The sequence below is a fragment of the Methylobacter sp. genome, assembly GCF_030680395.1.
Taxonomy (GTDB): Bacteria; Pseudomonadota; Gammaproteobacteria; order Methylococcales; family Methylomonadaceae; genus Methylobacter_A.
In genome coordinates this window covers 1-57,671 of record NZ_JAUXVR010000032.1, presented here as the reverse complement: position 1 = coordinate 57,671, position 57,671 = coordinate 1, and the positions used below count along the sequence as shown (strand labels likewise).

The window sequence follows — 57,671 nt, the reverse complement described above, 5'->3', positions numbered from 1 at the left end:
GTTCCGCTACGCGATATAAAATGTCTTTGATCGCCTTCGGACAGGCGTCTGCATCAACCCATATTTGCATGTCTTTCTCAGTCAGTAAAAAATCATTAACCTGCTGGTTCTCGTCCCTATTCAGGCAGCAACTCAAGATAACGACGCATGTGCAATCAACACGCCCTGTATAATCGCCTGTATAAGATTGCAGCATTCTGTGCTGATTCCTTATCAGCTTTGGTTAAGCCGGGAAATTAAATAAGTCATTCGGCGTTGAGATCGCTGATTTTTGACCGCCATGGCTAACGCTTTAGGCTGGGCAATAACAACGACCAGTTGTTTGCCACGGGTGACCCCGGTATAGAGTAAATTCCGTTCCAACAGCAGGTAATGTTGCATCGCCAGCGGAATCACCACCGCCGAATACTCCGACCCTTGGGCTTTGTGAATGCTGGTCGCATAAGCCAACGCAATCTCATCCAGCTCATTAAACTCATAGTCCACAATCCGATCGTCAAACTGAATCTTGAGTAGGCTGTCTTCCAGGTCAATGCGGCGGATAACACCAATATCCCCGTTAAAGACATCCTTGTCATAATTGTTAATGCGTTGGATGACTTTATCGCCTGGCGCATAAGTGGAGCCATAGCGCGTAACCTTGGGTTCACTCTGCCCATTCAACCGGGCTTGTAGCTCGATATTCAGTGAACGAGCTCCCAAGCCGCCACGGTTCATCGGGGTCAGTATCTGTACGTCATTCACCGGATCTAGCTTAAACCGCTGAGGTATCCGCTCGATTACCACATGCATCAGCTTGGAAAAGATCTCTTCGGGTGTTTCCGCATAAATACAATAAAAGTCAGTTACTCCTTGAGCGTTGTCTACCTCTGGCAATTGGCCATGATTGATCCGGTGCGCATTGGTGATAATTTTTGAAGTGCTGGCCTGTCTGAAAATCTCCGTTAACCGCACTGTCGCAATGCGTTCCGAGTCAATAATATCGGCGAGCACGGCACCAGGGCCGACTGAGGGTAGCTGATCAACATCGCCGATAATCAATAAAGCCGCCGACGAGGGCACGGCTTTCAATAGCTGATTCATTAATACGACATCCATCATGGATGATTCATCAAGGACCAGGCAGTCTAAATCCAGTGGGTATTCTTCGTTGTGTTTAAAGGCAAAGACGGCAGGATCAAACTCCAGCAATCGATGCACGGTTTTTGCGTCAAGCCCCGTGGATTCTGTAAGACGCTTGGCAGCGCGTCCCGTGGGTGCACAGAGGCCGATATTCATGCGTTTGGCACTGAGGATTTTCAGGATGCTGTTAACCAGCGTCGTTTTGCCCACACCGGGCCCACCGGTGATGACTGTAACTTTATGCGTTAGCACCAACTCAACCGCAGTACGCTGAGAAGTCGATAACGTTAATCCGGTTTGACCTTCGACCCAAGGAATCGCCTTTTCAGCGTCAATCTGACCCCAGGGCGGCTCACCCTGATTAAGACGTAGCAGATGGGTTGCACAACCGACTTCAGCACGGTGCAGCGGTGTTAGAAAGAGGACCTCTTGTTCACCGTTAATTTCGGCGACCAAATTACCTTCAACCAATTCCGCCGTTATGGCTTCATCGATAATGGCGGCGGGTATTTCCAGTAACTTAACCGCCATTTCACAGAGAGCCTGCCGGATCGCTGCACAATGGCCTTCACTTGACCATTCTTGCAGAGCATGGCGAACACCGGCTTGCGCGCGAATCAGCGAGTCTGACGCAATACCTAATTTCTGTGCCAAGCTATCAGCGGTTTTGAAGCCGATGCCGTGAATATCCAGCGCTAAGCGATAGGGGTTCTCCCTGACTTTTTCGATAGATTCTTCGCCGTAGGTTTTGTAAATCCGTACCGAGCGCGACGTACCGACGCCATGTGATTGCAGGAAAACCATGATTTCACGAATGACCTTTTGCTCAGCCCAAGCACCGGTGACACGCTCCTGGCGTTTTTTGCCGATGCCCGGTAATTCCAGTAACCGTTCCGGGGCTTGTTCGATGACATCAAATACGAGCTCGCCAAAGGCAGCCACTAACTTTTTGGCAAAATGTGGCCCGATGCCTTTGACCATGCCTGAGCCCAAGTATTTCTCGATCCCCTCTAAAGTGGTAGGCAATATGATTGTTAATGAAACCGATTTAAACTGCTGGCCATGTTGACGATCATTAACCCAGAAGCCGAGGCATTCGATATATTCACCCGCTGTCACGCTCGAGGCAGAACCGATCACCGTTATCAGTTCCCTATGACCGCTTACTTTGACGCGAAGGACACAAAACCCGGTTGATTCACTATGAAAAGTTACCCGTTCTATGGAACCTTGTAGCTTTTCCAGTGGGTTATCAGCAGAATGCGGTTGATTAGGTTGAGAGTTCATGAGGCTCAAATCAAGTACACTGGGTTTTGCCGATATTTAACAAAGAAGCTCATCATATCAGTAACCTACCCTTTTGATGGATTTTAGTAAGTAGTTGCTTTTTAATGTCTATTATTCAAATATCAACAGAACCAAGGGCTGTAACCTGCTAAAATAAGCATTTTATGTCTAAGAGAGTTAAACGGTGGTCAAATCAGAGCTGATACGTGTGCTAAATGAGAAGTTACCTGAACTTCAGGCAAAAGATGTGGAGTTGGCGCTAAACTGTATTATTGGGCAGATGAGTGATGCATTGGCTGAGGGCGAACGCATTGAGATCAGGGGGTTTGGTAGTTTTAGTAGACGGCATCGGGCTCCCCGCATTGGGCGTAACCCTAAAACGGGTGAAGCCGTTAATTTACCCGCTAAAGCAGTGGTTCACTTCAAACCCGGCAATCAAATGAGGGCCAGAGTGGATGCTGCGCGTGACCAATGTCGGATCACGGCATAAAGGTCAGTACGCCTGGAAAGACTGATTCTCCTCTCGCAAATTGCCCTGCTAGCCGACGATAGCTATCATTCATTCAACAGCTTTGTAATTCACCCTACTGAATCCGATCCGCTAACTTGTTTCACACACTATATTAAACGCGGCGGCCTTTAATTCAGATGATGTTCTTGATACACAATGGGTATGTTTAAAATGAACAACACAGATAACAACCTATCCGATAAAACAACATCCTTACAGGAACTGCTGGCCTCACAACAAACAATATTGCTGTCGACCGCTTCAGGAAACAGTGTTCCTGATCTGAGTGTCGCTCCTTTTGTGCGCGACCAAGCGGGATGTTTTTATATCTTTATCAGCGAACTTGCAATGCATACGGCCAATTTGCTGAATAATCCGCAGGCCTCGGTGATGTTTATTCGCACGGAATCCGAGTCGAACAATCTTTTTGCGCGTGAACGTGCGGTGTTTAACTGTAAAGCCAGAAAAATAGAACGCAGTGAGCCCCTCTATACGATTCAATTAAAAGCACTTCAGGATAAGTTTGGCGAAGTCGTCAGTTTATTGCAGACGTTAACCGATTTTCACCTATTTTCTTTATGCCCGGAAAGTGGCCGGTATATCATGGGCTTTGGTCAGGCCTACATGATTAATATCAAAGAGGGTAAAGTTTCCCCACTTAATAAAAATAGCAGTTAAATGGCTGCCATAACTTTTCCGGCCCGGAAAGCAACTCATGGAAATTATCAGAATTTATTTTTGCGGGCTGTCCGCAGACCGGCCATTTCCGGCCGGTCGAGGTGTATTTTTGAATGGCTGGTTTAGATCACTTTTTTTAGTAGTTTGCCTCTTAATTCTGGAAGCAGAGCGGCAAGAAGCGGATAAAATGTTCTGTCTTGTTTAAATTTGAGGTCATGCTTCCAATTGTCTTTGAACTCTTGACGCTTGCTGTCCAATTTTGAATTGAAAACCGTATCAGTTCTTTCGTATTCACTGACAGCGTATAAGAAAACTACCCAATAATTTATGTGATGTTGCCATACATAATTTGTAAGCCATGCCCATTTCCCGTCTTGATTCAGGAAATGAACTTTACCATCGCGTACCGATAGTAAAGCCTTTACAAACTTCAAAAAACTCCAATCAAAATCATCCTGATCATACAATCCAATAGCCACTAATTTGGAAGCGCATTCCTTTCTAGATTCATAATCAGGGTCATGCTGTAAGACTATGTTCTCGAATGACTTTATAGGTTCTCGGATTTTGGCTTCTCGTTGTTCTTCAAGAGCTTGATCGTGTTGACCATCAAATGAAATAAAATAAGGTTTATGCGTTAACGGATCAAACTTTATATCATCAAATTTGACAGGCACTTCATCCCAAATTTCTTCAATGGCATTCGTTTTCGGATCAAAGTACGGCTTTTTAAAATGTCCTGTGAAAACAAGCCGTCCATCGTTTAACGATAGTTCTTTGGATCGCTCATTGATTGATAGTGCGTTTGACTTGTTGTTAAAAAATACGTCTTTTTCAGTTGCGCGGGAAGACTCAGGGTTCAAGTTATTGAATATCCAGAATATTGGCATTCCTTCGTTCAGATAAAATACTTCCCGACTAACAATAACATCCAGAAAAGTGGTAGAAAGTTGGATTTCAAACACTACCGATTTTCCATTAAAAAGTGCTGAAATATCCGGTTTTTTCCATTTTCGCGACCAACCACCTGTCCCTTTAATAACCTCTTCAACCTTAATTTCAGTAAAACGACCATCCTTTCTCAATTGTTCCGCTAGATAGTTCTTTAACTCAATATGAGTAAGACTTTCCTTTGCCCCGTTGTACTTCATACAACGAATTTCATCCTTCGTGTGTGTTGAATCTGTTTTTATAGGACAATCGCCAGAAGCGTGAAGATGTTTGAAGTAAAAGGTGTGTTTGGCATTATGTAACCGATGAGAACGAACAACTACCGGCTGGCCGCATGAATTACAAGCATATACTGGATTTTTGGCTTGTATTCGTTCTTCGACTATCCGTCGAAGTTTAAATATTAATTCTTCACCTTGGGAAAGCAAATCAAGTGCTGACTCTGCTTTTTCCGTATCAAGATTCAAAAGGTCAATGATTGTCCGTTTTAACTCTGCATGCTGCATAGAACTGATTCGCTAAAGAATTTATAGCGTGATAATCGTTAAAGTGCGTAAATAGGATGCATAAACGAAGTTGAAGCTAACACGCTACTCATCTCAGACCGTCTAATAATTGATTAGATAATTGCTGCATATCATCCGTGATTGATTCAGCATAGGCAATAGATTCATTAATATCCCTTCTAACTCTAACTGTATCCCTCACATATTGAATGATATGCAGTTGCTTTTTATCTTAACGATAGTCAGTTGTTCGATGCTAACTGGCCAGTCATAATTACATTAAAAGGCCGATTTAGGTCGAACTGAGACAGTCCGATAGGATATGCTGAACGCAGTGACGCGCATCACTCGCTGTGTAATGGCAATATTGTTGTTTCATATTTGTTATGTTTTGCTATTATTTAAAACGCTACCGGGGCTGATATTTGCCTCTCATCTTTGGCATCCTAGGTATTGGTTCCGTTAGCGTCCATTGAGTCGGCAGCATCCTATCAATCAGCTCACCTTATTGTGTTTACAGCTTTACAGCCTGTCGTTATGTGATGGATTGTCTATCGGGGCGAATTCGCCTTACCATTGATCCGCCGTACGGCCGTCATGCGGGGCTATCCTGCCCCGCACCCCGATGGGGTAAATGCAATCCCTGCCGGGGCGGGCTCTGCCGGAATGACGGACTGGTGTATCTATCAGGAAGCGAGTTGACGTTAAATCACCTTGACGCCGAAGGCTTCCATCAATCTGATCAGCTTGATCAACGGTAAACCGATCAACGCATTCGGATCGTCACCCTGGATTCGCTCAAACAAGGCAATGCCTAAACTTTCCGCTTTAAATCCGCCCGCGCAGTTAAAAGGCTCGTCAAGATCGACATAGTGCTCGATTTGCTCTGGCGATAGCCCTCTAAACGTGACGGCACAATGATCACAGTCGACTCGATGTTGCCCGTTACGACTATCGTAAACACAGACGCCGGTATAAAAGTGCACCGTTTTACCCGAGGCCGCCGCCAATTGCGCAATCGTGTTTTCGCGGGAGCCGGGTTTGGTGAGCGGTTTGTCTTCCAGCATCGCCACTTGGTCCGAGCCGATAATCAGATGTTGCGGAAATTTAAGCGCCAGCGCTGCGGCCTTTTGCCGCGATAAACGCATTGCGGTCTGCATCGGCGCTTCATCGGACAGCGGCGTCTCATCGATATCGGGGTTAGCCGTATCAAAAGTAAGACCGAGTTTTTTCAATAATTCGCGGCGGTACGGCGAACTCGATGCGAGGACCAATTGAATGGCAGTAGTCATGATGATAAGTGTCTAAAAATGATAGAAATCTGAACCCAATCTGACCTTTCAGAAATAAGCTTCAAGCTCGACTTACACTGGTTAAATACGGCCGATCGTCTTGGATCGGCCAGAAGCGGACTGTAAGCTCAGTTTTTCACAATTACATTCTGATAAAAATACAGTGTAGTTTGGCGTTAGATCAGCCATTAACATAATGTATCACTCAAACTCGAGGTTATAAGCATTAGTAAGTATAGAAAAGCCCAGTTAAAAAATGAATTAACGCAACAGAGCCTATAGGTATTTAGTCGAATTGTATTTCGGTTGAAATGTTGTATTTTTGAGCCGCAACCGAGATTAGATTAGTCATTTCATTCAACTTTTGAGGTTCAAATGGGTCAAGTTTTAGGATATGTTTTTCTGTTAATTGTTGCCTTTTATCTACTGACATATACCGTAGATCCTATTTTAATTGCGCTAATAATTATTGTATGCATTGTTACCTGGTTTTTTCTATATCCGAAAACGAGGCAAAAGTAAAAGGTATGAATGAGTTAACTTTGGGTTGTTAACCGGCGTTGAATATTTTTTTAGCGATAGACTCATTATAAAATATAAAAAACCATTTAATACAAATTCTTAGGTGAACTAGTTGAAAAATTGGATGCCGACTTTGTTCAAATCCTAATGACCGCTAGAGAGCAATTTCTGATATAGCTGCTGATCGAGAAGCGCGCTTGTCTGTCAAGTGACTTATGCCTGAAATTTGAAGCTTGTCCTAGCTTAAAGATCGCAGAAACAACCGCTTTTGCGAGCTTAGCGCCGTTAACCGGATTACTCAAAAAATTGCCAAGTTGATTGTCATCAATACTGTCAATCACAGGCATCACTTCATCAGACTCTAGAATCTCCCGCGTCACCAACACCGTTCCGCCCGTTTGGATGGAGAATTCATCAAAATCGACCAAATAACCGGCCAAGATTAAACCTCGATAAGCGGTCTTAGCCAATTGGTGATCTATGAGCTTGTACTGAACCTTACTAAACACATCCACGACCTTAAGAGTATCCGTGCCGTTCGTTTCTTCGACTTGATAAATCGCATAGTGGGCAAAACGCATACGTCGAAGCAATTCAAGTTCAAAATCGTCTGCCTCTTTATGAAATAAGCGCAGGAATTTCTCGGCCATATTGAAGCCATGGGGGCGATAGCCGTAAGTAGCGTAATCGGCAAATAAGTCCATTTCGTCTTCGTTATTGATCACCAACGCTTTTTGGTGCCATATCCCAAGATGGCGGCCACAAGTTTTGATATCCTCGCTAGTGAGCTTTTTGAAAATCTTGGCATTCAGTAAAACGCCTCGACGGCGAATCTCGAGGTAATCGGCGGAAGTAAAAGTAATATCGGTCATATGGGTGGGTAATGTGTATCGTCAAAGTAACTTTGATCTGGCTATGACGCTTCCTAAGAAGCTGTTTGGAAACTCCGAATACAGGCCAAAGAGGCCATGGCATAGAGATCTTTTATTTGATAAATTGAACTTTAATGCTATACGCCCCGCTGCTCGTGGCCTTGACATATAATTTCCAAACAGCTTCTAAGGCAAAATGTCGCTGAACTGATAGGGGCAGTTCGATTATGGATTTGTGTCAAATGCATGAAATTATCGAATAACATAACAAGCCGCAGTGCCATTGACAATGATAACTTACGAATGTCGGCTAAAGGTATCAATGCCGTCGTAGATTGCTTATCAAGGTGTGGGACTGCAAAGGGTCGGTTTTTTGCCTATTGATGGACTGACTGAATCCGGCCAGAAGCATTTATCGCCATTCTAAGATAAGATAACCAGGCCAAAATAACAACTTGTTATACTGATGAATGTCTCTGAAGACTAAATTTTATAAAGCAGAATGAGAATTGAAATGGATCTATTTGAAAGTGAGGAACTGAAGCTAAATATTGACAACACTAGCCAAGTAATATTGTCTGATGATGAAATAAATAAAAAATATCGTGATGGGGAAATAAGGATTGTGACAGAGCAAGCTAGATATCCTTTAAATGCCATTTCTGCGATGGTTCATAGCGATAGTTATAAATTGAATCCTGAATATCAACGCCGTCATCGCTGGACGAACAGGAAAAGATCATTGCTTATTGAGTCATTAATCATGAACGTGCCGATCCCACCTGTATTTTTATATGAATTCGATTATTCGTCTTATGAGGTTATGGATGGCTTGCAAAGATTAACGGCAATCGCTTCATTTTATGATGATGATTTTGCTTTGGAAGGTCTTGCTAAATGGCCAGAGCTAAACGGTAAAAAATACAGCACCTTGCCAAAGCTCGTCCAGCAAGGTATCGATCGTAGATATATATCTTCCATAATCCTTTTACATGAAACAGCAAAAAGTAAAGAAGAAGCCGAAAAACTAAAGCAGTTGGTCTTTGACAGAATTAACAGCGGTGGAGAAAATCTGACACCCCAAGAGAAAAGAAATGCCAATTACGATGGAAGATTAAATAGGTTATGTATTAATCTGTCAGCTGATGCTAATCTTTGCAATACTTGGGGAATTCCTGCCGACGAAGATAACGTAGACCCAGTTCATTCTAAACGTGCAGAAAATAAATTATTTAAAACGATGGGGGATGTTGAGCTTGTTTTGAGGTTTTTTGCCTATAGACAAAGAAAAAACCTGCAAAAAGGTTCCTTGGAATCATACTTGGATAACTACTTGGAAAAAGGAAATTATTTTTCTGAAGAATTACTTAAAAGATTAGAGCTACTTTTCATAGATACTATCAAGCTCGCGTACGAAATTTTCGGTGAAAAAGCGTTTTTTTTATATAGAAAACGTAAGACAGGATGGTCTTGGTATGAAAGACCAACTACCGCTGTTTACGACCCATTAATGGCAGTGTTAAGTACAAACTTATCTATTCGGAAAAGTCTATTAGAAAAGAAAGACGAAATTAATTCAGAAATAGAACAATTCTATAAAGAAAATTATGAATTTTTTGAAGGTAGAAATACTAACCCATCTGCACTCGAGCAGAGAGACGAGAAATTCTTAACGTTTATAAAAAGGTTTGCTTAGAATGCTCCAAAGCGTAAATGGATTTCTAGAGAGTATTGATTCTCTTTTGGCTCATATTGAATTTGAAAACGATCGAAATATGTTTTTTCAGTCAGGTTCAAAGAAGTATGTGGGGGATAGTGAACTTGAGGAAGAGTTCAGGTGGTTCGTAGAAAACAAAATTCGCCCTGCTTTGATTAATTCAAAGAGCTTTACTTACAAGAATGCAATTATCTCCCTGTATGGATATCTGGAAAACTACTTAGAAGAGATCGTTAAAGAATATATTGGCGCAATAGAAAAGCATTGTGATCAATTTACGAAGTTGCCTAGTGGTATCAAAAAAAATCATCTTAACTCTTCCATAGAATTGATAAATAAAGTTCAAAAAGTTAAAGCGTCAAGCCTTGAATATAAGAATAGAACTCTAAAAGAAATAGTTAGAAATATGTATACCTGCATGCATGATGGCAGCAATTTTTCTGTTAATTTAGATGCTTTCGCTCTTCACACAGCAAACTTTCGATATGACTCTATTCATGCCTTATTTCAAAAAATTGGTATAACTGGTATATCAAAAAAGTGTCTTGAAAAGGCTAATTTTGTCAGAGAATTAGCTTCAAAACACTCTATAGACTCTACAGTGGATAGAAAGGTGTTAACTTCATTATTAATTTCAGAGCTTGATGATCTTGCTCAAAGAAGGAATGAAATAGCACATGGAGTAGTACTTAATGATATTGAATCTTTAGATTTACTTCGATCGAGGATTCTATTGGTAAGATCTTATGGTAAAGCAATCAATGAGGTAGTTTCTGATTCTCTTAATCAATTTTTGTATTCTATATCTAAAAAAATATACCTAGGCAAACCAGCGAAACTATTCCAAAAAATTAATGTTTTTAGTTTTTTACCAAATATCGAATATGATTGTCTTGGGGAAAATGAAATACGTGTTGGTGATTTGATTTACGCTGAGAACCATAAAAGCAAAGAAAAGATTATTGTTGGCGATATAATATCAATCCGTAAAGGGGGGGATACCTCTCTTGATAACTTATCACTCCCACCAAGTGATCCTTATTCTATTGGTGTTAATTTTAAAATAACCAGCCACATGAGTAACAGAGATATATATGTTGCTAAACAATGACTAAGCGGCTGTCAGGCCGGTAAAGTTCAAAGCCATTCCGAATAGAGAGGCCCAGTGAAAGGTGTAAATCCATGAGGTCCTGTTCTGGGGTATTGGCAAGGGTCAATTTATCGCTATCCGATAAAATAACGAGCAGCTGTTCAACCGCTTCATCGACGGTAGAGGGTGTCGGCATTCGCAGAAAGCAAGATGTCCAATTATTAGCCAATTTAAGTAACATCCAAATAAAAGCAGAGAGTTAAAAGCGCAACCAATATGTTGATCACAAGCTTATCCACAGTTTTTGTGTATAAGTGAAACTACTTAGATTGTAGGCTCCTAAAGGCCAAACAAGAACTGAATTATAGAACAGTGATCCCCAAAGCATACCGGGAAGTCGCTATTTTTGCGAAAGATTTCATGGGCATCTGACTTTCTTAGCGCAAACAGCTTGCATCATTATGTTTGGGGTTATTAACCCAATCGCTGATTGGCGTGGCAACCATATTTGAGTAAGCTGAATTGTCAAGCAGATCGAATACCGCATGTTCATCGGCGGATTTATCCAGCCATTGCTGATAATCTGACTGTGGGACGATCACCGGCATGCGTTCATGGATGGGCTGCATAATCTCGACGGCTTCCGTGGTAATAATGCAACAGGAATACAGCAGGTGTTGATCATGCTGCCAGTGTTCCCAGATGCCGGCAAATGCAAACAAGTCATTGTCGTGTCGATGGATATGAAACGCTTGTTTACCCGAGCCCAACTTTTGCCACTCATAAAATCCGCTGGCCACGATCAGACAACGGCGCTTATGAAATGCCGCTCGAAATGAGGGTTTTTCTCGAATGGTTTCAGCGCGAGCATTAATCAGATGATGACTGTTTTTATCATCTTTTGACCAGGATGGTACAAGTCCCCAGAACAGGTTGACGGCTTTTAACGAGTTGTCATCCAACTGAACGATGTTGAGAATCTTTTGGGCCGGTGTAATGTTGAAGCTGGGTTGAAAGCGTGGCGGTCGCTGTAACCGAAAATGTTCGGCAACCGCCTCTGGGGTTGTCGTTAAATTAAAGCGACCACACATGTCATTCTTCTCGACTTTGCAGCCAAGCTAAAGCTTGCTGTTTATCGCCATACACAAAATGTCGCACTTTGGCGTGAACAAAATGGCTAACAATAGCCGGCAGGATCGTCAGAAATTTACTGTCGGTGACCGCCGCTATTTTGGCAATGTGTTGGTGGTGATTTTTAACGAATTTTAGGTGGGACAACAAAGCGGCAAAATCAGCCCAACCCGGAAAAGATTCTGTGAAGATCAACACGCCATGCAGCTCGCCTTCAGCTTCGATATAAGGATCTACGAGTTGAGCGAGCGATTCGAAATCCGATTGTTGTAGCGCTCCCTCGGGTGTGATGATCAGGATGCCCTGGTCTCGTAATAGTTCTGCGTGGATCATGAGATCTCCTGGATTGTTTGCCAAGCGTGACTTCAATTATAGGTGCAAAATTGTCGATACCAATAACGCCAATCGCTTACTTAACCGATGTGAGATAAGAAGGATCACCTCGCTTTGATAGCTCTTGTGGCTAATGTCGGTAGCTGCGCATTTGTCCGACTAAGACCCCCTGAATTTCGACTTGATCCGGGTGGTAGGTCATCGTCGTCATGCTGGCATTGGCTGGGATCAACAACACTTTCCCAGGCGACTGTTCGATGTATTTCAAGGTCGCTTCGGCTTTTTCGATTAGCGCCACCACGATCTCCCCGTTGCGGGCAACTCTGCACTGCTCGATGATCACCCAGTCGCCGTCGAATATTCCGGCCTCAACCATCGAATCGCCTTGAACCTGCAACACGTAGCAAGGCTTATCACTTTTCAGCAGTTCCGGCACAGCCATGTAATTGATGTTTTCCAAGGCCTCAATCGGCCTGCCGGCGGCAATCTTGCCAACAAACGGCAACGAATGCTCACAGGCGGTATAGTTTCTCTCAGCCTTGGCGGATAAACGAATGCCGCCTTGCTTGTTGCTGGCGAACGGCTCGACCAAGCCTGCCGCAATCAGCGCCATGATGTGCTTGTATAGTGAACCGCGCGACGCCACGCCCAACGCGTCGCACAGTTCATCCAGCGTGGGCGGATGGGCAAAGCTTTCGTAGTTGTCGCGCAGAAAAGTAAAGATTTCCCGTTGCCGCCTGGTTAATGAGTCCATATCGCTCCTTTCATTTATTTTTTGTCAGTTTACCGTAAACCGCCTAGAATGCCATAAAAAAGAGAACAGAAATAGAACAAGAATAATCCCCTTTTTTGGAGCGTATGATGGATCAATGGCTTACTCACAACTTCCCGATGGACTTCTGGCGGCTTGCTCCGCTACGGCGACAGGTGCTACTGCCGTTATTTACCGGCAAAGTCGCTGCCGGCTTTCCTTCACCGGCGGATGATTACATCGAGAAAACCCTGGACCTGAACGAGTTGCTGGTCAAGAAACCGGCCGCGACGTTCTTCGCTCGGGCGCAAGGCGAATCGATGCTCGGCGCCGGCATCCATCACAACGATATTCTGATCGTGGACCGCTCCATTGACCCAGTGCCGGGCCACATCGTCGTCTGTGCACTGAATGGCGAATTGACCGTCAAGAGCCTGGATCGCGATCATGGCCAATGGCAACTGAAAGCGGAAAATCCGGATTATCCTGATATTGCGATCTTCGAAGACCTGGAGCTGGTGATCTGGGGCGTCGTCACCAACGTCATCCATCCCCTGTGGCACAGCCACTGCTCGCCCTAGTCGATGGCAACAATTTTTACGTTTCGTGTGAGCGTGTATTCCGTCCCGATCTGATAGGCAAACCAGTGGCGGTGCTCAGTAACAATGACGGCTGTATCGTCGCTCGCAGTCAGGAAGTGAAAAATTTGGGGATAAAAATGGGTGTGCCCCTGTTCCAAATTCAGCACTTGGTCAGCCAGCATAACATCCAGCTGTTTTCATCCAATTACAGTCTTTATGCCGATATGTCGTCTCGGGTGATGTCGGTTCTGGAAGAGTTCGCCCCTAGCCTGGAAGTGTATTCCATTGACGAGGCTTTCCTGGACTTAACCGGCGTATGCCATCAAGACCCGGTGGCTTATGGTCAGCTGATTAGAAAAACCGTTTTCCGCTCAACCGGCATTCCGGTCTGCGTCGGCATGGGGCCGACCAAGACGCTCGCTAAACTGGCGAATTTCGCTGCCAAGCGTTGGCCGCAGACCGGCGGCGTATTGGATCTGTCAGACCCAATACGCCGGGAAAAACTGATGCGTCTTGTATCGGTCGGCGAAGTCTGGGGTATCGGTTCCCGCTATGCGGCGCGTTTAAACCAGTTAGGAATTGCCAGTGTCTGGGATTTGGCTTGCCAACCCACCCACAGCATCCAGGCGCAGTTCAATATCGTGGTCGCCCGCACGGTCATGGAATTGAACGGCATCCCGTGTCTGGAACTGGAAGAAAGTGCGCCCAACAAACAGCAGATTGTCTGCTCACGCAGTTTTAGCCGTCGATTGACCGACTACAGCGAGTTATCGCAAGCCTTGGCCGAGTATGGCAGCCGGACGGCGGAAAAGCTCAGGCATCAGCACTCCGTTGCCGGCCACATCAGCGTGTTTATTAGGACCAGCCCATTTAATCCGCATGAGCCGCACTACCAACGCTCAGCGGGGATGAGACTGCCTTCCGCCACCCAGGACAGCCGCGTAATCATCAGTGCCGCCAACCGCTTGCTCAAAGAGATTTTCAAGCCGGGCTACAACTACCAAAAATGCGGGGTGCAACTGAGCCACATCCAGCCGGAAAACCAGCCAGGTCAGTTCGATCTATTTGCGATAGGCCGTCATCAAACTGATGGCAAGCAGGTGATGGACGTTATGGATCGGATCAACCGTCGCTTCCCTAAGGCGATCTCATTGGCCGCCACGGGCTTTGATAAAGATTGGAAACCCAAGTCTGATCGGATTTCGCAGCGTTATACGACGGATTGGCGGGAGCTGGTTTGTGTGAAGTGTATATAGCGGCATTTTCTTAAGTACATAGCAGTGTTCTAGGTTGCTCACCCGTAACTCACTATCTTTCAAGAGCGGTGTCGGGTTAAGTCAAAGCTGCGAATTAGAAGCCGCCGATCAAGCCTGAACACAAGGAAATTTACATGAAGATTCCTGAGTTAAGTGCTTGCTTCCTGAATCACTTAGTTCCGCTAGTTTAAAGCTACGGAAAACTCTTATCTTAGTGACTTGATAACAAACTCGTGTCTATTGAGTCGTTGCAAGTGATAGTTATGCTCCGTGCCTATTGCAAATGACTCAAACTCCCCAATTTTGAATTCCTGACCTTTCTCGTACATTAGCCTCACAAGGTCGTGGTCTTTTCATCTCATCAAATGGTCGCGACGTAATTAAATCTTTCACATACCAATAAGTATAACTATCTAAATCGTTTGTGATTGTTATTTTATGGCTCGGCGAGAAGTCATGTTCTTGCTGTACAAAATTGGATGACGCTTCAAATGAAACCATTTTAATTTCTCTCTTGAATTCAGTGGACAACGAAATGCGCAGCAGCATTTTACTAGTCCACTGAAATTAATTGTTAGGTTATTGGTAGTTGTTCCAGTTGTCGACCAGCCACTGCCATACGTTTACATGGCTTCTGGTAGTGCCGGGGAGATGGTTTTTTATCAAGCGTTCGGCTTTCAACCCAGGTGCTTTTTGAACCCAATTGCTTGCAGCGGCAACCCGATTGATGAATGCAAGAACTTCATAGCCTTCGTTCCGACTTAGTAAAGTGCTATCAGGTTTTCCTGTGATTCTTGGATCATCAGATGGGATCGTAGTCCACGAGTAGCTAAACTGTAAATCTGATTTTGTCAGTAATGGCATATATATCTCCTAAATAAGCATAACGTAAAGGTAAGGGGCGCGCCGCTCACTGAGCCCAAACGAAGCCGCCGAACCTGATTAAAAAACAAAACTTCAAAACCGCCAACGGGCGACGCGTTCCTTTGACTAACTTGTTAGGCTGAACTAAGCTGATTGATTGCAAGCTTCCGCTTAGTAAGCTGTTCCAATTTCGCATTAAAATTCAGCTTATAGAAATTATTCGCATTTCTAGCTATCTCATTCGCAGAAATGAAAGCGAGACCAAGACTATAAATATCTCTACTACTTATGTACTCGTCATGATCTTCACGGCGCAAATGCTTATAACTTATAAACCTTTCTAGGTAGTCAGTTGAGTGAATGTTTCGCGAAAAATTTCTATACGCAACATTGTAATCATCTTGTTCTCCGCAAAATTTAGCTCTTTCCTCTATGTTCATACCTGTAAATCCATTTTTCTTAAGATTTTTTAATTCTTCAGGAGAATACTTTTGTGAAGCAGCTTGTTCTGCATTCAAAACATTCTTTTTCTCGTCTTCCGTCATCCCGCCAAAGTTTGAAGCTCTTGCCTGTTTTGCTTTTTCCAAAATCATGCTGTCTAGTATGCGTTCGTACCTCGCTTTTGGGTCGTTAAACTTCATCGTTAGGAAACAGCAAAAAGTGATACGCAATTCAAATAATATTCGTACTATTGCTTGCGCCTCTTCAGACAGATTATTTTCATAAAGCAAATTGATGGCATATAACGTTTTAGTTGCCTTGTGAATAAATCCACTAAAAATTATTAGGAACACATCCTGAGCATCTTTGGGTGTAAGTTCGACATCAATCTGTTGAAGCACTTGATGCAAGTCATGATTTAGCTCTTTCCATTTGTCGATTAGCTCTGTCATTAATATGAATTAAGGTTTGAGATGAGACCGGGCCGTAAGCGCTTAACAATTATATAGTTTCTGTATATCATCGCTTATCGGCACACTCTAAGCAATAAATTCAGCGGGTTCCTTTAAAACGCTAACTGTATATTGTTTCGTATCGGATGATATATGGCTTCTTCTTAACTTACCGACGGCTGGTTACCGGTAATAATCAGCCGATCAAACTACTGGGATAAAAAGGGCGATTTGGTCGAACTACGTTTCTCATTAATAAGCGAACTCGACCTTAAGTGCCTTTCGTTAAAAGCTAAAACTGGCTTTCACAGGGAGCACCATCATGATCACCATCCATTTTTGTACCTGGACAATTGTATAAATAAAATAACGCTTCATCATAAGAACTCATTTCCGAACAATACACCTTGCCTTGGCACTGAAACGCTTCAGCCAATCTTGGTGATTGGGCTATATCTGTTGCCTCTGCTATTTCTGACTTAGAGCTATTTGGATAGAATTTCTGATTGATTATTTTGCTATAGACTGCAAGCACAATCATTACGATCAGCATTATGGGAATAATCTTACTTCCTCTTTTTGCACGCGTTGATCGAGTGGTTCTGTGTACATACGCATTACGTATCTGATGATTTGCCCTTTCAGGTCTGGCTTTTCTGGCTATTGGGACCAAAGCCATTGCTTGAGGCATTCCTTCGATTTTGGCATTGATGACACGAGCTTTGCCATTATCATCAAAGCCAGTCTCATAGTGGATAATATCGCCGATAATCGGCGCCCGGCTCATACCCCTTAATCCCGAAATGTGAATAAAAATATCAGTGTTGTCATAATCAGGCTTTATGAAACCAAACCCTCTATCTTCATTCCAGCGAACCAATTTACCTTTTTTATTGTTTTCTATAGCCACTGCTTAGCCTGTATTACAAAATCGATGATATTTAATTTATGAGCGCTTAACTAAAGCTAGAGTATGGGTTGGGGGTGGCATAGGTCAAGTGTATAAACATAGTGTTGGCGTTGATTGAAATTGGCCAGACGTACCGACTGTGATTGACCGTTTCTGTCAGTCTTAACTGTCTGGACTAACGATAGTTTTCTACCTGCTGCGCTGGTCAATCAATGTTCGGCATAAGGCTTGAAAACAGTTAAATCTCAACCGACGTCAACAAAAGAGTGATTAACAGCTGGCAAACTTAGACGCTCTTTTATTGTAGAGCTGGCAAATTTTCCACGCCGTTTAACAAAATAAGATTGGGTTTAGTAATCTCTTTTACCGTAGCATTTAGGGAATGATGAGCAACCCCAAAATATACCCCCAACATTTGCCCCTTTCTTTGCTTTTCGTTTTACCATATGGCTACCACAATTTGGGCATGCTGGGCTTTGGCTTCTTTCGATTGTATTTTGTTTTGAATACGATGAAAAAGTTGTTTCTTCATCTTTACGCTTACGAATAAATGACAACAATGCGCCAATTGAGAATGCAAATGGAAAGATATATTGCCCATACAAAGCCAGTGCTCTTTTTAATTCGCCAGCAACAAAAGCTCCCATCTGTCCAGGAACTAAATGAGTCGGTGTTACTTCTGGAGCGGTAGCAATATTATGTAGGATCAAATAACTAATTATGGCTAGTAACACAGCTACCCACCAAGGCAGCATTGCTGCAATATCAATTAAATCCTCAAGAAAACTACTTCTCTTTCTTCTAGCCATAAAAATTTTTTGATGTGAATAATGAATATTTTTTATTCTAACACCCAGCATAAGCAATTGTTAGCGATACACTAATAACTAATATTTACCGACCATGCCCGCAAAGACTTTCACATGGTGCACCATCGTGATCTCCATCTAAACGCGTTAAACCACATTGAGTTAAATAGAACTTAGCTTCCTCGCAACTAGACATTTCTTTGCAGTAGCGTTTACTTCCACAGGAAGGGTTAGAAGCATTTATGGCCGTGTTTACCTCAGGCGCAGCTTGGTGCACAGCGCTAATTTTTTTACCGTGGCGATACTCCCATGGCGGTGTAGGGTTTGAATCAGACCATAGGCCCACTTTTGCCTCGCGAGCATCTTTTTCGACTTGTATTAAAGATTGATCATGCAAGTATTGTGTATATGCCCAAGCCATACCCCGCTTAATTTGCTCGCGATTGGCATCCATTCCTTCAACGATAATAGTTCCCACTGTTCGGCCATATTTATCGATAGTATCCTTATCAACCTTGATAGCCTTATTGAATACCATATCCGATAAGGACTGCTTGGACTTTTGTCCAAAAGCCTGGTCACTTTCAGGTGCATCAATTTGCGCCAGTCTTATCTTAATCTGCTGATTGCCTGCCATTAAAAGTGTGACAGTGTCACCATCATGAACACCAACAACGCGTCCCTCAAGAATCTCTCCTGCGTTTATTGTTAAGCTGAAAAGAGTTAGGATCAGGCAAATAGATATTTTATGCATAGTTTTTCTGCGCAAATAGTTTGATATTTAAATGTTGGTCATTTTCAGGGCCGAGAAGACGCACTGTTTTTTTGAGAACAGAAAAATCTTGCGCCAGCTCATCTTCGAGTTCGCCGGCAACAGGTAAAAAACGCCAATTTTCTCCCTGACCACCAAAGGTTTCATAAATTAAAAAACCGCCCGGAGCGAGCAGCTTTCCTAGTATGGATAAAAGGCCTTTTTGTACATAATGGACGACGACAATTAATTGAAATAAAGGGGTGTCAAAAGGTAAGCTAGCCCGCGCATCGATGCAAACACACAAGGCATTCTCGGAATCTTTCTTAATGGTTTGTAAGCCATCAAAAGCTAAATCACAGGAAACCACAGTGAATCCTTCTGAGGCAAGCCAATGGGTATGTCGGCCATAGCCGCATGCAAAATCCAACGCTAGTCCTTGTTTCGAAAAGCTTTTATAGTCCATACAGTTCAACACAAACGACGATGGCGTATCATCAAACGGTTGCTTATGATGGCTCAAGTATTGTCCTTAGATAACGTGGAGATGGTCACTGACTTTCCGTAAATTTGAAGAGAAAAAACCACCGCACTTTGAATTTTTCATGGAGCAGCCTTCACAAATATCAAGATAGTCATTCTTCCAATCACTTATAGAGCAAACTGAATATTGCCTTATTGACTCATCTATGAGGCATAGTGGCGTGTTGTATATAGATGTCCTTATGTGATGCCTAGTTAGCGTCTCAACCGCTTCCTTTAGCTCATTTTTATACGAATAAGGATCAATCCAAAGCCCATCGAGATTTGATTTCGCAAATCCCATGAGCTCAAGCCCCATCAGTGCGACATGGTCAACAAATAGCAGATTTCTGACGAGAAATTCAGCCAGTCTTGATAGACGATGGTAATTTTGCTGATGGATAACAACGCGAATTTCAACCGGCACCTTGCAACGCTTTAAATTTAAAATGCCACGGATTGTGTCATCAAACGCATCATCAGCCTGCACGATGAAATCATGTAGCTGTGAATAGTCCGCATATAAAGGGATGCCAATCATTACATCGGGGTGTTTAACTTTCGAAACTTGGACAGCCAAATCCAGATTTTTAAAGTTTCGCCCATTGGACAAGATATGCAACGCTGTGTTGGGAAGATGATTTTTAGCTGCCTGGATGAGACGAATGAAGTCATCGCCTACCAAGGTTGTCTCGCCACCGGTAATACCTATCTCGTGGGTATCCGGATGTATCAATGGTAAGGCGGCCAACATATCGTCAACCAAGTAATGATCATCAATATCTTTTGGTGGCTGTGAACACATAAGGCAAAATGAGTTACAACGCTCAGTCACCAAAAAAGAGTTGGTATTGGCTTCTTTTCGAAATAGAACATCTATTTTTGCGATGTCTGGGTAAAACTTAATCACATCATGATCTTTAATGTAACGCAGCTCAGGCGCTAATCTCAGGGTGTTCACAGGCGTCTGACAAGGCTCGTCGTGACCTAATAATACCAAACCAAAACCATCGGGTATGCAATCAGCCACTGGCATCATCAGAGCATGCTTAGCGCGCAAACCAAACGGTAATTCACAATTTGTGGTGACCTTGGCTATAAAAGGCTTTTGATGTTGAACAACAGAAAGCGGCTGGTTACCTTTTGAATGCAATTTGATCATGTGCGCACCCAGGTCAGTAGAATTTTTCTGGCTTCCGGATCATCTTCCAAAAGATGAATGATATGCTTAAAAATCTTCATGTTCTTATTGCAAAACCCGCTTAAAGCCTTGTGTCCGACGACATCGCCTTGGGTTGCATAATGGTATACAGGGTCAGTGCCGCAATAAGGTAAGAAACCGCAGTCATTGCACATCGGGATACTCTCCGACAAACTGCACTCTAAAGTATCGAGAAGCGTATCTGACAGCCAAATACCTTCGTAGTCGTCAGTATGGACGTTGCCTAAGCGGAACTTTTTATTGCCCATCTCTGCCAGCATACGCGCTTCATCGGATGCATAGACATCACCATCATAGTTGTAGACGATTGCCGAAATAGCGGCGCCAGTTGGGGATTGCAAATCAACGTACCCTTCACTAAACGGCGAGAGTAATTTGTTAATAATAAGCTGTGTGTATAGTTCGACAAATTGATATCCTTGTCGGTTTATCTCTAGGACATAATCTAAGCCTTCTTTATAAAACTCGAACCAGCGATCAACATCATACTTATGAGCTTGCTGATTCTTAATGGCAAACCCGTAAGGGCTTAGTGGTCTTAAAAAAATACAATCCAGATTATTTTCAAGATAGGTATCAATGATTGATTTGACATGTGGCAAACTTTTTTCGGTGGTTGTCATCAACGCACCAATTTTATTATGTCCTAAAAAGCTTTGGGCTTTCTTTATGCCATTGACTGTCAATTGATAGCCGTTCTTGCCGGGGCGTGGCCGGTTAGTGTTGTGCAAGTTTTCAGGGCCATCCAATGAGGTAGACAAATGAATATCGTGCGCTTGGCAGAACTCAAGCACCTCTTGGTTTAAAAGGCTCAAATTGGTCGTAATCACAAATTGTAAGTCTTTTTGATGCTTTTCATTGCGCCGATTTGCTTCGTTAACCACATATTGAATGAGGGCGAAGTTCAATAAAGGCTCACCGCCCTGAAATTCGATTTTTATTGCGGGTGATGGGCTTTTGAAAACCAAGTCTAATGCCTTATTCGCAGTCTCTTCAGACATATCAAAAGCATGCTTATCATCAGTTTGGCGTGAAACCTGGCAATACTGGCAGGTATAATCGCATCGCAATGAGATGACAAATATATGTAAGGCGGTGAATTGTGAAATCCGTTGAGCCTTGGTGCGATATTTTAATGCCAACAAATCCAACGCTACATTGGAATCATCATCAAACAAAAAATGTTTAGATTTTAAGTCATGATAAAAATCTGTATTAGCTGGGACTTGCTTGCGGATAAAGCTCTCAAGGTCTGGACGCGTCACTACCAAATATTCACCGACCTCATTACTTAACAAGTATCTGCCGTCATCCAGAGCTGCAAAACGCGAGGGCAATAATTGATACTGTCCGTTGGTAGCCTGATCAAATACCTCAAGCAGTTTGAATTTTTTGCCCAATAAAGCCATTACTGAATCAATCCTGTATTTGAAAATGCATTGGCCAGGATAAGAGTGCGGATATTGGCTGTTTCTTTAGCTAGCGTGTCCCGCAAATCCTGATCTAACACCTCGTTTTTTATTCTGGCGACCATATCATCGCTTGAATCAGTGTGAATTTTTACTGTTATTTCATTATCTTTTAGTTGAATGTCAAACGAACACTTATCAGCGAACCGGTACAATGCCCGTTTGACGGTATCAATCGAAAAGACGCTAGCATCAAAAATGATTACGTCTTCTTTCATAGTTTAATAACGTGATGATGCATGCGAAGCATGTGATGCGTGTGATGCATGTGAGCTATGGTATGCGAAGAGCCCATGTTCATTTGGTCTATCTAAAACAAAAGGTGATTGAGTGGTTAACTGTGAGAGCGTTTGGGGTTCTGGAATTTTATCAACAACAGTTGTAGGTAGGGCTGCTGTGGCGTCAGCTGCCAATGTCGTTGCCAATAAAGAAAGAGATGTTAAAAAAGTTTTTTTCATAAAAATAGACTCCTGAATAGCGATTCGAAATTGAATCAAAAGACACCATATATTATTAACTAGATAAGAGCAACATCAGTGTACTGGGATGGTGTGTAGCTGCCAGGACAAGTGGGCGGTACCTGCCAATCTTAATCAGAGTTAGGCTCTTAGTTTACCAACGACCAATCTCCTTTAATAAAGCAGAACAAATAGAGAACAACTGCTGTTTTTGGTATACTATCTTGAGCCCATCGCATCGGTGCCGATTGAAAAACCACTACAGCCACAGTATTACGGGGGCTAACTTTTCAAATTATTGGGAAACTTCAGAAAGAAATTCTGAGGGGAAGTAATAGAGTTATTTTTAGAAACGGTGACTTAATGTGCTGCAATTATTCATTGCGGCGGCGCAAACACGACCCATGCAGCAAACTCGCTAGGCTGTCCATTCGTGGTATTGCCGGTGCCGTTTATGAGAAAACAATTATCTGAGCCAGACAATTTCAATTGCGGTGTTTGGACGGAAAGCCTTTGCCTGCAACAGGCAACGCTTTGGCTAAGGGAATAGGAACAGTATTGGATTTATCTTCATTTTTGGTTCACAATAGCTGTTGATGAAACAGCATCTCTGGCTCATATTATAGCGGGCGCTTCTGATCTTATAACCACCTATTATGGCCAATAACAGTGATCAGTTTTGGTTTTTAAACTAAAATTTTGTAAAAAAAAGGCCTTCCGAAGAAGGCCCCATTCTTTGCATTGAAGCGCCCCTGCGGGTTAGGCTTACCAATGCTTCGTATATAATACTAGCAAATAACAATTAACGTGTCAAGTGATACAGAATGCGCCCAACTACCATAACAGTTTTCGAAGAAGTAATTTCTAAGCCTCGTTTAAACAGCTATAAACAATATTTTAGTGTTAGCACAGACGAAGCCATTGGGTTGTACATGTGGAACTGTGAATTGTCGGCTTGTTTCAGTGCACTCCTGTCATTCTTCGAGATTGCTTTACGCAATAATGCTCATTACACATTGTCTCAATTTCATGGTTCCTGCAACAGTTATCACTGGTACGATAAAATTCAATCTTCGTTAAAACCTAACGCTATCAAGATGATTAATGATGTTCGCTATAAAGGACCATCAAAAAAGCAGCGCCAACCCATACCTGGCCCTGATGAAATTGTATCGCGAGTATCCTTTGGGTTCTGGCCAAGTGTGCTAGGCGTAATCGACTTACGCTTTGCAAATCATATCCTTCCTAATATCTTTCCATTTCATCCGCTAAATATTAATCCCAAGGACTGGTGTATTGCTACTGAAAAAAGAAAAGCATTGGAATTTATTTATGAACTAAATGATTTCCGCAACCGTCTTGCACATCATGAGCCGCTATGGAAATTTGCCGCCATTAACTCTACCATTGTGGCGGTTCCTGCATCAAATAACCAGGCGGAAAGTTTGGCTCGTTTTAGTCGATTGCTTGCCTTATACGATGATGCAATGAGCGCACTGAATCAGGATTTCCACGCTGATATTTTGCAGTCAAGTTGGAGACAAAAGTTGAATTATTTGCTTTCTACTCGCGGTATTGCCAGATATAAAGCTCTTAAACACTGCCCTGATCGCCATTCTTTAACTCCAACTGAGTTTCGCCGCAAACTCAGCTTTATTTCGAAGGAAAATAGACCTGTTCGTGTAGAAAACACTAAAATGAAAGGCTTGTTTATTCCTGAATAAAAAAAGAGTCTTCATGTGATGCCTAGTTAGCGTCTCAACCGCTTACTTTAGCTCATTTTTATGCGTATAAGGATCAATCCAAAGTCCATCGAGATTTGATAACGCGAATTTCAACCAGCACCTTGCAACGCTTTAAATTTAAAATGCCACGGATTGTGTCATCAAACGCATCATCAGCCTACACAATGAAATCATGTAACAGTGAATAGTCTGCATACAAGGATGCAAGCATAATTTTGTGTAGCTACTTTAGAGTAAAATACTTATTTACCTCAAAATAGCACAATAAGAATAAATGCCAGCCACGCCGACAACAAACCTCTCCAGCTATAACCTCAGCTTCAGGGCTAGGTGGTTTGCATCCAATAGTCGATTCCATGCATTCAAATGTTCTGATGATCGCCTTGTGTTTATCGATGGGAACGGTCAGCAGCAAAAAATCGAATGTCTAGCTGTTGACCCGGATATAGCCGTTGAGTCCGGCTGGTTCTGGGATGTCCTTGTCATTCAGCAAGACGATGGGCAAATTCTCCGGTTGGGCGGTGTGAGCAAAGCGCTATCCAAGCCACTTCAGTCCAACCTCAATAGTCATATTCAACAGGCTATCCAGCGTTTTTATCAGCAGTTTAACCCCGCTTTAGCTCAGGCGGCTCAAGAAGCCAAGCTCCTATTCTCGGGTCATCATTACATACGCCATGTCATAGCTCATCAATGGCTAACGTCCCATCAATGGCTAACGTTAGGCCTTAAACGCAAAGATAGTCATCGTCATCTGAAATCAAGCGCCTTACAACAGTATCAACAGCTACTGCCCTTACTGGAACGGGGCTATCTTCACATCGATGATATAAATCAGGCCTTTATTCAGCAACAGGTCAGCCGATACCAGTCATTTTTTGACCAGGTTGAAACCAATCCTCTGACTGACCAGCAGCGTAAAGCGTGCGTCATAGATGAACAAAATAATTTAGTGCTTGCCGGCGCCGGCACTGGCAAAACCAGCACGATGATCGGCCGAGCCGGCTATCTGGTGAATGCCGGCCTCGCCAAACCGGATCAGATTTTAATGCTGGCCTATGCCCGTAAAGCCGCCGAAGAGATGGATGAGCGTATCAAAGATAAACTCGCCATCCAGAATTTGACGGTCAAAACGTTTCACAGCCTGGGTAAACATATCATCACTCAGGTTGAAGGTGAAGTACCTTTAATCAACAAAATGGCAGAAGATCCTGAGCTACGGACTCGATTTGTCGATGAGCAGATTCAGTTACTGCTTGAGGATGACCGCTATAAATCCCGTTTGGTGACTTACTTCGTCCGTTTTACCCATCCTTACAAAAGCCAATACGATTTTAAAAGCCTGGGCGCCTATAACGCTTATATTCTAGAGAATGACATTCGCACTTTACAAGGCGAGCGGGTCAAGAGTTATGAGGAATGTGAGATCGCCAATTTTCTGTATCGGCAAGGCGTCGCCTATCGCTATGAAGCCAATTATCAGGTCAACACCTCAGGACCGGATTACAAGGTGTATCAACCCGATTTTTATCTGCCTGACTACGGTATTTATATTGAACACTTTGCCGTCAATGAACATAACCAGACGCCACCGTTTATTGATCAGAGTAGCTACTTGGCAGGCATGGCCTGGAAAAGGGAGTTGCACCAAAAATATAAAACGCCATTGATTGAAACCTACAGCTACTTAAAGCAGCAGGGTCGGCTCACCGAGGCGTTAAGCGAAAAATTGTTGGCTGCCGGTGTAGCGTTCAAGCCCATGCCTGCCAACGAATTGCTGAACAATCTTAAACAGCTGGGCCGTGTCTCGGAATTCAGCAAATTGATGGCTGACATCCTGACCTTATTCAAATCCGCCTATCTCGATCTCAAGGATCTCGTCGAATTGGCCAAGAAACATGAAGACCATGAGCGCATGTTGGCTGCCGCCTATTTGTTCGAGCCGATCTACGAGACCTACCAGCAACGGCTACGCGATACGGCCAGCATCGATTTTGAAGATATGATTGGTCGTGCCATTGACTATGTAGAATCTGGTCGCTATCAATCGCCGTATCGGTATCTACTGGTGGATGAGTTTCAGGACATTTCAGCCAGTCGAGCACGTTTGCTTAAAGCCTTTATGGCCCAGCAACCAGAAAGTAGTTTGTTCTGCGTCGGTGATGACTGGCAATCGATTTATCGATTTTCAGGCAGCGATGTTTCGCTGACCAAAGATTTTGAAGCGCATTTTGGCGCCACGGCTATCAGCATTTTGGACAAGACTTTTCGCTTTAATAACAAAATTGGTGAAGTCGCCTCTCGCTTTGTCACGCAGAACTCCAGCCAAATCAAAAAGCAGATCAGTAGCCACCGAGCTATTGAGCATACCGCCGTATCGCTGATTAAAACTGGTCAGGACGCAATCGGCATTCATGCGGCTTTGTCAGCAATCAGTGCAAAGTCCCCCAAGGCGGCCAGTGTTTTGTTGCTGGCCCGCTTTCATTTTAAAAAGCCCAATATGGCTGCTTTAAAACGCCAGTATCCGCACTTTAAGATTCAATTCATGAGCGTCCATGCTTCTAAAGGTAAGGAAGCCGATTATGTGGTGGTCGTCGGCTTGGAGAAAGGCAAGCATGGTTTTCCGTCTGAAAAAGCAACTCATCCACTGCTGGAGTTATTATTACCGAAAGCCGAAGCTTATAACTATGCTGAAGAGCGCCGCTTGTTTTACGTTGCGTTGACCCGAGCTAGGCACCACGTTTATTTAGTTACCAATGGCAACAACCCATCGCCCTTTGTCAGGGAATTGATCGACAATCGCTACCCCATTCTAACTGACGAATTCCAAGGCGAGGGTTTTCAGGACAAGCTGGCAAACATTCCGTGCAGCCGCTGTCAGACTGGCTATATGGTGTCCAGGGATAGCCAATATGGCAGCTTTTTCGGTTGTAGCCAATATCCACTTTGCAATCATACGCAACAGGCTTGTCAGTGGTGTGGCGGCGGGCTACAAAATAAAGGTCGATTTCGAGTCTGCGAAAATCCGCGATGTGATTTTGTTGAACCCGTCTGCCCACAATGCAGCGGTACACTCAGCCTGCGCAAGGGACCTTATAGTCAGTTTTGGGGCTGCTCGAATTATCGTAAGGATGCGGAGTTTTCCTGTTCTTATACAGAAAAGTTTATTGATTTGCAGGCGGCTAGGCGGAGATGATTCAGGAAAGTCATGAGTTCAATTTTAGAGATTAACAGCTATACTTGGTTGACCGTTGCAAGGATTGATCATTATGACTGAAGAAAAGAGAGTTTCAACCACACAGTTGGCCAAGCTAGGTCTGTCTTATTAATTCCATAGAGTGAGTATGCGGGGGAATCAAACCAAAAATGCTGCGTTAACTACGACGCTCGCTTTTCACTACCAAGTCTTAATAGGGCTAGAGCAATGTTTTGCTATACGTGAAGGCCAATCAGTCTGGTTTGAGCGTGATGGCGATGTCAGCTTAATCGGTGAAACGATCGAAGATTCGACTCAGACCGAAGTCAAGAAATACAGCGATGCGCTGACAGATCACCACGAAAACTTTTGGAAGACCCTTAATAATTGGCTCGAGCCTGAATTTAAGCATGAAGACTATAGTTCGTTAGTTTTACATACTACCCAGGAATTTGGTGCTAAGTCGTCTCTGAAAAATTGGAATCAGGAAATTGTAGACGGACGATTGTCGATTATTAAAGCTATATACGCTACTCGAACACCCGAAGAGTTAACCGCAGAGAAGCCTAAACCCATTGTTCAGTACCAAAAAAACGTAATAGTCGCAGAAGAAGAAAAACTAAAAGCAGTGTTGGCTAAAGTGGTGTTGTTTACTCAAGCAGACGATGAAAAGTCGGTACGAGAGAAAATTCAGGGGCGGCTCATCGGCATACCTAAAGCGAACCAGCTGAGTTATTTACACGGTATTGTCGGTTTTGTTTATGAAAGCGCGGACAATAAGCAATGGGAAATTAGTAAGCGTTCCTTTTATGAAAAATGTGAAGAACTCACCTCTGTTTACTGCCGCAGGCAGTTTACATTGCCTATATTTTCGGGTCGGGAAGCAACTGAGGAAGAGTTAGCGCTACATGAAGAGAAGCTCTTTGTACAAAAAATACAATGCATTAAATATGAGGACGTTATCCCAGAAGCCGTGGGTAACTGGATTGAGTTACATAACTCCTTAAATGAAGAGCTTGATGGTGCACCGCAATTTCGCAATACAACCAATCAATATCAATCACAGTTGGTCAAGCAGTTCAAACACAAATACTCGAAGGAGAGGCGTAACTGTGTTGACCCAATTCGTAGCTCACAGAATTTATATGACGACGTAATTGGTGAAGTGCCCGCCGGTATAGAGGGTTACCAAAGTCCGCCGATTGAATACAAAAACGGCCTGATCCACGACGCCATGGACGACGAAGACCTAGATTTACAGTGGACGGTTGAACCATGACCAGTTTGGCCGATGCCCTTTATCAAGTAAAGTATAACCCCTTTAAATACGGCGAATATCTCGCCTCATTTTATGCACATTTAGTTGGCGTAGAGAATAACCTGTTGGTGGCGCAGTTGGTTATTCCTTTGTGCAGTTATCCGGTATTTTATTACAAGATTTCAAATGCTAAATTTGGCCCAAGAAGTAAGAGCACCATTTGGACAATTTTTGACGATCGAACCCAGTTATACGACTTACAAGAACGTCTTGATGGATTCAAAGAACTGACAGATCAAAGTCTTCAGTACTGCCTTATCAACGACTGGATTGAGATTGACGCACAAAAGCTGTCTATTTCTACACTGCCGACAAGTGAGACAGCATTATATATTCATAAAAGCGGGGCCAATTTAGGGAAGTTGTTTAGCCATCTTTCAGTTGTTGAAATTTATGCATTCTTAGGGGTAACTCCGCGATGAAATCTTATATACATGAGCTAGGAGTAATAGATAAAACAGGTAAGACCCATCCGGTAAAATTCAAACAAGGGTTGAATGTAGTTACAGGCAAGTCATCTACAGGTAAAAGTGCATTAATTGAAATATTCGACTATTGCTTTGGCAGTGGTGAATACACTGTGCCGAAAGGCATTATTACCGATAGTGCGGCTCTTTACTATGTCTATTTAAACGTGAACGATCAGGACTTTGTGTTTGGCCGTTTACCCGATGGCGAGAAGAAGGCTTTCTTTAAGCGTGAAGATGGATACCATCCAGACAAAATCAATCGCAGCTATTTTGTAGACAGCCATTTTATTGCGTTAGATAAATTTAAGAAGCACGTTAGAGGATTGTTTTTAGACATTGACGATGTAGATGTGTCCTTAGTGACCAGGGAACAAAGAAAGTTTAATGCTAAAGCACCAACGCCGTCGATACGCAGCTTTGCCTCTTTTATGCTGCAACATCAAAACCTGGTGGCCAATAAACATGCGCTTTTCTATCGCTTTGATGAGAAAGAGAAAAGAGATCAAGTGATTGAGCATACTAAGATTTTCTTGGGGTTGGTTGATCAGAAGTTCTTCCATTTATCACAAGAAAAAGAGCGTTTAACAGCTGAAGCCAAGCGCATTGATCGCGAACAGAATAGCAACAAACAACTTGCCGAGAAGCAAAAGCAAAGGATAGAGCCTGTACTCCGCCAGCTTTATGCGTCAATGGGATTGGACGAAGATTACGTTACCTTACAGGATATCCTAAATCATCCACAAGATGCGAAAGAACGGCTAGATAAAATCATCCGTCCCGAGAAAATATCTCCTTTATCGGATGCAATTACACAGCGCTATTTTCAGTTGCAGCAAGAATTGGCGGCCAAAACGACGAATTTACGTAGATTTCAGCGACAGGCAGCTTCAATAACGCGGCATATAACAGAAGAGGAAAAACTTGTCGCGAGTGGCGAAACTTTTCAACTGCATGAAACTATACAAATTGCAAAATCTGTCTGCCCTTTCTGCCGCGCTGAACATGAGCAACTACAACAAAGCGCTGAGCATCTAAAACAAGCTGTGTCGAAATTGGCGAACAATCTCAAACAAGCTAAGCCCATGCGAGCGAAATTCGAATCGTCGCTGTTAGATACCGAAAGGCAAATTGAGCAACTGTCAAATGAAGTGATCGCTATTACCTCGCAAATCTCAGAAATCGAAAAGTCCGAGAAAGTGCTACAAGAGAAGAAGAGCCTTTACGAGTCTATATTGGTTTACAAAGCAAAGCTGGACATGCTTATTGATGCCGTAACCTTTGTTAATGATGCCGAAGTTGACGAACGTTTAAAAGCCGCTCGTAAAGCGCTTAAAGAAATTGAGCTCGATCTAAAAAAATACAACTATAAAGATGAGCTTGCTAAGGCCGATCAAGCTGTTAATCACTATATGCAAGATATCGGTACGTACTTTGAGTTTGAAGATAGCTATAAGCCCATTAACTTGCACTTTTCTTTCGAAACCTTCGACTTGTACCACCTAAACTCAAAAGATGAAAAGATATTTCTACGCTCAATGGGTAGCGGGGCTAACTGGCTCTATAGCCATGTAACCCTATTTCTTGCACTACACAAGTACTTTGCCTCGCTCGGGAAAAAATGCGCGATTCCGTCAATATTATTCCTTGACCAACCAACGCAGGTATATTTTCCAAGTTTCAAATTCGACAAGTCAGAAACCTTCAATAAAGAAACCATACAGAAGCTGGAGAATCGTTCAGAAGGCGAAAGGCAAATTGACGATGATATGAAGGCCGTAGAGAACCTATTCAGCCGCTTATCTATTTATTCCTGCGAAGTAGAAAAAGAGGAAGGCTTCGCTCCACAGATTATTGTAACTGACCATGCTGATAACTTAACCCTTTCAGACGGAACAGATTTCGAAATGCTAGTAAATGGCAATAGATGGCGAAATAGAGGGCTGATTAACCCGGTCCCATAAAAAATGCTCTAACAAGCGCTTCTGCCGGACAAAATTTTCCGCAGAGAATAGCGTTTGGGGCTAATGAGTAATTTTCCAACAGAATGAGGAATGATTAGAGACAAGCGCATCGGAAGCTTGCTTGCTATATTAACCATTATTCAAGATGCTGCGAAAGCGAACCGTGAGGGTTTGGGGCAAAGTGTCGCTTGGGAAATTAGCGATTTTAGGACGGCAATCGCTCTGGGAAGCCTTAGAATTCTTCCTTAAAAACTTCGCTCAGATCTATGATAACGCACGTACATTTGGTGTATTTAGTTGGGAAAACAGCTTTAAATTTTTACTACTAATCAGCTGCTTTGTTGCATAAATCATAGTGAGGACAAAGCACTCAAGCCACTCCGAAAGTGTGTTGGTTTTCCTAGCGGTGCTTCTCAATCTTTATTGAATTCAAAATTTAGCGCACTTCTTTCGGTTGTATTTAACGCTGTAGTAATTTCCGTATATCTTTTCTGATCAATTATATTTCTACTAAAGATGTTATAAACAAAGGCAAATGTTGACACAAAAATTTGTAGTTGATTTAAATCTTCTCGGCTCTAGGAACCACTTATCTTCGAACAAAATAATGGTGTCAAACGCTCATGATGCTAAATCGCGATGTGCCTTTACCCGGCTAAAGTCCAACAATAGATGGCCTCGCGATGGGTTAAGCTTCGTCACTTTGCCCAACTTGCGTACTACCGTTCTATCTCTTATTCAAAGACATTATTGGTTTTAGTTTTCTGTTTCTTCATCTCCGTACCGCCGTCCATTTTTGAATGATCCATCATTCCTTTGCAATGTTCCATTTTCATGCATTGTTTCATGTCCATTCCGCCGTCCATGTTCGAGTGATCCATCATCCCCTTACAGTGTTCCATTTTCATGCATTGCTTCATGTCCATGCCGCCAGCCATGGGCATTTGTTCGGCGTTACCCAGAGCGCTAAACAAGGTTAAAGATAATAAGACAACGATTTTGTTTGTTTTGATCATAAATAATGGCCTTTAGTAATTTTATCCCAGTTCATTGAACAACTGAGGGAAGTCTCGACTTTATCTTTAAGCTAGTTTTTAAGCAAGCTTTTAGAATCTGTTGCTTTATGAGGAAAGCCAGGGGTAGCGCTAACCGGACGTCGCCTACGATAGATGACATGAAAAAGTGACTGTACTGTATTCGCAGCACCTCTTATAAAAAGTTAATGGGTAACTAATTGAGCAAGTACTTGCCGGATAAATTCATCGAACCGTTACACTACCTGTTGAAAAGCACAGGGATTTGGAAAGTCAATTCGCTTCTGAGGTTATAAGAATGATTTTTACCGGTTGGGTGCAAAACGATTAATTGTTCTGAAGATCATTTTCATCGATATGAAATTTATGCAGCATACGATGAGTAACTGGGGCAAGCACAATACCCATTATTGCAATGAACACCAATCCGCTGAAAAGTGCATAGCCGGCAGCAAACATTTTTGCTCCAGTGGTAGCAAGCGAACTCACTGGCCCCATTCCCCCAAGAATCATCGATGCTTCCAAAATCGAATCCACCCAATCAAAGTCAGCGATGAAATGATAACCTACGATGCCAATCATCAAAGCCGTAACAATCAAAACGCCTGCCATTAAAACAGATGCCACCATCCTTCTGAAAAAAACAGCTTTTGAAGCCAGCTTTTCATGTTTTCGTTCGAACATTTTTATTTCTTACTTAATGATACGTTGAACTCGGCTAGCTCAAGTTTATCAATATTAAGGGAGATTTCCAGTTTGTTTCGCCAATTGCGTATTCTGATTCATGTGAACACTGATTCTGGTCGAACTTGAACACCTAAACCCTAACGCATCGCTGGCAGCAAATGTTTACTCTCAGTGTTAAAATTGGGTCAAGGAATTCATTTTTTTTCGCACGGTATTCCTTACAAATTAATCCGGTGCTGATTGTGCATCAGCCGATCCAAAGTAGCCTCAGCAACTACCCATTACCAAGACTACTGACTTGGATGCCTAAAAATAGAATGTTATCGTCCAGCCAGCTTTTTTATTTCGTCGTGTAAATCCTTTGCTGCTTGATAACCCACAATCGATGACAGCTCATCTTCTAAGCAAGCTGTGCATTCCATACCACCCTTCGCTTGCTTGCTTTTGCAGCTACTGCAAGTTGAAAAAGTTGTCGGATAGACGGGGTAACTTTGAATTAACTGAGTTGCTAACTCGATTGCCTTTACTGCTTGTTTATTCATTAATGACCATCCCTGAATACTCATCAATCCGATTCGCATAACCGGCAATAATATCGACCATCCCATTTGTAAATTCATCATCATTCGAAGAATTAATCACCAGCCGTCCATTGGTTTTACTGATACAGAATGTCACCGCCGGCCTACCATTATGCTCAGTATGCCAAGCAGCTGAGTTTTTAAGAATCGCAGCAAGACGCGACCAAGCAGCACCTAGATGTAGATCAGCAACACTGTCAATATCAACGTCATCACGATTATCGACAGTTAAATTTTCACTCGCATGCGCGTCGCAACGCGTTGACCACCAGCCATCATTGTCATTAAGCAGGCCCGGAGCGCCACAGATTTCACAGATGTAATGGGATAACGTGCCAGCGGTCATCTCCACGCCCAGGCTGTAGGCATCGCAACCGCTGTGGTAGAAGCGCAAACCGCCAAATTTTTCTTTGACCTGAACCACGCAAATCTCAGGATTATGCTTTGTTAGTAATCCAGAAATGACATCAAGCAGTGTGTACCAGCCATCGCCACATCCAAAGCCCCAGCACATCAATGTGCTTTTTATATCTCCGTATCTACCACGATAGAGGCGTGGATAGCTTTGGCATAACTGTTTATCTAATTCTTTGTTCATAGGGTTTCCCTTATTCTTTATAAATGGCGCAACTAGTTAATAGATCCATTAAATTATTTTTCGCTAAGCCATCCATTAATGAACGACACAATATTGACTAGTTACATCAATGTCCTCTTTGACATTGTTGGCTTCTTTCCAGATTTCCCATGCATCATCGCCAGCAGAGCTACAACCGGGTTGTCCAATTAAGTAATAAGTCCGACCACTAATCGCCTGAATTTGCATATTATTTCGATCAAACGATTTAATAGCGGATGTGACCCGCTCAGAACCCATGCGCGGAATGTGGCCCACTAAATGACGAGTGCTTTCACTGAGATCATTGAAAAGCACTTCTTTAATCGACCATAAAATAATGACTTCTTCGGGGCCTTCTTGCGCTGGGGCAATGTTATGAACAGGTATGACAACGCTCACTTTTGTATTAATAGGTGGTAGCGGTTTAAAATCATCAGGTTCTATTTCATAAAGGCCGTTTTCTGTCGCTCCATTTTTTGAGCGTCTAATCGCTACTTTGCCACAGGCAGCAATCAATTCTTTCTGAATCAGTCGAGGCTCCAGTTCGCTTTCAATAATTTTATTAACAACCGCTTCAGACAACGTGTCATTGAACGTTGATCCCCACTTATGATTTTTCCGAACAGTCTGATAAATCGACCCGACTACCTTTTCCATTTGCTGTTTCGATGGCCGACTGATTTCAATAACCGTGAAACGTGACAGAATCGGTTCGGGGATTTTATAAGCATAATTGGCGGTTGCTATCCAATTGATATGCGAACAATCTGTTGCCACCTCTAACGCTTCGTCAACAAATGACGCAGCCGATTGTTTTTCAAGTAATTGATAGAGACTGCCCAAAGGGTCATACCGGTGGTCGCCCCCCACCTTATCTATTTCGTCCAGTACGATCAGTGGGTCAGCCCGACGCCCTCTAGCCAACGATTGAACCACCATGCCGGGTTTCCCATCAGCCCACCCCGACGACAATCCGCTCAAAACAAAACCGCCGGTGGTCGATGCTAAATTGATCAGTGAAAAATGCGTATTAACTATTTTTGCGAGCTCATAGCAAAAAGCAGACTTACCGACACCTGCCGGACCAATTAATAAAATCGGGCTCGCACAAAATGTTGCATGATCTGTCAGCCGTGCAAGTGCAAACTGCTCCCGATAAAAATCAATGGTTGAAGAAAAATTAGGGAATCGCAATTCAAGGTCATCAAGCTTTTCAAAGATATCATCCGATAAACCGGATAATGGCAAATAGCCAGCCGTATCCTCTAAAAAATCAAGGTAGCGCTGGTGATTACGATACAAATTGCTTCTCTGCCCGTGTTCTTTTTGCATCGCTTGCATTTTTATCACATTGAAAATTTCAACGACAATAGGTAGGCGATCAAAGTCAATTGCATTTTGTTGGATCGAATCATCATTGTCAGACTCTGCCGCTTTACGTTTAAGATAATGTCTGAGTTTGTTGTCTTTTTTTGAAAAATACATGGCTTTAATGTCGTAAAATTGTGCGGATTCGTGATGAATAGGGGGCGGCACTCTATGGCTAAATTTTGGGCTCCTTACGGCGCGTTACACGTGAGAAATCAGTGTAAGAAACCGTATTGATCCGTTACGTCAGCCTCTTCTTTTACACCATTGAATGATTTCCAATGTAGCCACACATATTCTGCTTCACTGTTGAAGCCGGGGCTGCCGCTTAAGTGATAGAGGCGGCCGCTTCGGGTCTTCACAGTCATGGATTTGCGGTCAAATTCTTGAATGGCCGACGAAACTCGTCCCGTGCCTTTCCTGGTGACATAGCCAACAAGGTGCCGTGATATATCGTTTTCTTGATCAAATTTCGCTTCTCGCACAGACCAAAAAATCATCGTTTCCTCGGGTTCCTGCTCAATTGACGCAACACCAAATATAGGCATAGTTTTTTGCTCCTTATTTAAACCTCAATAACAATGGGTGAATGGACCAACTGATAATACTGGTTACACAGCGATGCATTCACATACGTCGTACCGTTTTGCTTAAGCATGCCATAGCCTTCATGGATGTGGCCAAACACATGCACTTTAGGTTTGACGCGTTCCAGTGCATCTGACAAATCCTGGCAACCTACTCTTTCCCCGTTATAGATTTCATCTAAAATGCCGTATGGCGGCCCATGGGTAATCAAGACATCGATATTGTCAGGAATGTTGGCCCATACCTTGGCGAGCTCGGGACCTCTAGGCAGGTTGAATGCCCAGTTGCAAAAAAAGGGTTGCCAGGGCGAGCCCCAGAATTTTATGCCCTCAATTTCAATGCCTGAGTCCATCAAGTAAATCGCATTTTTTACCAGTAGTTTGGCTTCGCTAGGATCAACACGAGCAAACGGCCAATCGTGATTGCCCGCAATCAACAGCTTATGTTTGTGTGGCAAACCACTCAAAAAATCATCGAATTTTTTGAGTTCATCATGAGAGCCGTATCCACAGATATCGCCGGCAATAATCAGGACGTCGCCATCCGGAACTGGAAATGCATAATTCAGGCTATGCAGGTCGGACATGCAGACTAAGCGCAGGCTGTTGGTTGTCAGTTGTGATCCCTGTTTATGTTGAGCATTTATTTCATGTATTTTCATGACTTCTCTAAACACAAATTGATTTGGCTATATGATCCGGTGAACCGGCAGCCAGACTAAAGTTAAAAATAATGGCATTACTTGCCATTCCAATACTCATGGGTCACATCTTTTTCATCTCGTACGCCGTTGATATTTTTCCACTGGCCCCAAACATAGTCTGCATCGCCGTCTTGCCCTGGTCCGTCCGTTAATTGATATAAGCGCCCGGATTGTGTTTGGATTAACCGATTTTCTTTATCGAAAGATTGAATAGCTGATGTCGTGCGACCAGCGCTTTCTTGTCGTACGAAGCCAATCAAATGGCGAGTTGGAAATTCGTTGATCCCAAAAACTACTTCTTTAATCGACCACCTTGTAATCACTGTTACAGTCCCTTTTACCGGCTTCGGAATGCTATAAATCATCTTTCTCTCCTTATTTTTATATTAATTGTTGACCGGCAAGAGGGGTAACGCCGGTGAATGATATAAATTCTTGTATTCCTTTGTTGAGTCAAAATATGGATTGCCAGGAAACCAATAAATCTGTGTCATCCTAATAATGACTTGTAAGTAATTTTCGAGTGGCATTTCTAAGTTGTAATCACTCAGTAGGACAATCGCCTCTGGTCGATACTGGTGTACGATGGCTAATAATATTTGCTAAGCAACCGTGAGTGTCGCCACAGAATAAAATCTGATTCGCTTCACACTTTAAATTTTCTTCGGGCATGTCATGTCATGGGGAATAGCTGTAAAACCAGCCTCTCCAATTTTCAAAAATTCATAATGAAATATGTAGCTCAATTGCGATTGCGGAATATTGACAGGCCTGCTGTCTTCTTTAGACCCGTGTGTTTTGTTCCGATTATTAAATAGGCATTGAATAAAGTTATTGCCGATATCGTCAATTGAAATAATTTTTCTGAAAAAATTGTCAGATGCTTCACATACAGCATCGTGCATCAAAGAAAAACATTGAGATACTGAATTATTTCGTAATAGAGTTAAAAATATATTTTGTATTTCATCCGTGATTTCAATATTAATATCTCTTTCATTAGCTAGATATTCTAGATATTGTCTGCACTCCAAAATAGCAATTTCCAACCAAACTCTTTTGATATCGTATCGCCATTTAACTGGCCAAACAGCACTTGTGATTATTTCATTTATCTGTAATAGCGCTTCTTCAAAGTCTTCAATATTAACCTTCCATTTTGTATCGTTGAAATATAATTCTTTTACTTCACTATTTTCATCTATAAATGCATATTGACTGAGTGTAATTAAATTTCTGTCAATTAAGTGATTTACACCGATACCATCATTATGGGGTCTAATGTCAGGAAATATTGGTGGTACACTTGTAAATGGACCAATATAGGCCTCACTGGATATTACAACTGAAGATCGAATTAGTGTTATTAAATATAACGCGTCTCTCAAAGATAATTCATCAATTGTTTGCAAATGATGGTTAATATCCTTGGCTTTCAGGAATTGAGAAATAATAGTGCCATCGTTCATAATATAATACCTATACTAATAGTTATGCGTCTGTTAAATGCAATGAAACAAGTTGACAGTTACTTTGTTGTCATTGGTTTTTTGCTTATGGATACTCTAATTATCAAAATACTTGTTGATTTATTAGCAAGTACTTAAGAGTAATTTTTCTGCTCCCATATAAGAAGCTGTGGCGGAAACGATTTCTATTGTCTTGCCTGGCAGGCATCCGATTAATCGATCCGGTGTCTGCTGCTCGCGTTTAAAAATAACTTCATGAGCGCCAGCTGGCTCTTGCTTGCAACCGTTTAACTATCAGCAACCTTTCCGGCGTGTTGTTCATGCGGTTTATGGGCCTCTACCTATAAAGCGCAAGTGCTTTCAGCATTGCTCAGGCAGGCTGTATGGGCTTCATCGCCATGATCAAAAAATTGAGAACGACAGTATAAAATGAGTCCGGCAAAAACTCCACTTATTTCGAGTCATCTTAATTCGAGTCTCTTTATTTCGCGTGTCTTCTAACAGGTTATTTGACTATCCTGTCACAACAAATTAGTTAACCTAGGATCTACTGATGGATGAGTATTGCGTGCTTTTCGGTAAACGTTTAGCCGAAATTCGCAAGGAAAAAGGCATTGCACAAGATAAATTAGCGTTGAAATGTGACTTGGCCAGAAGCTTTGTTGGTGAGGTAGAACGAGGAAAGCGCAATCTATCCTTACGTAATATTTGTAAATTAGCGATCGGCTTGGGAGTTACAACAGCTGAGTTACTTGCATTAATCGATGACGAGATAAAGCCTGAGGACTAGGTTTTTATAAAAAATGCGGTATTTTTCACCGTAGATGCTTCGTTACACAAAATAAATTTATTATTATTTTTTTGGAAAATAGTAAATTATTCAAATATTTATTAAATAGTTCATTATGGGCCGAACTGAAAACACGCTCTGGTTATCTTTTTTGATAATCTCGGATGCCCGTAAGAACTGGCAATCGTAGCATAAGATTATTTTGTGCTCATTAATGACATGCAACATACTGATCATATAGGATTTATTGTGTTAATGAGGTCATATGTAAGCATGAAAGATACAGTAAATTTAAAATTTTATATTTTTATGTGAAAAGCTATAAATGTTTTCACATTAATCTAACATATAAAATAAGCGGCTAATGTCTTTATGAACAAATTGCCGCATAAATCTCTTTCCAATATTACTACACTAAACGTTTTTAAACTTCCTTCAACAAATCAACGGCAAGTCCCGGCATCACTGCTTGCTTGCTGACTCTTAAAATTGAGCTGCGACCCACTGAAATCCAGCCAGTTATCAGCAAACACATTCATAATGTGTTTGCAAAAGGGAATTCGATGAAAAAAGCAATGTGCAAAATTTGCACATTGATAGCGTTCGCCCGATCGCCTTGGGAAAAATGAACGAGTTGTTCGCCAGCACCGAAAGCGCCGGACAGCGTGCCGCCGTCATTCAAACCTTGCTCGGCACAACAGCCGCATCGACGAGTTATTACCATTCAGCGGCATGGATTAATCATAACGTCTACCACCTGACGATGTGGTGTGGATGAGTGCTTACATTATCTTTCTTTCAATGCGGCAGCAAATCAAGTCACGCATTCCAGGCATCTTAATTTGTTAAATCTAATGCTGAATAACTTTTTGTATTTACGTATCCCGCATTAAGACAATTATTCAGTAAAGGCTGGATAACCTGATCATCGCCCTTTTCTATGGCATGCAACAGTGGTATCCATCTAATTACAAGCTCGGCAACCAATAACGTTTCCCCGAAAGCTCAACATACTTTAATTTTTGGTCAGTCTCTTTAATCTCAATTTTTTCAGTCATCGATTTCAGTACGAGACCATGGAAATAGAGTAATTTGGCTTTCAATAGCTTCTGCTGATATACATCTGTTGCTACGGGATTACGCAGTAACTTGACCAACTTCCGCTCAGCCTCTTGTTTAGCATAGATTTTCGATTTGCTGGCTTGCTTAGGTAAAACCCAATTCACTTTGTGTCGGTTTTTTAGAAAACCAACAAAACCAGAAATGGCTGCTCGTTGACCTGGTTTCTTCTTGAGAAAAACATTTAAGTCACGCTGAATTGGTAGATCTCCATTATCTATCGTTTTGAGCAGATCAACCACGGGTGTCATTGCCAGACGAACTGATTTGATACTAGTTTTGTTACGTTCCAATAGATAGCCATAGTATTCGTCCAACCATTTTTTACTTTGATTGTCTGCGGACAGCTTATTCATTATTTTAACAATTCGACGACGTTCTGAATCTTTGAGCTTTTCATCTTCGGAAACAGATAGACTGAATTTTTCAATTAAAAAGCTGACTGGCTGCATCCAACGCCTCAAACCATCAGCACCATATTTAGCCAGTAAAATTGGATAACTGATCGAATCTTGAGTTAATAACTCAATTTCAATAAAAAACTTAAGGTACCGATTAAGCATTGAAACCGTTTTTTTTAGACCACTACGATTCTCAAGCCATGAACTAAATTCAAGATATAGCACGCCAGTTTCAGCATCTGCGAATTTTTTGCAATTTGTATAAATGGTCTTATCTCGTCGCTGCTTGAGTGAGCATGTTTCACATTGATTGCCATAACCAGCAGGCATCGGTTCATGGCATACCGAGCAAGGAATTTCACCCGATTCTGAGCATTTTTTACAAATTTTATGTCCATCAGGAGTTAGTGTTGTTTGCCGGTATCTACGACACACAGAACAGGTTTCAAAACTTTTTTGCCGACATTTGGAACACGCCTGCTCATCAAAGCCCAGATTTTTATCGCGTGACATATATTTCGACGGTTCACCGCAATAAGTACAATTTCTTATTCCTCGAAAATGAACGGCGCACGAGTTACACACGGGACCGAGATTAGTGAGTTTGCCAATACTGAAATCTGTCTTACCACAACGAATACAAGGTATACCGGTGTACTCACATTTTTTACAAACGGCTTGTTTATCTTTTCGATTTAATCTGGCGGTATTGGCACAAAGTGGACAGATGCTTGACTTAAATTCTCTGTAGTAGCAAGTCGTACAATAAGTTTCTCCTCGATATCGACGATGAATTTTATTCGTCAAACGTCCACATTGATCGCATTGATAGAGTGTGTCAGATGCCGTTTCCATAGTCAGGATCATCTTGCATCTTCTGTAAGAGTTGCTTCCACATGCGATTAACTTCCCAATGTGGCCTTGGCTTAGGTAAGTTTAATTGTATGTTTGTTTTACGAGTTGTTGCCTTCTTTTTTGCTCTTTGGTTATCAGGTAAACATCTGGCGATTGGCTCTAATGTCTCAGGAAATTTAATTTTGGCATTACTAAAACCTTGTTTAGTCACCGATGCTTCCGTTAACTTATGCAATAGTTCATCTTGGGTGAATGCCATTAATTTAAATATTGATTTTAGCAATGCAGACCTTGCCCTAACGTTCATTTGTTCAAAGGCGATGAGCTCAACATCGGCAATGATGTTCTGATCAAGCCGAAAATTAAGCGATTCAGACAAGCTTTGCAGTGCTGGGGGCGGTGAAATAAGGCAACGTCTAATAAAGCTTTCGTAGTATCTGGCTATTTCAAACCAACTGGAAACACTAACCGCCATGCCATGAACTACAGGTTGTTGTTGATGATTTAGAATATTATCAGACCATATTTGAAATAGCATCGCATCCGCATGGAAGACTGGCAAAACCATGACATCAAGCAATCTGAGGTTACAACTTACACATTTTGTGATTTCTCTATCTTCTGCAACCAGACGGTGTGGTTCTAATGGCGCATTACAATGTGGGCAGCTATCCCGTAATGATTGGCCATGCTTTGAACAGCCTACATGCCATGCAAAACGCCATTCTCGTCTGAAGTACGGTTTTTTATCTTCCTTCAGGCATTCAACACAATACTGGATACCGCCTTTCCTGAGCCGATTCCTAGTGCCCGTCGTCAATAGCCATGGCCACAACTCATTGGCAGTTGGTTCTCTGCCTAAAATAGTTGAAGCGATCGGTAGAAGGATGGACTGATTTAAATCATCTAAATCTTTGCCGCTGAACTTTGACAGCGTATGCATCCGGTCTTCACCAGGGTTTCGGTCTATATCATTTGTCCAGGCGCGCCATTTGCCCCAGATAACCCATGAGACGATCAATGGATCACAGCCATTAGCAAGTGCAGTTCGAATCAGCCAGGACGACAGTAATTCGTTTGGTTGTAGGATGATAGGTATGTCCCATTTATTCTTCAACGGAATAGGCTCCTAACGCCTTTGGTGGGTCTGACCCAGTTGTTTGACTGAATTATTTCTGAATCTATTTGTTCTTTACCTGATTTTATTGCTTCTTTCGCACACTCTCTCAAAAGCCTATGTACGTTACCAAGGTTGCCACCAGAGATGGAATGAATTAAAAGAGCTAGCTCGGCCTTATGAAGGTTTGAGGGTTTGCTTAGAGGTAAAAACCTTTCAAAGCTAGCTAGTAAAGACTGGAAGTTTCTATCCATCTTCCATACTGGTAGATTAATCACGTCAAACCGACTCGAATGTTGAGGGTCAGTATGTAACATTAACACGGCTTTTTCTGTACCGACACCTACAATCGGAATTCTTAATTGGTTACTTAATCCTTTTATTACATTCATGACTAGGGATTGCTGTCTGGCTGAACCAGTAAGCATTGAGTGAATTTCATCAATAATAAGCATTTTGACATGACACTCTTTCATCAAATGAATAAGTTGATCAGTTAATTTTTGAGCGCTAGACGACTCCCGGTAAGGCGTTAAAAATTGTTGCAAGATTGAGATTAAAAGTCTCTTTTCATTTGCTTCTGGTGGTGATTGGGCAAGAATGATAGGGCGAACTGATTTAGACTCTTCGTCAAGATATGCGATACCTTTTTGTTTTACAAAATGCTCTATTATCGTAGTTTTTCCATTATTTGACTCACCCGATATGAGTAGGTTTGGCATTCTTGACTTCTCTTGCTCAATAAGAAGCGATTCAAGAGTTTTTATAATTTCTACTGCCAATGGATAACCAATCCATCTGCGTTCACCCATGGCAAACATTCGTTCCTCATCAGTTTTATCCATAACTGATGCTATTTCTGGAATTAGGTGTGGATATTCAGTCATGCTTCAAGCCAAGTCATCAAAGGCTTTTATGTCTTCATCAGCGTCAATGAAATTGCTGTTTACCTCTAACGGTATAGAAGATTGTTCGATTAGGATTATCTGAGTGGGATTCGCTGGTGTGACTTTTTTTGCGTGAATTCTACTTCTTTGTTCTTTTAATCTAGCTGATTTTGTTTTTCCCTTGGCGTCTTCTGTTTGTTGACGTAAATCCGTCAGAGCGTCCATCAATTGAGGAATGTTAACAGATTTCATGCCTTCTTTCCGCGCTTTACTTTTAGCCTGTTTAAATTCCCAAGAACTCATTGATGGCAGAGAGCGATCAGAAAAGAAAATTTCGAAATATTTTTTTAAATCTGGCTCATAAAACCAAACACTACTTATGTCTCTAGGATCAATACGGAAAATAAATTTTCTTTTTTTGGACTTATCATCAGGTTTAGTTGAGTTAATCCATTTTATTAAAACATCATCAAAATAATAGAGCCCATCAATCTCTGCGCCATAATTTTGAATCGTTCTAGATTTATATGGTAAAAAATCCAGCAAAAGACTATGTTTATCTACAGGTCTCTCAGGTACTCCACGAGGTGGAGTTGTGGCATTTCCAAAAATACCAATTTCCCATTGTTTACTTGGTGTCAGGCCTAGGCTGCTATGTTCTCGCTTGTGGTAAATCTTGCATATTAAAGTAACTAGCCATTTTTCAAACTCAGAAAATGTCATAACGGCATTCTTTTCAGAATCGTATCCATCTCTTTTCTTAATATTAGAAAAAGTAGTGCCGGGTAGATCATGAATTTCTTGCAATAAGGTTCCAAGCAATCGTTCAATATGTCCACCGTATTGAGGTTGTTTGACTGGCCTGAATTCAAGTTTAATGTTATGAACCAGGCAGGACTTTTTAAAATTACCTGATCTGAAATCGGCTCCATTATCAGTATGGATCGTTTCAGGAAATCCCCATACATTCCACTCAGCATCGACATCATGAAGTTTAAGCCAGTCTTCCTTGGGCAAAATGGCATGGGCCACACACATGGCTACTGACGTTTCGCTAGGCGCATCAAATGATAAATAGTAACCAGTGACCATTCGGCTATATACGTCAATTGCTAATGTAATCCATGGCCTGCCGATAGGTTTCCTGTATAGGTCATCAACAAGAATGATATCTGCTGGCGTATGATCTATCTGAACTACAGCTAAGGGATGAGTCGCGTTTGGAAAACTACCCAGCACTGGCTTATATTTATTCTTTGCTTTTTCTCTAAAACCTCTGGCTCTCAGAACTGTTTTGTCACTCAATTTGGCAATTCTTGCGCGAATCGCATAATTACTGGGGGGAGTAATTTGTTTCTGGTGACATCGTCGCTCGACTTCAAGGATTACTTTTTTCTGAGTCGATCTTTGATTCTTTAAGAATATTTCATTTATAACTGACTCAATGATAGTTTCTGCGATTTGTGAGAGACGGTTTTTCCCTTTTTTATACCCGCGCTGCTGTGGAATAAGTGCAGTAAGAACGTCCATACCTTTGAATTTTTGAATCCAGCGATATAACGTGGCGACACCCACGCCTAATTCTTGAGCTCTCTCTCGAACAACTTTTTTGGGAACGCCACCTTCTACTAACAAAGGTTTAATGGCTTCATAACGCTCAGTAGCTATTTTCCAATCTTTACTTGCTATTTCATCAATATCTTGAGATGCAACAGCTTGTAAGTTTGATTCTATAGTGGAAATCAACTTCATTTTGGTAAATAGCAATGGATGAGTTCGGCCAGTTTCTACATCAACTCCAGTAGCACTTTCAAAACTCAGGATATCTTTGATTTGATAAACTTTATCATCTACAGATACATAAGCTCCAGGGGTTGGCTTAAGTCTTTGCCGATTCATGGCGATGCCAATAGAAGCCATTTCATCGGGGAGCAACTTGTTACTCATTGCATGATTCCTGGCTAGAAATCCATACCATCGTCTGTGGACTTAAAGGTTTGCCTAAGTCACAACCAAGATGTTTGAAAGCCAATAATTGCCAAATACACAATTGGTCTACCTTATCTTCTAGGTGGCTATTGGTAAGGCTATCGACCAAATCGGTTATGGATATTGGTCCGAGCAGTTTTAATGTGGAGCAGATTAACTGAGATTTTTCAGAAGACAGGATTCTACGTTTATAGCCATTAAGAAACTTGATGTTTTCCAAAAACTGATCGCGTATCCGGTTTTCATTATAGATTCGGAAATTCCAGTCTCGTAGTTTGGCGTACCGAAAGCCAGCTCTAAGTTTAGGCCTCAACTTTTCCCAGTGTTCTAGCAACGCTTCTTGTGGTTTAACTTCAACTAACATTGGCTTTCGAGAACCAGGCTGGTTCTCGAAGTAAACTAGAAAATCAGGTGTGTAGGTATATGTTCGACCGTTTAATCCAATAAACGGAATCTGAGCTGGCTGGGCTACGATTTTTGTGACGAAAGGATTATGCTCAGTCCTAATTAGAAAATCTCTTTCAAGAGTTGATTCAAAGGGGATAGAATCAATGCCTCGAAATGGGAAAATGCCAGATACGCTTCGTCTGGTTGGCTTGATTTTTCTAGTCTGAACGTACATCGTTAACCCAGTCTCAGCAATTAGCGCTCATTGTATAGTTAGTCTCAGCAATTAGCAACAAAATAGTCTCATTAATTACCAATATTTTAAGATAACTTATTGATTTGCTGTTAGCATGGTATCATTAATTAAAATAAGTCACAGCGGCAGTAACCCAAGACCCGGTGAAATATCGCTGGCGCATAATGGAACTCTATTTCTCGACGAGCTGCCGGAATTCGATCGCAAAGTTCTGGAAGTGCTAAGGGAGCCGCTGGAGACCGGGCACATCACCATTTCCCGCGCCGCAAGGCAAGTCGATTTCCCGGCGCGCTTTCAATTGATTGCTGCGATGAATCCATGCCCTTGCGGCTTTCTGGGCGATGCCTCGGGTCGTTGTCACTGCACTTCCGAGCAGGTCATGCGTTATCGTGCCCGAGTCTCCGGCCCGTTACTGGATCGTATCGACATGCACCTTGAAGTGCCCAGAATCTCGCATGAAGTGTTGCGTAAAGGCTCGCCGGATGGTGAAGAAAGCAGCGAGCAAATCAGGGCGCGCGTGGTCGCGGCTCGTAACTTGGCCGTAGCGCGTAGCGGCAAAGCCAATTCGGCGTTGACGGCAAAGGAAGTTAAACAACTGTGCATACTGTCCGAGCCAAGCCACCTGATTTTAGAACAGGCGATGGATAAATTCGGTCTGTCGCATCGGGCTTATCACCGGATTTTAAAATTGGCGCGCACCATTGCCGACCTTGCCCAATCGGAAAATATAGAAACAGTTCATTTAAGTGAAGCGATTAGTTATCGCAAGCTGGATCGTAAGGTTTAATGCGCTATGCTGTGTAGAATGTATATATTACGCGGGTTCCCAATCTCCAGATTGGGAACCCGGAAGGCGAAGCTCCAGCTTCCAAAACCGAACTCCCAAACTTGAGCTTGGGAACTAGCTGAACTTCATAACAGGAGTCCCGAACATGAGTTTCACTATTGAACAAATAGCCGAAGAGGCGCTTGCACTCCCTAGCGATGCTCGCGCATTGCTCGCTGACCGCTTGGTTGAGAGCCTTGACCCTTTGGAGGATGTTTATATCCGACAGCTTTGGGCGGCTGAAGCTCGCACTCGCCGTGATGATGTCAGGAGCGGTGCAGTTACTACCATCCCAGGACAGGATGCTTTGGAAAGTGTACGAAAATCTGTTGCAAAATGAGATTCGAGTTTCATCCAGAGGCGCTTTCCGAATATGAAGACGCCGCTCGATATTATGCAAGTTGTCAGCCTGGATTGGAGCTGCGCTTCATGGCAGCGGTCGAGCATGTCATCCAACAAATAGTTGAAGCGCCTGAACGTTGGCCGATAATTGAAGATGACATTCACCGATGTTTAACCCGTGTTTTTCCTTATGTCGTTCTTTACTCAATTGAAAAGGATTACGTGCTCATTCTTTCTATCATGCACTGCCACCGCAAACCGGGATATTGGCGCAATCGATCTGCAAATAATCAGTGACGTAAGTCACAAAAGCACCACGAAGGATACACAGAAAAATATAAAACTTCGTGTCCTCGGCAATTGCTCCTGCATCGCCTAAAGCGCCTACTGTTGGTGCTCTACCTCCTGCATAACCCACAGGGATGTGGGGAATGCAGATTTTGCAGGAGCAAAAATCTGTCCATGCAGTCGTTCGTGTCTTCATGGTGAATTTTTTTATAGGCATCAATGTCCAAACTAAACCCCCAACAACAAGCTGCTGTTAAAGCGATTGATCATCCCTTATTGGTGCTGGCCGGAGCGGGCAGCGGCAAGACGCGGGTGATTACCGAAAAAATCGCTTACCTGGTCAAGCAAGGCCTGCCTGCACGGCATATTGCGGCGGTGACCTTCACCAATAAAGCTGCGCGGGAAATGAAAAGCCGAGTGTCAAAACTGCTGGATGACAAGCAACAGCGCGGCCTGCGGGTATCAACCTTCCATTCCCTAGGACTGGATATATTGCGGGCGGAATCCAAGACGCTGGGCTATAAATCGGGCCTTACCCTGTTTGACGAGCAGGACAAGCACACATTGCTGCGCAACTTGATCAGCCACGGCGCAAAGGATTGCGATATTGACAATATTGATATTTACGCCCGGCAAATCGGCCAATGGAAAAACGCCTTTGTCACGCCGGAACAATCCATAACGATTGCAACAGCCACCGAATACCCGGCGGCCAATTTGTACATCGACTACACACGCAGCCTGAAAGCCTACAATGCGGTTGATTTCGACGACCTGATTCTGTTGCCGGTACTGCTGTTTCAACAACATCCGGCCATCCTGGAAAAATGGCAAAACAAGATCCGCTACTTACTGGTCGATGAATATCAGGATACCAATATCACCCAATATCAGCTGGTGCGCTTGATCGCCGGTAACCTGGGACGCTTTACCGTGGTCGGCGATGACGATCAGTCCATTTATGCCTGGCGTGGCGCGCAGCCGGAGAATCTGGCACAACTGCAAAAAGACTATGCACGTCTGCAAGTTATCAAGCTGGAGCAGAATTACCGCTCTACCGGGCGCATCCTCAAGGTCGCCAACCAACTGATCGCCAACAATCCCCATGCCTTTGAAAAACGCCTGTGGAGCGAGCTCGGTTACGGCGATCCGCTGCGGGTTTTAAGCCATAAAGACGAGCTGATTGAAGCCCAGCAGATCGTGTCCGAAATCATCCATCACAAATTCAAAACCGGCAGCAATTACCAGGATTATGCGATTTTATATCGCGGCAACCATCAGTCCCGCTTGTTCGAGAAAGGCTTGAGGGAAAACAACATCCCGTACTTCATCAGCGGCAGCACCTCGTTTTTCGCCTATTCGGAAATCAAGGACATCCTCGGCTACCTGCGTTTGTTTGTTAATCAGGACGACGACGCGGCGTTTTTGCGCGTAATCAACACCCCGAAACGGGAAATCGGCCCGACCACACTGGAAAAGCTCGGCGCCTATGCCAATGAGCGGCATATCAGTCTGTTCGCGGCCAGCACCGAGTTCGGCCTGAGCCAAAGACTGTCCGAAAAAGCCATGCACCGGCTGGAAAAATTCCGCGACTGGGTCATCGACACCGCAGACCGCATCGATCGGGGCGATACTTTCGCGGTCATCGAACAATTCATCGATCAAATCGGTTATTCGCAACATTTGCAGGAAGAAAGCAAAACCAAGGAATCCGCCGACCGCAAGTTGAAAAATGTCTACGAGCTGGTTGAATGGCTGAGACGCATCGCCGACGACGGCAGGGATGCCGGAGGTAGAGCAACGCATGGAGCAGTTGCCGACAAGGAAACCGACGGTCAAAAACCGCTGGCGGAAATCGTCGCCAAAATCATGCTGATGGACATCATGGAGCGCAACCAGGAAGACGAGGCCAGCGATCAGGTCAGCCTGATGACCCTGCACGCCGCCAAAGGACTGGAGTTTCCGCATGTGTTTTTGATTGGCATCGAAGAAAACATCCTGCCCCACCAAAACAGCATCGAAACCGACAACATAGAAGAAGAGCGCCGCCTGGCCTACGTCGGCATCACCCGCGCCCAGCGCACCTGTACGTTCAGCTACTGCACCCATCGTAAACGTTACGGTGAAGTCGCCGAGTGCGAGCCCAGCCGGTTTTTAAGCGAACTGCCTGCCGATGACCTGGAATGGGTCAACAAAAAACAGCTGGCCCCGGAAGTCATCAAAGAGCGCGGCAAGGCGAGTCTGGCGCACTTGAAAACAATGTTGTCGTAATTGTAGTGTCGATCGGTTAGAATACGCCCCACGCGCCCGTAGCTCAGCTGGATAGAGTACAGCCCTCCGAAGGCTGTGGTCAGAGGTTCGAATCCCCTCGGGCGCACCATTTACCTCATTCCAAGCCGCATTTTCTGTTCTGTACCACGCTTTAAAATCACTTAGTGTCCAATAAAGATGGCGCCCTTAGCCCTCTTTTGCTTTTGGGACTCATCAGACAGCTTCAATACGACTATTGAAATAGTCACGCAGCGTATCCAGCACATTTTTTCCGGGTAATGAATCAAATCTGTAGGTTGTTAAATTATTAGCCGCATGACCTGTTACCAAAAAATCGTATTAGGTTAAGTAGCGTTGAGCGTCGATATTCATGCCAAATTACAGGGTTTACTATCGCGCTTTATTTTTTACGTTCAACACTCTCGACTTCATTTTTGATGCGTAACAGCAGCGTCTCCAGATCTTTTTCCTTTTCGCTATACAAATAGGTTAGCGCTATCAGGCTCAGGCAATGTATGCCGATGGTTTGGGCAAGGGTCTGGAGTTTATCCAGAGTGGGACTTTTTTTACCTCTCTCCAATGAACTCAGATAAGTCCGGCTGGAAACATCGGAGAAGTCTTCTTGGGTCAAGTCACGCGATTTTCTGGCGTTTTTCAATGCCTTGGCAAATGCAACTCTCATTATTATCGATCCTTCTTGTTGTAAAGCGGCTGCATATCTAGCCAAAATGAACACTATAAGGCTACAATCTATAGTATTCATTTTCATTCCTGAATTACAGAATTATGGGCGGTTCATGCCGGAAATGCCCCTTAATCCGAAATCCAGAAGGCATGCCGGGTGTGGGGTTAATAACGCCGCAGACCCTATGTGGAGACGGCATAAAGTCGGTTCAGTATAATCAATCGTCGCTATAGTTTTTTGCCGGAACCACCCTTATAACTGTCATATTGGCCGACAAAGTGCCGTTTTCACGCGGGATTAAAACGTTTATTAATGCATACAAGACTTCAACATTTACCGTGGCTAGGTGTTTGGGCTTTGATTGTCGCCAAGTCGGCGTCGTCATTTGCGAAGAGCGACAGTTCCAGCGATACCGGGACCGTCGCTCTTAACGACATTCTGGTCGTCGGCCTGCGCGCGGCGCAAACGTCGGAGTCGGTAACCGGCAGCCAGTCAGCGCCAAGCACCAGTGCGGTGCTGCCCATTAACATCGACAGTACCGACATCGACTATCTGCCCAGTTTGAATCTGCGTTATCAGCTCCTAAAAAGCCTGTATCTGCGCGCTGGAGTCTCTAAAACCATAACCCGGCAGAATTTCGATCAGCTGTCGCCGTCGCTGCCCTTGATCCGCAACACCATCAACCCGTCGCTGAATCAGGGTAGCGCCGGTAATCCTGAATTGAAGCCGATTCGTTCCGACAATTTCGATCTGGCGGTGGAAAAATATTTCAACCCAACCACCTCGGTTTATGTCACCGGCTTTCTAAAACAGGTCGACGGCTTCGTGACTACCGTCAGCAATCCTGAAGTTCATGACGGCTTTACCTATCAGGTCAGCCGCCCCCAAAACGGTACTGACGCGACCATCAACGGCTTTGAGACCGGTTATCAGCAGTTCTACGATTTCCTGCCGAGCTGGTTGAGGGGGTTCGGTACGCAGGCCAATTACACCTATATCGACAGCGAAACGCCGAGCAGTATTTTGGGCCGGAACGTCCCGCTGCAAAACCTCTCCAAACACAGCTACAACCTGATCGGCATGTACGAGAAAGGCCCGTTTTCGGCCCGAGTCGCTTATAACTGGCGCGACACCTTCCTGAGCGGCGTTACCAATATCGTCGGGGTCGGCGCGTTGCCGGTTTACACCCGCGGCTACTGAAGGCATGAATCTGCTAAATACGTTGCGCAGCAGGTCCTATTACGGCGTGGAAACCCGGTCGCAGAGCGTTTGGGTCAACGATACTCAGGTTGGCGCGACGATGACTGCACGGTTCTGATGGCGGTCATGCCCATCAATTTAAGGATGGAGTGCAGGCTTTGCCTGCAAGTTATACGATGGGCAAGCAAAGCTTGCACTCCGCTACTGATTTTCGCACTGTACGGCGTAGCCCATGCCGATACTGGATTGGAACAATGGCGCAACAAAGCGGGCGAGACACGTATGCTGGCGGAAAATGACACGCAACGCGCCTACGCCGAAGCCGAGCGTTTGCAGGCCGATCTCCCCGCCGACGCTAGGCCTGCAGATCAGGCACGGCTGTTCAATTTGCTGGCGCGCATCGAAGTCTATCAGGCGCAAACTGAAAAAGCGGCTACGCATATCCAACAGGCAATGGAACTCGCCAAGCAACATAACGACTCGGTCGGCCAAGCCGAAGCCGACCTCAATACCGCCTTAAATGCGGTCAATCAGGCTCGCATCGACGATGCGATCGCCGCTACGATTCACAGTCTGTCGGTGCTGGACGGGGTGGATCGGCCGGATCTGCTCGGCGAAGCACTGTTAAGAATGGCAATGATGTACCGCCGCACCGATCAGCTCGACGAATCGATTACCATGTCGATGCAAGCGCTGGATATTGCCCGGCAAAGCAACAATCCGCTGGCGCTGGTCTACGCCTATCATGGCTTGGCAATTGCCTACGAACTGAGCGACCACCTGAATGAAGCGGGCGAATATTATCAGCGAATGCTGGAGCAAGCCCGGATCGCCGGTTCCAGGCTGATGGAAGCCTATGCGCTGATGGGGGTTGGCTATATCCAAAACAATCGCGGCGAATTGGAAAGCGCGGAGCGGTTGATTCGCGAGGCAGTTGCGGTTTTTCTCGCTATAGATGTCCCTTTCAGCGTCAATTTCAGCCAGTATGCTCTCGCCGATAACTTGCGCAAGCAGCAACGTTATGCCGAAACCTTGCCGATATTCGACGAAATGATCGGGCGTTATCAACGCTATTCCAACAAGATCGGCCTGTTGTGGACGCTGAACGCCCGCAGCAGGAGCCGGATGTCGCTGGGCGATAGTGACGGGGCGCACCGCGATGTCGAACAGGCTTATGCCTTGGCCAAGGAAATCGGCACCCCGCTCTACCTGACCGATAGCGCGAAACAGCTGGCGGAGATCGCCGCCGCCAACGGCGATCATCATCAAGCCTACCGGTTTATGCTCGAAGCAAGCGAGATGGCGGCCAAGATGGCAAAAGACACGGCCGCCATGCGGGTGTTGCAGCTGACGCGACGCTACCAAACCGAAAGCAAGCAGCGCGAGATCGATAAACTCAACCGCCATAACCAGCAACAGGCTGCGGAACTTAGGCATCATGCGCTCGAACAGCGCTGGTTATGGACCGTGCTTGGCGGCAGCGTCGTGATGTTGGTTGGCACCGGCTTTTTCCTGGTACGTTTGAAGCGTTCTCATCGGAGGCTGGCAGCGCTCAATACGCAGGTGCTGCAAGCCAAAAACAAGCTTCAAGCCACGCTGGATACGATTCCCGATTTTTTGTTCGAGTTGGGGCTGGATGGGCGCTACTACGATTATCATTCGCCGCATAGCGATTTGCTGGTCGCCCCCAGTGAAGACCTGCTCGGTAAAACAGTGCCGGAAGTCATGCCTGCCGATGCGGCGGAAATTTGCATGTCAGCCTTGCGTGAAGCGCATGAAAACGGCATGTCAACCGGCAAGCAGTTTGAATTGTCGCTGCCGAACGGCGCTTTCTGGTTTGAACTCTCCGTGGCCGGCAAGCCCGCCGTTCAAGGGGAAGAGCCGCGTTTCATCGTGCTTTCCCGCAACATTACCGAACGTAAGCAAATGGAAGACGCCTTGCTGATAAGCCGGCAGAATCTTACCGAGGCCCAGCGCATCGCGCATATCGGCAGTTGGGAGCTGGATATGGCGACCAATGTCCTTCGCTGGTCGGAGGAAATCTTCCGCATCTTCGAAATTGACCGGGAGCAGTTCGGCGCCTCCTATGAGGCCTTCGTTGAAATCATTCATCCCGATGACCGTGAAGCTGTCGACCGCGCCTATACCGAGTCGGTTGAAAATCGGGAACCTTACGAAATCGAGCACCGCCTGCTGATGGCGGACGGGCGGGTCAAGCATGTACTGGAGCGTTGCGAAACCAGCTATGCCGACGACGGCAAGCCCCTGTATTCGTTAGGTACCGTGCAGGACATCACCGAACGCAAGCGCGCCGAAGAAGCGTTGATCGCACGCGCGCGCGAGTTCCGCACCCTGGCGGAAAGCCTGCCGGATAATATTCTCCGTTATGACAAGGAAGGACGGCTCCTTTACGTCAACCCGGTGCTCGAAAAAACCTTGGAGGCCGATGCAGCGGAAATGCTCGGCACGACAGTCCGCGAATTGTTCCCCAACGGCGAATACGACGATTACGCACAGCTTTTGGATACCGTTCTTGCCTGCGGCGAGAGCGGCGAAATCGAGAAAATAGTGACGCCCTCGGATGGGCAGCTGCATATGATTCATAACATACGCATGATTGCCGAGTGCGATGAAAACGGCGAAGTAATCGGCGCACTGACTATCGGCCGCGACATCACCGAGCGCAAATTGTCGGAAGATGCACTAAAAGAGAGTGAAGAGAAATACCGAACCTTGATCCAGAAGATCCAGGCCGCAGTGGTTGTGCATGGCGCCGATACGCAAATTCTCACGTCCAACTCGGTGGCGCAGGAAATACTCGGGCTTTCGAAAGACCAACTGTACGGCAAAACTGCCGTTGATCCGACTTGGCGTTTTTTCCGAGAGGATGGCAGCACAGCACCGCTAGACGAGTACCCGGTCAACAAAGTGCTGGCATCGGGCAAGGCGCTCGTAAACTATGTTTTAGGCGTACATCGCCCCAATAATCAAAACGATGTGTGGGCGCTGGTCAATGCCGATCCAGTGTTCGACAAGGATGGCGAAATAACTCAAGTCATTGTCACTTTTATCGACATTACGCAACGCAAGCATACCGAAGAGGCGCTGGCCGTTCGCGAACGGGAATTCCGTACTCTGGCGGAAAACATTCCTGACCACATCATTCGCTACGACGCCGATGCCCGCAAGATTTATGTTAATTCCGGCGCGCTGCTCGGGCAAACGCCGGAACAAACACCGCCTGAAGTGTGTGCGATGCAGATCGACAAATTTTCGCAAAATATCAGGCGGGTGCTGGAAACCGGTGAACCGCAAGAGCTCGAAGTGCAGGTGCGGCATGCGGACGAAGGCACGCAAATCCACAACTTCCGGATCGTAGCCGAACGCGACGAGCAAGGCAGAATAGTCGGTGCGCTGGCGGTTGGGCGGGACATCACCAAACTCAAGCAGGCCGAGCATGACATTGCGGTGATGAGTCAAGCTCTGGATAAGGTGCATGAAGCGGCTTATCTGATGGATGACGGCGCGCATTTTCTTTACGTCAACGACGAATCCTGCCGGGCGCTCGGCTACAGTCGCGACGAGCTGTTGACGATGTCGGTCATGGATATCGGCCCAGGTTGGACGCTTGAAATGGTGTGGGCGATCTGGCAGCGACAGCGTGAGCAGGGGCTTGTGGAATCCTTCGAAGCCGAGCACCGCCGCAAGGACGGCGGCATATTCCCGGTCGAGATCAACGCCAGCCAGTTCGAATATGACGGCAAGACCTACAGCCTTGCACTGGTGCGCGACATCACCGAACGCAAGCGCGCCGAGGATGAAATTCGCGCGCTCAACATCGATTTGGAACAGCGGGTGCTGGAGCGTACCGAAGAGTTGCGGCTCCAGACGCGCTATCTGCGCACCCTGATCGACACGCTGCCGATGATGGCGTGGCTCAAAGACAAGGACAGCCGGTTTCTGGTCGTTAATCAGGCTATGGCATTAGCCTGCGCCCATAGTGTGAACGAGTTGGTCGGCAAGTCCGACCTGGATTGTTGGCCGCGCAAACATGCCGAGGCTTACCGTGCCGACGACGCGGAGGTGATGACTGCCGGGCAGTGCAAGACCGTGGAAGAACTTCTTGCCGATGCGCGCGATGGCGCCATCTGGGTAGAAACCTGCAAGGCGCCGGTTTTTGACGAGGACGGCAGCGTGTTGGGAACGGTAGGTACCGCCCGCGACATCAGCGATCGTAAAGCCATGGAGATGGCGCGGGAAGTGGCTCTGGTCGAGGCGGAACGGCTGGCGCGACTGCGTAGCGAATTTATGGCGAGGATGAGCCACGAACTGCGTACGCCATTGAACGGCATTATGGGTTACACCCAGATATTGCTGGGCGAAAACAGCCTGAACGAACGCCAGAGCGTGATGCTGAAGGTCATACAGCAAAGCGGCGAATATTTGCTGCAGCTGATCAACGATATTCTGGATTTTGCCAAGATTGAGGCGGGCAAGCAGGAGTTGAACTTGAGCGAGATCCAGTTGCCGCGCTTCCTGCGTAATATCGCCAGTATCATCACTGTCAAGGCGGAGCAGAAGGGTCTGGTTTTTGTTTGTGACATTGCAGAGGATGTACCCGCCGGGATACGCGCCGACGAGACGCGGCTAAGGCAGGTGCTGCTCAATCTGTTGTCTAACGCCGTTAAATACAGCGAACGAGGCCAAGTCAGCCTGAGGGTAACGGTATTGAAAAAGCCCTCTCCAGAGGGAGAGGGAGCGCATGTCGAATTTGGCCGTTTGCGCTTTGAAATACAGGATAGCGGTGTCGGTATTGATACCGGGCAACTGGAAACTATTTTCCAAGCTTTTGAGCAAGCGGGAGACAGGCAGCAACGCACCGGCGGCACCGGTCTGGGCTTGCCGATCAGCCGCGAGCTGGTCAGGCTGATGGACAGTGAAATTTTCGTCAGCAGTCGGGTTGGCGAGGGTAGCACCTTTTGGTTCGATCTTGACGCCCAGATTGTTGATGTCAATGGGGATATTATGCCGGTCGAACAACATATCACGGGGTATCTGGGGCCGCGTCAGCGGGTGCTGGTGGTGGACGATACCGAGGTAAACAGGGCGTTGCTGATTGATATGCTCAGCCGTTTGGGTTTTGAAACCGCCGAGGCAGCCAACGGCAGGGCGTGTCTGGATAGTGTCGAAACCCGGAAGCCGGATCTGATCCTGCTGGATATGGTCATGCCCGAGATGGACGGTCTGGAAACCGCGCGTCGTCTTCGACGAATGCCGGGGTTCGGGCAAACGCCGATTGTCGCCGTTTCGGCCAGCGCTTCCGCTTACGATGTTGCCGAAGCCCTGAAAGCCGGGATCAACGTCTTTTTGACCAAGCCTATCGAGATAAAAAGCTTGATGGCGCAACTCGCCGTTCTGCTAAAACTCGACTGGGTTTATGCGTTGCCTAAAACCGAACCATCACCGAAACATAAACCTGACGAATGGCTGGATGCGCCGCAGCTGGAGGAAATGAGGGTTTTGCGTCAACTGGCAGCGGAAGGCAGTATGCGGGATATTATCATCCAGGCCGATTATCTGGATGAACTTGATGCAAGCTATCGCCCGTTTGCCGAGCAGTTACGCAGTTTGGCCAAAGGCTACCAATCCAAAGCCGTTCTGGATTTGGTGGAGCGTTATATCGACAGGCGTCGTAACCATTCAGCTACAGATTGATATAGATGAACATTGATAAACTGAAATATGAAGAATTTACTCATTTTGTTATTACGAATGAGATAAAAGGCGAAAGGCGGGTGTGTTTTTTCTCATTCCCACGAGTTAGGGGGAATGCAGTCAGGGCGCGTTGCGCTGCGAGTCGCGATCAACGGGCTGAAACACCGGGCTATGTAGATACTCTCTTAAACCACAAGCCCAATTTTGCAAGACATCATAAAATTTTATGATTTTGCTTCAACAGGAAACGTGTAAAAACGAGTCCCGTCAAATTCTGTTTTAGCTTTCAGCATGCCATGGATGGCGTGT

The 57,671-nt window shown here is 44.4% G+C and carries 55 protein-coding genes and 1 tRNA gene (1 of these 56 running past the window's edge); 21 read left to right on the top strand and 35 right to left on the bottom strand.

Going from position 1 to position 57,671, the window contains the following annotated elements:
• Both Q8L79_RS13725 and Q8L79_RS13720 read right to left on the bottom strand, forming a co-directional pair.
• Positions 1-70, bottom strand: the beginning of a protein-coding gene (locus tag Q8L79_RS13725) for a YaiI/YqxD family protein (protein ID WP_370869978.1). The gene continues 401 nt to the left of window position 1, outside the view; 70 of the gene's 471 nt are visible here — the first part of the coding sequence; its start codon is at positions 68-70; its stop codon lies beyond the left edge, outside the window.
• Positions 71-213: 143 nt separating this feature from the next.
• A complete protein-coding gene (locus Q8L79_RS13720; RefSeq protein ID WP_305272185.1) occupies positions 214-2,409 on the bottom strand; it encodes an ATP-dependent RecD-like DNA helicase in 2,196 nt (731 codons plus the stop codon).
• Positions 2,410-2,593: 184 nt separating this feature from the next.
• On the opposite strand from Q8L79_RS13720, the gene Q8L79_RS13715 reads away from it, so the two are divergent.
• Together Q8L79_RS13715 and Q8L79_RS13710 are read left to right on the top strand one after the other, a co-directional pair.
• Positions 2,594-2,899 carry an integration host factor subunit beta gene (locus Q8L79_RS13715; RefSeq protein ID WP_305272183.1) on the top strand — a complete coding sequence of 102 codons (306 nt, stop codon included), beginning with the start codon at positions 2,594-2,596 and terminating at the stop codon, positions 2,897-2,899.
• Positions 2,900-3,076: 177 nt separating this feature from the next.
• The gene (locus Q8L79_RS13710) at positions 3,077-3,598 is read left to right on the top strand and encodes a HugZ family protein (protein ID WP_305272181.1); all 522 of its coding nucleotides are present in this window, start codon (positions 3,077-3,079) and stop codon (positions 3,596-3,598) included.
• A gap of 122 nt (positions 3,599-3,720) precedes the next feature.
• On the opposite strand, the gene Q8L79_RS13705 is transcribed toward Q8L79_RS13710, so the two are convergent.
• From Q8L79_RS13705 to Q8L79_RS13695, 3 genes are all read right to left on the bottom strand, one after another.
• On the bottom strand, positions 3,721-5,055 hold the full coding sequence (locus Q8L79_RS13705) for a DUF6035 family protein (RefSeq protein WP_305272179.1): 1,335 nt from the start codon (positions 5,053-5,055) through the stop codon (positions 3,721-3,723).
• A gap of 704 nt (positions 5,056-5,759) precedes the next feature.
• The gene (locus Q8L79_RS13700) at positions 5,760-6,347 is read right to left on the bottom strand and encodes a nucleoside triphosphate pyrophosphatase (RefSeq protein ID WP_305272177.1); all 588 of its coding nucleotides are present in this window, start codon (positions 6,345-6,347) and stop codon (positions 5,760-5,762) included.
• Positions 6,348-7,006: 659 nt separating this feature from the next.
• On the bottom strand, positions 7,007-7,741 hold the full coding sequence (locus tag Q8L79_RS13695) for a hypothetical protein (RefSeq protein WP_305272175.1): 735 nt from the start codon (positions 7,739-7,741) through the stop codon (positions 7,007-7,009).
• Between the two features lie 514 nt (positions 7,742-8,255).
• On the opposite strand from Q8L79_RS13695, the gene Q8L79_RS13690 reads away from it, so the two are divergent.
• Together Q8L79_RS13690 and Q8L79_RS13685 are read left to right on the top strand one after the other, a co-directional pair.
• The gene (locus Q8L79_RS13690; protein WP_305272173.1) at positions 8,256-9,437 is read left to right on the top strand and encodes a DUF262 domain-containing protein; all 1,182 of its coding nucleotides are present in this window, start codon (positions 8,256-8,258) and stop codon (positions 9,435-9,437) included.
• 1 nt (position 9,438) lies between these two features.
• Positions 9,439-10,569: a HEPN domain-containing protein gene (locus Q8L79_RS13685; protein WP_305272171.1), complete on the top strand. Its 1,131-nt coding sequence runs from the start codon at positions 9,439-9,441 to the stop codon at positions 10,567-10,569.
• On the opposite strand, the gene Q8L79_RS13680 is transcribed toward Q8L79_RS13685, so the two are convergent.
• From Q8L79_RS13680 to lexA, 4 genes are all read right to left on the bottom strand, one after another.
• Positions 10,559-10,744 carry a DUF6794 domain-containing protein gene (locus Q8L79_RS13680; RefSeq protein WP_305272169.1) on the bottom strand — a complete coding sequence of 62 codons (186 nt, stop codon included), beginning with the start codon at positions 10,742-10,744 and terminating at the stop codon, positions 10,559-10,561. The two genes, Q8L79_RS13685 and Q8L79_RS13680, sit on opposite strands and share 11 nt — an antisense overlap.
• 241 nt (positions 10,745-10,985) lie before the next feature.
• Positions 10,986-11,639, bottom strand: coding sequence for an SOS response-associated peptidase (locus Q8L79_RS13675; RefSeq protein ID WP_305272167.1), 654 nt, complete (start codon positions 11,637-11,639; stop codon positions 10,986-10,988).
• A gap of 1 nt (position 11,640) precedes the next feature.
• Entirely contained in the window at positions 11,641-12,012 is a 372-nt protein-coding gene (locus Q8L79_RS13670; RefSeq protein WP_305272165.1) for an STAS/SEC14 domain-containing protein, read from the bottom strand.
• Positions 12,013-12,142: 130 nt separating this feature from the next.
• Complete coding sequence (gene lexA, locus Q8L79_RS13665; protein ID WP_305272163.1) at positions 12,143-12,766, bottom strand: transcriptional repressor LexA; 624 nt, start codon at positions 12,764-12,766, stop codon at positions 12,143-12,145.
• 137 nt (positions 12,767-12,903) lie between these two features.
• Here lexA and Q8L79_RS13660 point away from each other — a divergent pair, with 137 nt between their 5' ends.
• Together Q8L79_RS13660 and Q8L79_RS13655 are read left to right on the top strand one after the other, a co-directional pair.
• Entirely contained in the window at positions 12,904-13,344 is a 441-nt protein-coding gene (locus Q8L79_RS13660; protein WP_305272226.1) for a LexA family transcriptional regulator, read from the top strand.
• Positions 13,320-14,600 carry a Y-family DNA polymerase gene (locus Q8L79_RS13655; RefSeq protein ID WP_305272161.1) on the top strand — a complete coding sequence of 427 codons (1,281 nt, stop codon included), beginning with the start codon at positions 13,320-13,322 and terminating at the stop codon, positions 14,598-14,600. The genes Q8L79_RS13660 and Q8L79_RS13655 overlap by 25 nt, the downstream gene beginning before the upstream one ends.
• Positions 14,601-15,179: 579 nt before the next feature.
• On the opposite strand, the gene Q8L79_RS13650 is transcribed toward Q8L79_RS13655, so the two are convergent.
• The 10 genes from Q8L79_RS13650 to Q8L79_RS13605 form a co-directional block, all read right to left on the bottom strand.
• On the bottom strand, positions 15,180-15,464 hold the full coding sequence (locus tag Q8L79_RS13650; RefSeq protein WP_305272159.1) for a hypothetical protein: 285 nt from the start codon (positions 15,462-15,464) through the stop codon (positions 15,180-15,182).
• Between the two features lie 134 nt (positions 15,465-15,598).
• Positions 15,599-16,357 carry a DUF5677 domain-containing protein gene (locus Q8L79_RS13645; RefSeq protein WP_305272157.1) on the bottom strand — a complete coding sequence of 253 codons (759 nt, stop codon included), beginning with the start codon at positions 16,355-16,357 and terminating at the stop codon, positions 15,599-15,601.
• A gap of 292 nt (positions 16,358-16,649) precedes the next feature.
• Positions 16,650-17,267 carry an excalibur calcium-binding domain-containing protein gene (locus Q8L79_RS13640; RefSeq protein ID WP_305272155.1) on the bottom strand — a complete coding sequence of 206 codons (618 nt, stop codon included), beginning with the start codon at positions 17,265-17,267 and terminating at the stop codon, positions 16,650-16,652.
• A gap of 350 nt (positions 17,268-17,617) precedes the next feature.
• Complete coding sequence (locus Q8L79_RS13635; protein ID WP_305272153.1) at positions 17,618-18,127, bottom strand: topoisomerase DNA-binding C4 zinc finger domain-containing protein; 510 nt, start codon at positions 18,125-18,127, stop codon at positions 17,618-17,620.
• Between the two features lie 34 nt (positions 18,128-18,161).
• Positions 18,162-18,830, bottom strand: coding sequence for a thermonuclease family protein (locus Q8L79_RS13630; RefSeq protein ID WP_305272151.1), 669 nt, complete (start codon positions 18,828-18,830; stop codon positions 18,162-18,164).
• A complete protein-coding gene (locus Q8L79_RS13625; protein WP_305272149.1) occupies positions 18,823-19,350 on the bottom strand; it encodes a bifunctional 2-polyprenyl-6-hydroxyphenol methylase/3-demethylubiquinol 3-O-methyltransferase UbiG in 528 nt (175 codons plus the stop codon). Before Q8L79_RS13625 ends, Q8L79_RS13630 begins: the two co-directional genes overlap by 8 nt.
• 9 nt (positions 19,351-19,359) lie before the next feature.
• Positions 19,360-20,511 carry a His-Xaa-Ser system radical SAM maturase HxsC gene (gene hxsC, locus Q8L79_RS13620; protein ID WP_305272147.1) on the bottom strand — a complete coding sequence of 384 codons (1,152 nt, stop codon included), beginning with the start codon at positions 20,509-20,511 and terminating at the stop codon, positions 19,360-19,362.
• Positions 20,508-21,980 carry a His-Xaa-Ser system radical SAM maturase HxsB gene (hxsB, locus tag Q8L79_RS13615; protein WP_305272145.1) on the bottom strand — a complete coding sequence of 491 codons (1,473 nt, stop codon included), beginning with the start codon at positions 21,978-21,980 and terminating at the stop codon, positions 20,508-20,510. The genes hxsC and hxsB overlap by 4 nt, the downstream gene beginning before the upstream one ends.
• Positions 21,980-22,258: a His-Xaa-Ser system protein HxsD gene (hxsD, locus tag Q8L79_RS13610; RefSeq protein ID WP_305272143.1), complete on the bottom strand. Its 279-nt coding sequence runs from the start codon at positions 22,256-22,258 to the stop codon at positions 21,980-21,982. Before hxsD ends, hxsB begins: the two co-directional genes overlap by 1 nt.
• A gap of 3 nt (positions 22,259-22,261) precedes the next feature.
• On the bottom strand, positions 22,262-22,498 hold the full coding sequence (locus Q8L79_RS13605; RefSeq protein ID WP_305272141.1) for a hypothetical protein: 237 nt from the start codon (positions 22,496-22,498) through the stop codon (positions 22,262-22,264).
• An 824-nt stretch (positions 22,499-23,322) separates the two neighbouring features.
• Here Q8L79_RS13605 and Q8L79_RS13600 point away from each other — a divergent pair.
• From Q8L79_RS13600 to Q8L79_RS13580, 5 genes are all read left to right on the top strand, one after another.
• On the top strand, positions 23,323-24,222 hold the full coding sequence (locus Q8L79_RS13600) for an Abi family protein (protein ID WP_305272139.1): 900 nt from the start codon (positions 23,323-23,325) through the stop codon (positions 24,220-24,222).
• Positions 24,223-24,628: 406 nt separating this feature from the next.
• A complete protein-coding gene (locus Q8L79_RS13595) occupies positions 24,629-27,436 on the top strand; it encodes a UvrD-helicase domain-containing protein (protein WP_305272137.1) in 2,808 nt (935 codons plus the stop codon).
• Between the two features lie 148 nt (positions 27,437-27,584).
• On the top strand, positions 27,585-28,715 hold the full coding sequence (locus Q8L79_RS13590; protein WP_305272135.1) for a hypothetical protein: 1,131 nt from the start codon (positions 27,585-27,587) through the stop codon (positions 28,713-28,715).
• On the top strand, positions 28,712-29,176 hold the full coding sequence (locus tag Q8L79_RS13585; protein WP_305272133.1) for a three component ABC system middle component: 465 nt from the start codon (positions 28,712-28,714) through the stop codon (positions 29,174-29,176). Before Q8L79_RS13590 ends, Q8L79_RS13585 begins: the two co-directional genes overlap by 4 nt.
• A complete protein-coding gene (locus Q8L79_RS13580; protein WP_305272130.1) occupies positions 29,173-31,185 on the top strand; it encodes a DUF3732 domain-containing protein in 2,013 nt (670 codons plus the stop codon). Before Q8L79_RS13585 ends, Q8L79_RS13580 begins: the two co-directional genes overlap by 4 nt.
• A 734-nt stretch (positions 31,186-31,919) precedes the next feature.
• On the opposite strand, the gene Q8L79_RS13575 is transcribed toward Q8L79_RS13580, so the two are convergent.
• From Q8L79_RS13575 to Q8L79_RS13535, 9 genes are all read right to left on the bottom strand, one after another.
• Positions 31,920-32,201: a hypothetical protein gene (locus tag Q8L79_RS13575; protein ID WP_305272128.1), complete on the bottom strand. Its 282-nt coding sequence runs from the start codon at positions 32,199-32,201 to the stop codon at positions 31,920-31,922.
• 345 nt (positions 32,202-32,546) lie between these two features.
• Entirely contained in the window at positions 32,547-32,903 is a 357-nt protein-coding gene (locus Q8L79_RS13570; protein WP_305272126.1) for a hypothetical protein, read from the bottom strand.
• Between the two features lie 323 nt (positions 32,904-33,226).
• Positions 33,227-33,448: a hypothetical protein gene (locus Q8L79_RS13565; RefSeq protein ID WP_305272124.1), complete on the bottom strand. Its 222-nt coding sequence runs from the start codon at positions 33,446-33,448 to the stop codon at positions 33,227-33,229.
• Positions 33,441-34,085, bottom strand: a complete 645-nt coding sequence (locus Q8L79_RS13560; RefSeq protein WP_305272123.1) for a hypothetical protein — start codon at positions 34,083-34,085, stop codon at positions 33,441-33,443. Before Q8L79_RS13560 ends, Q8L79_RS13565 begins: the two co-directional genes overlap by 8 nt.
• 75 nt (positions 34,086-34,160) lie before the next feature.
• On the bottom strand, positions 34,161-35,591 hold the full coding sequence (locus tag Q8L79_RS13555; protein ID WP_305272121.1) for an AAA family ATPase: 1,431 nt from the start codon (positions 35,589-35,591) through the stop codon (positions 34,161-34,163).
• Between the two features lie 98 nt (positions 35,592-35,689).
• A complete protein-coding gene (locus tag Q8L79_RS13550; RefSeq protein ID WP_305272119.1) occupies positions 35,690-36,022 on the bottom strand; it encodes a hypothetical protein in 333 nt (110 codons plus the stop codon).
• A gap of 17 nt (positions 36,023-36,039) precedes the next feature.
• The gene (locus Q8L79_RS13545; RefSeq protein WP_305272117.1) at positions 36,040-36,723 is read right to left on the bottom strand and encodes a metallophosphatase domain-containing protein; all 684 of its coding nucleotides are present in this window, start codon (positions 36,721-36,723) and stop codon (positions 36,040-36,042) included.
• A gap of 77 nt (positions 36,724-36,800) precedes the next feature.
• On the bottom strand, positions 36,801-37,130 hold the full coding sequence (locus tag Q8L79_RS13540) for a hypothetical protein (protein WP_305272115.1): 330 nt from the start codon (positions 37,128-37,130) through the stop codon (positions 36,801-36,803).
• 288 nt (positions 37,131-37,418) lie between these two features.
• The gene (locus tag Q8L79_RS13535; protein ID WP_305272113.1) at positions 37,419-38,234 is read right to left on the bottom strand and encodes a hypothetical protein; all 816 of its coding nucleotides are present in this window, start codon (positions 38,232-38,234) and stop codon (positions 37,419-37,421) included.
• Positions 38,235-38,787: 553 nt separating this feature from the next.
• Between Q8L79_RS13535 and Q8L79_RS13530 the strand changes: the two genes are divergently transcribed.
• Positions 38,788-39,024 carry a helix-turn-helix domain-containing protein gene (locus tag Q8L79_RS13530; protein WP_305272111.1) on the top strand — a complete coding sequence of 79 codons (237 nt, stop codon included), beginning with the start codon at positions 38,788-38,790 and terminating at the stop codon, positions 39,022-39,024.
• 577 nt (positions 39,025-39,601) lie between these two features.
• Positions 39,602-39,802 carry a hypothetical protein gene (locus Q8L79_RS13525; RefSeq protein ID WP_305272228.1) on the top strand — a complete coding sequence of 67 codons (201 nt, stop codon included), beginning with the start codon at positions 39,602-39,604 and terminating at the stop codon, positions 39,800-39,802.
• Positions 39,803-39,992: 190 nt separating this feature from the next.
• On the opposite strand, the gene Q8L79_RS13520 is transcribed toward Q8L79_RS13525, so the two are convergent.
• The 5 genes from Q8L79_RS13520 to Q8L79_RS20150 all read right to left on the bottom strand — a co-directional run bounded on the left by Q8L79_RS13520 (position 39,993) and on the right by Q8L79_RS20150 (position 46,014).
• A complete protein-coding gene (locus Q8L79_RS13520; RefSeq protein ID WP_305272109.1) occupies positions 39,993-41,057 on the bottom strand; it encodes a hypothetical protein in 1,065 nt (354 codons plus the stop codon).
• A gap of 325 nt (positions 41,058-41,382) precedes the next feature.
• Positions 41,383-42,516 (bottom strand): TniQ family protein, encoded by a 1,134-nt coding sequence (locus Q8L79_RS13515; protein ID WP_305272107.1) that lies wholly within the window; start codon positions 42,514-42,516, stop codon positions 41,383-41,385.
• The gene (locus Q8L79_RS13510) at positions 42,513-43,403 is read right to left on the bottom strand and encodes a TniB family NTP-binding protein (RefSeq protein ID WP_305272106.1); all 891 of its coding nucleotides are present in this window, start codon (positions 43,401-43,403) and stop codon (positions 42,513-42,515) included. The genes Q8L79_RS13515 and Q8L79_RS13510 overlap by 4 nt, the downstream gene beginning before the upstream one ends.
• 3 nt (positions 43,404-43,406) lie before the next feature.
• Positions 43,407-45,350, bottom strand: a complete 1,944-nt coding sequence (locus tag Q8L79_RS13505) for a Mu transposase C-terminal domain-containing protein (RefSeq protein ID WP_305272104.1) — start codon at positions 45,348-45,350, stop codon at positions 43,407-43,409.
• Complete coding sequence (locus tag Q8L79_RS20150) at positions 45,343-46,014, bottom strand: TnsA endonuclease N-terminal domain-containing protein (RefSeq protein WP_370869973.1); 672 nt, start codon at positions 46,012-46,014, stop codon at positions 45,343-45,345. The genes Q8L79_RS13505 and Q8L79_RS20150 overlap by 8 nt, the downstream gene beginning before the upstream one ends.
• Before the next feature lie 127 nt (positions 46,015-46,141).
• On the opposite strand from Q8L79_RS20150, the gene Q8L79_RS13500 reads away from it, so the two are divergent.
• The 3 genes from Q8L79_RS13500 (at position 46,142) to Q8L79_RS20145 (ending at position 47,500) form a co-directional block, all read left to right on the top strand.
• Positions 46,142-46,822, top strand: coding sequence for an ATP-binding protein (locus tag Q8L79_RS13500; protein WP_305272224.1), 681 nt, complete (start codon positions 46,142-46,144; stop codon positions 46,820-46,822).
• Between the two features lie 145 nt (positions 46,823-46,967).
• Entirely contained in the window at positions 46,968-47,201 is a 234-nt protein-coding gene (locus Q8L79_RS13495; protein ID WP_305272102.1) for an addiction module protein, read from the top strand.
• On the top strand, positions 47,198-47,500 hold the full coding sequence (locus tag Q8L79_RS20145) for a type II toxin-antitoxin system RelE/ParE family toxin (RefSeq protein WP_370869972.1): 303 nt from the start codon (positions 47,198-47,200) through the stop codon (positions 47,498-47,500). Before Q8L79_RS13495 ends, Q8L79_RS20145 begins: the two co-directional genes overlap by 4 nt.
• Here the strand turns inward: Q8L79_RS20145 and Q8L79_RS13490 are convergent.
• On the bottom strand, positions 47,442-47,687 hold the full coding sequence (locus tag Q8L79_RS13490) for a hypothetical protein (RefSeq protein WP_305272100.1): 246 nt from the start codon (positions 47,685-47,687) through the stop codon (positions 47,442-47,444). The two genes, Q8L79_RS20145 and Q8L79_RS13490, sit on opposite strands and share 59 nt — an antisense overlap.
• A gap of 23 nt (positions 47,688-47,710) precedes the next feature.
• On the opposite strand from Q8L79_RS13490, the gene rep reads away from it, so the two are divergent.
• Together rep and Q8L79_RS13480 are read left to right on the top strand one after the other, a co-directional pair.
• Complete coding sequence (rep, locus tag Q8L79_RS13485) at positions 47,711-49,762, top strand: DNA helicase Rep (protein ID WP_305272098.1); 2,052 nt, start codon at positions 47,711-47,713, stop codon at positions 49,760-49,762.
• A gap of 32 nt (positions 49,763-49,794) precedes the next feature.
• Positions 49,795-49,871 (top strand) — tRNA-Arg (locus tag Q8L79_RS13480).
• Positions 49,872-50,162: 291 nt separating this feature from the next.
• Here the strand turns inward: Q8L79_RS13480 and Q8L79_RS13475 are convergent.
• Positions 50,163-50,444 (bottom strand): helix-turn-helix domain-containing protein, encoded by a 282-nt coding sequence (locus Q8L79_RS13475; protein ID WP_305272096.1) that lies wholly within the window; start codon positions 50,442-50,444, stop codon positions 50,163-50,165.
• A gap of 315 nt (positions 50,445-50,759) precedes the next feature.
• On the opposite strand from Q8L79_RS13475, the gene Q8L79_RS13470 reads away from it, so the two are divergent.
• The 3 genes from Q8L79_RS13470 to Q8L79_RS13460 all read left to right on the top strand — a co-directional run bounded on the left by Q8L79_RS13470 (position 50,760) and on the right by Q8L79_RS13460 (position 57,592).
• The gene (locus Q8L79_RS13470; RefSeq protein WP_305272094.1) at positions 50,760-51,647 is read left to right on the top strand and encodes a TonB-dependent receptor domain-containing protein; all 888 of its coding nucleotides are present in this window, start codon (positions 50,760-50,762) and stop codon (positions 51,645-51,647) included.
• A gap of 69 nt (positions 51,648-51,716) precedes the next feature.
• Positions 51,717-57,362, top strand: coding sequence for a PAS domain S-box protein (locus Q8L79_RS13465; RefSeq protein WP_305272092.1), 5,646 nt, complete (start codon positions 51,717-51,719; stop codon positions 57,360-57,362).
• Between the two features lie 5 nt (positions 57,363-57,367).
• The gene (locus Q8L79_RS13460) at positions 57,368-57,592 is read left to right on the top strand and encodes a hypothetical protein (RefSeq protein ID WP_305272090.1); all 225 of its coding nucleotides are present in this window, start codon (positions 57,368-57,370) and stop codon (positions 57,590-57,592) included.
• Positions 57,593-57,671 lie beyond the last annotated feature (79 nt).

What these genes read in the sequence shown, in the direction of transcription:
- Q8L79_RS13720 (WP_305272185.1), bottom strand. Translation starts at nt 2,409, where the DNA reads ATGAACTCTCAACCTAATCAACCGCATTCTGCTGATAACCCACTGGAA.
- Q8L79_RS13710 (WP_305272181.1), top strand. Translation starts at nt 3,077, where the DNA reads ATGGGTATGTTTAAAATGAACAACACAGATAACAACCTATCCGATAAA.
- Q8L79_RS13705 (WP_305272179.1), bottom strand. Translation starts at nt 5,055, where the DNA reads ATGCAGCATGCAGAGTTAAAACGGACAATCATTGACCTTTTGAATCTT.
- Q8L79_RS13700 (WP_305272177.1), bottom strand. Translation starts at nt 6,347, where the DNA reads ATGACTACTGCCATTCAATTGGTCCTCGCATCGAGTTCGCCGTACCGC.
- Q8L79_RS13695 (WP_305272175.1), bottom strand. Translation starts at nt 7,741, where the DNA reads ATGACCGATATTACTTTTACTTCCGCCGATTACCTCGAGATTCGCCGT.
- Q8L79_RS13690 (WP_305272173.1), top strand. Translation starts at nt 8,256, where the DNA reads ATGGATCTATTTGAAAGTGAGGAACTGAAGCTAAATATTGACAACACT.
- Q8L79_RS13685 (WP_305272171.1), top strand. Translation starts at nt 9,439, where the DNA reads ATGCTCCAAAGCGTAAATGGATTTCTAGAGAGTATTGATTCTCTTTTG.
- Q8L79_RS13680 (WP_305272169.1), bottom strand. Translation starts at nt 10,744, where the DNA reads ATGCCGACACCCTCTACCGTCGATGAAGCGGTTGAACAGCTGCTCGTT.
- Q8L79_RS13675 (WP_305272167.1), bottom strand. Translation starts at nt 11,639, where the DNA reads ATGTGTGGTCGCTTTAATTTAACGACAACCCCAGAGGCGGTTGCCGAA.
- Q8L79_RS13670 (WP_305272165.1), bottom strand. Translation starts at nt 12,012, where the DNA reads ATGATCCACGCAGAACTATTACGAGACCAGGGCATCCTGATCATCACA.
- lexA (WP_305272163.1), bottom strand. Translation starts at nt 12,766, where the DNA reads ATGGACTCATTAACCAGGCGGCAACGGGAAATCTTTACTTTTCTGCGC.
- Q8L79_RS13660 (WP_305272226.1), top strand. Translation starts at nt 12,904, where the DNA reads ATGGACTTCTGGCGGCTTGCTCCGCTACGGCGACAGGTGCTACTGCCG.
- Q8L79_RS13650 (WP_305272159.1), bottom strand. Translation starts at nt 15,464, where the DNA reads ATGCCATTACTGACAAAATCAGATTTACAGTTTAGCTACTCGTGGACT.
- Q8L79_RS13645 (WP_305272157.1), bottom strand. Translation starts at nt 16,357, where the DNA reads ATGACAGAGCTAATCGACAAATGGAAAGAGCTAAATCATGACTTGCAT.
- Q8L79_RS13635 (WP_305272153.1), bottom strand. Translation starts at nt 18,127, where the DNA reads ATGCTGGGTGTTAGAATAAAAAATATTCATTATTCACATCAAAAAATT.
- Q8L79_RS13630 (WP_305272151.1), bottom strand. Translation starts at nt 18,830, where the DNA reads ATGCATAAAATATCTATTTGCCTGATCCTAACTCTTTTCAGCTTAACA.
- hxsC (WP_305272147.1), bottom strand. Translation starts at nt 20,511, where the DNA reads ATGATCAAATTGCATTCAAAAGGTAACCAGCCGCTTTCTGTTGTTCAA.
- hxsB (WP_305272145.1), bottom strand. Translation starts at nt 21,980, where the DNA reads ATGGCTTTATTGGGCAAAAAATTCAAACTGCTTGAGGTATTTGATCAG.
- hxsD (WP_305272143.1), bottom strand. Translation starts at nt 22,258, where the DNA reads ATGAAAGAAGACGTAATCATTTTTGATGCTAGCGTCTTTTCGATTGAT.
- Q8L79_RS13605 (WP_305272141.1), bottom strand. Translation starts at nt 22,498, where the DNA reads ATGAAAAAAACTTTTTTAACATCTCTTTCTTTATTGGCAACGACATTG.
- Q8L79_RS13600 (WP_305272139.1), top strand. Translation starts at nt 23,323, where the DNA reads ATGCGCCCAACTACCATAACAGTTTTCGAAGAAGTAATTTCTAAGCCT.
- Q8L79_RS13590 (WP_305272135.1), top strand. Translation starts at nt 27,585, where the DNA reads ATGCGGGGGAATCAAACCAAAAATGCTGCGTTAACTACGACGCTCGCT.
- Q8L79_RS13585 (WP_305272133.1), top strand. Translation starts at nt 28,712, where the DNA reads ATGACCAGTTTGGCCGATGCCCTTTATCAAGTAAAGTATAACCCCTTT.
- Q8L79_RS13580 (WP_305272130.1), top strand. Translation starts at nt 29,173, where the DNA reads ATGAAATCTTATATACATGAGCTAGGAGTAATAGATAAAACAGGTAAG.
- Q8L79_RS13575 (WP_305272128.1), bottom strand. Translation starts at nt 32,201, where the DNA reads ATGATCAAAACAAACAAAATCGTTGTCTTATTATCTTTAACCTTGTTT.
- Q8L79_RS13570 (WP_305272126.1), bottom strand. Translation starts at nt 32,903, where the DNA reads ATGTTCGAACGAAAACATGAAAAGCTGGCTTCAAAAGCTGTTTTTTTC.
- Q8L79_RS13565 (WP_305272124.1), bottom strand. Translation starts at nt 33,448, where the DNA reads ATGAATAAACAAGCAGTAAAGGCAATCGAGTTAGCAACTCAGTTAATT.
- Q8L79_RS13560 (WP_305272123.1), bottom strand. Translation starts at nt 34,085, where the DNA reads ATGAACAAAGAATTAGATAAACAGTTATGCCAAAGCTATCCACGCCTC.
- Q8L79_RS13555 (WP_305272121.1), bottom strand. Translation starts at nt 35,591, where the DNA reads ATGTATTTTTCAAAAAAAGACAACAAACTCAGACATTATCTTAAACGT.
- Q8L79_RS13550 (WP_305272119.1), bottom strand. Translation starts at nt 36,022, where the DNA reads ATGCCTATATTTGGTGTTGCGTCAATTGAGCAGGAACCCGAGGAAACG.
- Q8L79_RS13545 (WP_305272117.1), bottom strand. Translation starts at nt 36,723, where the DNA reads ATGAAAATACATGAAATAAATGCTCAACATAAACAGGGATCACAACTG.
- Q8L79_RS13540 (WP_305272115.1), bottom strand. Translation starts at nt 37,130, where the DNA reads ATGATTTATAGCATTCCGAAGCCGGTAAAAGGGACTGTAACAGTGATT.
- Q8L79_RS13535 (WP_305272113.1), bottom strand. Translation starts at nt 38,234, where the DNA reads ATGAACGATGGCACTATTATTTCTCAATTCCTGAAAGCCAAGGATATT.
- Q8L79_RS13530 (WP_305272111.1), top strand. Translation starts at nt 38,788, where the DNA reads ATGGATGAGTATTGCGTGCTTTTCGGTAAACGTTTAGCCGAAATTCGC.
- Q8L79_RS13520 (WP_305272109.1), bottom strand. Translation starts at nt 41,057, where the DNA reads ATGTCACGCGATAAAAATCTGGGCTTTGATGAGCAGGCGTGTTCCAAA.
- Q8L79_RS13510 (WP_305272106.1), bottom strand. Translation starts at nt 43,403, where the DNA reads ATGACTGAATATCCACACCTAATTCCAGAAATAGCATCAGTTATGGAT.
- Q8L79_RS13505 (WP_305272104.1), bottom strand. Translation starts at nt 45,350, where the DNA reads ATGAGTAACAAGTTGCTCCCCGATGAAATGGCTTCTATTGGCATCGCC.
- Q8L79_RS20150 (WP_370869973.1), bottom strand. Translation starts at nt 46,014, where the DNA reads ATGTACGTTCAGACTAGAAAAATCAAGCCAACCAGACGAAGCGTATCT.
- Q8L79_RS13495 (WP_305272102.1), top strand. Translation starts at nt 46,968, where the DNA reads ATGAGTTTCACTATTGAACAAATAGCCGAAGAGGCGCTTGCACTCCCT.
- Q8L79_RS20145 (WP_370869972.1), top strand. Translation starts at nt 47,198, where the DNA reads ATGAGATTCGAGTTTCATCCAGAGGCGCTTTCCGAATATGAAGACGCC.
- Q8L79_RS13490 (WP_305272100.1), bottom strand. Translation starts at nt 47,687, where the DNA reads ATGAAGACACGAACGACTGCATGGACAGATTTTTGCTCCTGCAAAATC.
- rep (WP_305272098.1), top strand. Translation starts at nt 47,711, where the DNA reads ATGTCCAAACTAAACCCCCAACAACAAGCTGCTGTTAAAGCGATTGAT.
- Q8L79_RS13475 (WP_305272096.1), bottom strand. Translation starts at nt 50,444, where the DNA reads ATGAGAGTTGCATTTGCCAAGGCATTGAAAAACGCCAGAAAATCGCGT.
- Q8L79_RS13470 (WP_305272094.1), top strand. Translation starts at nt 50,760, where the DNA reads ATGCATACAAGACTTCAACATTTACCGTGGCTAGGTGTTTGGGCTTTG.
- Q8L79_RS13460 (WP_305272090.1), top strand. Translation starts at nt 57,368, where the DNA reads ATGAACATTGATAAACTGAAATATGAAGAATTTACTCATTTTGTTATT.